Below are 56,756 nucleotides of genomic sequence, written 5' to 3'. Positions count from 1 at the left end.
TCCGGCTGCTGACGAACAACCCCGACAAGTCCGCGGCCCTGGAGGCACACGGCATCACGGTCGCCAGCCGGGAGTCGATGCCGGTCGAGGCCGGCGAGCACAATCTGCGGTACCTGCGCACCAAGCGGGACCGGATGGGCCACGACCTGCCCTGGCTGGACGGGACAGTGACCACGTCCGCCTGCGGCAACCAGTGAGCACGCACCACCACCCCGTACGTACCACCACCCACCACCGAGGAGCAGAGCTGTGAGCGGCAAGGGCGCACCCGAACTGAGCGTGAAGAACTGCGGAGACCTGCGCGTCGCCGTGATCGCGGCTCAGTGGCACGAGAAGGTCATGGACGGACTGGTCGACGGAGCCCTGCGGGCCCTGCACGAGCTGGGCATCGACGAGCCGACGCTGCTCCGGGTGCCCGGCAGCTTCGAGCTCCCGGTCGTGGCGAAGGTACTGGCCGGCCGAGGCTACGACGCCATCGTCGCCCTCGGCGTGGTCATCCGCGGCGGCACCCCGCACTTCGACTACGTCTGCCAGGGCGTCACCCAGGGCCTGGTCCAGGTGTCGATCGACACCGGGGTTCCCGTCGGCTTCGGAGTGCTCACCTGCGACAACGACGAGCAGGCGCTGGACCGTGCCGGCCTCGAAGGCTCGAACGAGGACAAGGGGCACGAAGCGGTCACCGCCGCCGTCTCCACCGCGATGACCCTGCGTACCGTGAGCGAGCCCTGGCGCTAGGGGGCGTCCTGCCGGTCAGGCCGGTCCCGACCGGCACGACATCCCCTGGTCCACAGAGTGAACCCCGGCACCGGGACACCCGGGTGAGCCCGTACTCTAAGGACATCATGGCGAACAAACCCTCCAAGACCTTCGAAGAGCTCTTCACCGAGCTCCAACACAAGGCCGCCGAAGGCGACCCCGGCACCTCCCGCACCGCCGAACTCGTCCACAAGGGCGTCCATGCCATCGGCAAGAAGGTCGTCGAGGAGGCCGCCGAAGTCTGGATGGCCGCCGAGTACGAGGGCAAGGAAGCGGCCGCCGAGGAGATCTCCCAGCTGCTGTACCACGTCCAGGTGATGATGGTCGCGCGCGGGATCTCCCTCGACGACGTCTACGCACACCTCTGAGTCCGGGCCGCCCGCCGGCCCGTTCCCCAGCACGTCCACCCTGCACACCACGCATCAAAGGAAGCCCCATGCTGCGCATCGCCGTCCCCAACAAGGGTTCACTCTCCGGACCGGCGTCGGCGATGCTCCATGAGGCCGGCTACCGGATGCGCAAGGAGTCCAAGGAACTCGTGGTCGTCGACCCCGAGAACGAGGTGGAGTTCTTCTACCTCCGCCCCAAGGACATCGCGATCTACGTCTCCTCGGGCAAGCTCGACATCGGCATCACCGGCCGTGACCTGCTGCTCGACTCCGGCGCCAGCGCCGAGGAGATCCTCCCGCTGAACTTCGGCCGCTCCACCTTCCGCTACGCCACCACCCCCGGCACCGCGAAGGGCCCCGAGGACTTCACCGGCCTGACGATCGCGACCTCGTACGAGGGAATCGTCGCCAAGCACCTGGCCGACCAGGGCATCGACGCCTCCGTCGTCCACCTCGACGGCGCTGTCGAGACCGCCATCCAGCTCGGTGTCGCCCAGATCATCGCGGACGTCGTCGAGACCGGCACCAGCCTGCGCAACGCCGGCCTGGAGGTCATCGGCGAGCCGATCCTCACCTCCGAGGCCGTCGTCATCCGCGGCAACGGCGCCGACGCCGAGGACCCGCAGGTCCAGCAGTTCCTGCGGCGCCTCCAGGGCGTCCTCGTGGCCCGCAGCTACGTGATGATGGACTACGACTGCCGCGCCGAGCACCTCGAGCGCGCCGTCGCCCTCACCCCGGGCCTGGAGTCGCCGACCGTCTCCCCGCTCCACAACGAGGGCTGGGTCGCGGTCCGTGCCATGGTCCCCGCCAAGGAGGCCCAGCGCATCATGGACGACTTGTACGAGCTGGGCGCACGCGCGATCCTCACCACCTCGATCCACGCCTGCCGCCTGTAGGGGCAGTTCGCCGGCCCCCGGGCCGACACACCGCCTCCTCCTCCGCACGCCGCACCAGAAGGCAACGCACCATGGCCGAGTCCGCCGCCCCGCCCGCACCGCCCGCCCTGCCGGTCACCTTCCGGCCGACCCGCACCCGGGTGGTCCTGCTGGGCGTCGGACTCGCCATGTTCGCCACCATCACGGCCATCGCCGTGATGCTGGAACGCCTCCAGCCGGGCGAGCGGATCAGCTTCGTGTTCACGGCCGTCCTGCTGACCTCCGTCCTCGTCCTGCTCAGCCGCCCCAAGGTGGTCGCCGACGAGGACGGCGTGACCGTCGTCAACCTCACCAACACCCGCCGCCTGGCGTGGGCCGAGATCCTCCGGGTCAACCTCCGCCCCGGCGACCCGTGGGTGTTCCTGGACCTCAGCGACGGCACCAGCCTGCCCGTGCTCGGCATCCAGCCGGGCGTGGCCCGGCAACAGGCCATCCGCGACGCGCGCGCCCTGCGCGCCCTCGCGGAAATCCGGGGAACCGGCACGGACGACAGCTGACCCCGCCGAACCTCGTCGCCGCCTACCGTTGCGGCCAGGATCCCAGTGACTACCCTGGTGGCGGGGCGCAGCCGTGCGCCCTCCCACCGGCCCCGGACCCCGAGGCCCGCGGGCACCTGCAACTTGAGGAGTGACTCCCTCCAGCAATGGACGGATCGTCCGGTAATACCCGCGCCGCCCTCTCCGCGGAGGCGGCGGCATGACCATCCCGCTACTCCTGCTCGCGGCGGCCTTCGCCCTGATCCTCGCCAACGGATTCTTCGTGGCGGCCGAGTTCGGCCTCGTCACCGTGGAACGCCCCGAGGCCGAGCGCGCCGCAGCCGACGGAGACCGCCGTGCCCGCACGGTCGTCAATGCCCTGCGTGAGCTGTCCTTCCAGCTCTCCGGCACCCAGCTCGGCATCACCATCACCTCCCTCGTGGTCGGCATGCTCGCCGAGCCCGCCCTCGCCGCACTGCTGGCCGGGCCGCTCTCCGCGACCGGCCTCCCGAAGGGAGCCGTCTCCGGCGTCGCCGTCGTCATCGGCATGCTGCTCGCCTCCGCCGTCCAGATGGTCGTCGGCGAGCTCGTCCCGAAGAACTGGGCGGTCTCCCGGCCCCTCCAGGTGGCCCGCTTCGTCGCCGGCCCGCAACACGTCTTCTCGCGCGTCTTCCGGCCGGTCATCGCCGGTCTCAACGCCGTCGCCAACCGGCTCGTACGGGCCCTCGGCGTGGAGCCCACCGAGGAGATGGCCTCCGCCCGCACCCCGGGTGAACTGGTTTCCCTGGTACGCCATTCGGCCCAAGCCGGCGCCCTCGAACAGGACACCGCCGACCTCTTCGTCCGGACCCTGTCGCTGGGCGAGCTCACCGCCCAGCACGTCATGACCCCCCGGGTGAAGGTCAGCGCCCTCCAGCACACGGCCACCGCGGCCGACGTGCTCAACCTGACGCGGGCCACGGGCCTGTCCCGCTTCCCCGTCTACCGCGAACGCATCGACGAGATCACCGGCGTGGTCCACCTCAAGGACGCCCTCGCCGTCGCCGAGACCGAGCGCGACCGCATCAGCGTGGGCCGGATCTGCGTCCCCCCGCTGCTGGTGCCCGGCTCCCTGCCGGTGCAGCCGCTGCTGGAGCGGCTGCGCAGCGAACAGCCGATGGCCGTCGTCGTCGACGAGTACGGCGGCACCGCCGGCGTCGTCACCCTGGAGGACATCGTGGAGGAACTCGTCGGGGAGGTACGCGACGAGCACGACCTGGCCGAGGACGAGACCCCCGAACTCGCCGCCGTGGCCGCCGAGGACGGCCGCCCCTCCTGGGAGGCCGACGGCAGCTGCCGCGTGCAGACCCTGCGTCGGATAGGCCTGGAGGTGCCCGAGGGCCCCTACGAGACCGTCGCCGGACTCGTCGCCGACCTGCTCGGCCGGATCCCCGCCCCTGGGGACCGCGCGGATCTCCCCGGATGGAAGCTGTCCGTCCGCAGGGTCGGCCGCAACCGGGCGGAACGCGTCCGGCTGGTCCGGCTGGCGGCCGTACCCGCCGCCGGGGGGCTCCGGAAGCCCGCGGGCCCCGCCGGCGCCGCCGTGCCCGGCTCCGGCCGCCGCGGCGAGCCCGCCCCGCAGCGGGCCGAACTGGAAGGCGCCGCCCGGTGAACGCCCTCCAGCTCGTCTTCGCACTGCTCCTCGTCCTCGCCAACGGCTTCTTCGTCGGCGCCGAGTTCGCTCTGGTCTCCGTACGGCGCAGCCAGATCGAGCCGCTCGCGGCGGAGTCCAAGAGGGCCCGCCAGGTGCTCCACGGCCTGGAGAACCTGCCCCTGATGATGGCCGCCGCCCAGTTCGGCATCACCATCTGCTCGCTCACCCTCGGCGCGGTCGCCGAACCCACCGTGGCCCGGCTGCTGGAGCCCGTCTTCCACGCCGTCCACGTGCCGCAGGGGCTGATCCACCCGCTCGGCTACGCCCTCGCGCTCGCCGCCGTGATCTTCCTGCACCTGGTCATCGGCGAGATGGTCCCCAAGAACCTCGCCATGGCCGCCCCCGAGAAGACCGCCCTGTGGTTCAGCCCCGGCCTGGTCGCCTTCGCCCGCCTCTGCGGGCCGGTCACCACCGCGCTCGGGGCCTGCGCCAAGCTGGTCCTGAAGCTCTTCAAGGTCGAGCCCAAGGACGAGGTCGAGGCCGCCTACACCTCCGCCCAGCTGGGCCGGCTCCTCCAGGACTCCCGGCAGGCCGGACTCCTGGAGCAGGTCGAACAGGAGCGGCTGGAGGACGCACTGGAACTGGGCAGCCGCCCCGTCACCGACGTCCTCCTCGACCGGGACCGCCTGGTCACGGTCGGCCCGGCCGTCACCCCGCGGCAGATCGAACAACTGACCGTGCGGACCGGCTACTCCCGGTTCCCCGTCCGGGCCGACAGCGGAGCCTTCATGGGCTACCTCCACGTCAAGGACGTACTGGACCTGGAGGATCGGGAACGGGCCGTGCCCCAGCGGGTCTGGCGCCGCATGACCACACTGTGCGCCACCGTCCCGCTGGACGACGCCCTCGGCGTCATGCGCCGCGACGCCACCCATCTGGCCCAGGTCGCGGACCAGGCGGGCCGGGTCCTCGGCCTGGTCGCCCTGGAGGACGTGCTGGAGATGCTGGTCGGAGAGGTCCGCGACCCGGCGCACCGGGTTCTAGCCTGACCGGCAAGGACAGCCCCGGCCGTCCGGGGCCGGAGGGACCGCGGCACACCGTCCTTCCGGCCCCGCCGGACGTCACAGCGGCGGCTCCTGGCGCTCCTGGGGCCCGCGGCCCGACAGGACCTCTCCATACGCCTGCATCAGATCCGGCAGCCGCAGGGTGGCCAGGTCGTCCCGCGACGGCTCGCCCGCGAAGCCCGCCAGCCGCAGGTCCCGGTAGGCGCAGCTCTTCTCGTACAGGGTGCGCAGGAAGCGGCCGTTGCCCAGCTCGTCGATCCATCCCTGCTCCACCACGTGCCCGCTGATGCTGCGCAGCTCCTCCAAGGCCTCCTCGTCCCAGTGGTCCCCGTTGGCGTCGGCCAGTACGCCGCCGATGGCGGTCAGCTCCGGCGGCCGGTAGCTGGGGAAGTCCACCCGCGTGGTGAACCGCGAGGACAGCCCCGGATTCGCCGCCAGCAGCCGGTCCATCCCGGCCGGATAGCCGGCCAGGATCACCACCAGGTGGTCCCGGTTGTCCTCGGCCCGCTTCAGGAGCACCTGCAGGGCCTCGTCGCCGTACGCGTCGCCCTTGCTGTAAGCGGTGTTCGACAGCGAGTACGCCTCGTCGACGAACAGCACACCGCCGATCGCCGAGTCGATCAGCTCGTTGGCCTTCACCGCGGTCTGCCCCAGGAACTCGCCGACCAGATCGGCCCGTTGGGCCTCCACCAGGTGGTCCCCGCCGAGCAGCCCGAGCGCGTAGAAGACCCGTCCGAGGATCCGCGCCACGGTGGTCTTGCCGGTACCCGAGGGGCCGGAGAACACGAAGTGTCGTTTCGGAGGCTGCACCGGCAGCCCCTGACCCGCTCTCAGCCGTGCCATGTGCAGCTGCGCGGAGAGCGCCTTCACCTGCCGTTTGACCGGTTCCAGGCCCACCATCCGCTCCAGCTCCGCCAGCGCTTCGGCCAGCGCCGCCGGGTCCGACGGCCCGGTCGGCAACCCCTCCGCCGAAGCCTGCGGCGGGACGGCCGCCTTGCGCCGCACGCCCTCCATCCGGCCGGGCGGGGGAGGCGGCGGAGCCAGCGGGTCGAGCCCCGCCGGGCCGTCCGCGGCGATGTCCTGGACGGGCCCGCCGCCGGGCGAACCGCCCAGGGCGACCGCCGCGAAGTCCCCGCCGGCCGGGGACGGGCCGTGCCCCGCATAGCCGCCGTACCCCGAGTACCCGGCCAGACCCGCCAGATCGGCCATGCCGTCGGTGTCGTCACCGTCCTCGATGGCCGTCAGCCTGGCCGCGGTGTCCATGAAGGAGGGATCCACCCGGTGCACCGCCCGGTACAGAGGCAGCGCCGCCGCACTGCGCCCGGTGCCCTCGTGCGCCCGCGCCAGCCAGTACCGCAGCTCCTTGCGCTGCGGCTGCTCGCTCCGGCAGCGCATCAGCGCTGCCGACAGCAGTGGCTCCGCCTGCCCGTACATCTCCAGCCGGACCCGTGCCATACCGCCGAAGAGTCCCGCCTCGATCCCCAGCAGCGGATCGTTCACCAGCGGCTCGGTGTGCCGGACCAACTGCTCCCAGTCCTTGACCAGGTAGGCCCGGCAGGCGTGCAGGAACCGTACCTGCGCGTCGGTGTCGACGGGCGGCAACGCGGCGAGGGCCTGGTCCAGCTCCGGCACGTGGCGGCCGTCCAGCCAGTGCGAGGCGTGGGCGAGGAGCAGGTCCCGCCGGTTCTCCAGCACTGGCTGCACCCACCAGCCCAGCCAGTACCAGGAGTTCAGGGTTCTGCGGTGCCGGGTGCGCTGCTCGCCGAAGCGGTCCCGGTGCGCGTACATGCGCAATAACGCGTTGCCCGTGTCGACCCGGAGCGCGTGCAGGCCCAGCCACGCGTCGGCCATTGAGGGGTCGAGCCGCACCGCCGTCCGGAACTCCTCCTCGGCCTGCGGGTAGGCGCCCATGGTGCAGGCGTCGACCCCCCGCAACCAGGCGAGTTCGGCCGGGGCGTGCATGCTGCCCGGCGTGCCGAAATCCATCACGTCCCCCACAAGCCTGCCCCGTGGTGCGCCGCAACCCCCGCTTCGAGCGCGCGAGTTGTACCGGTACCCCGCCTGGCGTCGCTGGAATCAGGGCTGCATCGTACCTGCGCTTTCACACCTTACGTAGGGTGCGGCGGGACCGGTTCGGTCCAGAGCCCAGGGCCTGTGCGGTAACACAGAGTGAACGTTCGGGGGGTGGGTGCCGTGCGCGGGACCCCCGTCGAGGGGGGCCGCGGGCAGAACGAAGCCCCCGATCACGGGGGAACAACCGGGGGCTTCGTGTGCGCGGCGGCCGGTAGGGCCCCGCATGGAGAACGTAAGGCCGCTGCGGGCCCCAGGTCAAGCGGGTCGGCGCAGGCCCGGAGAGGCGGACTTCCGAGGCCGTTCAGGCCCGGGGGAGTCCGTCACCTTCAGTGACGGAAGCGGGGTTTCCCGCCGTCGCTCCGGTCCCGCAAGACCACTCGTATCCCGTACCACTCTGGCGTACCAAGGTCTGGGCGAAGGGGCGCGAAGGATCACTGGAGAAGTGCGCGCGCTCCGCGCGCTCCCACCCGTCCCAGAAGTCGGACAGTTCACGCCCGTCCCGGGCGCGGCCCCGCAGCCACGACTGCGCGCGCGGGGTCTCCATCCACAGCAGCCGTGCCAGGTGCGGGCGCAGCGCCCGCCGCCCGGCCCCGACCCCCTCCATCAGGAGCACCGGCGCCGGCTCCAGCACCCGTTCCGGTCCGAGGCGGCGCTCCGCCCAGTCGTACGGGGCCCAGTGGGCCGGCCGGCCGGCGGCGAGGGGCTCCAGCACCCGGGAGCGCAGCCGCTCCTCCCAACCGAAGAGCTCCTCGTGGCTCGCCACGTCGTCCAGGTGCAGCACGGGGGCCCCGCCCAGGGCTGCGGCGAGCCGCCCCGCGAAGGTGCTCTTCCCGGACCCGGCGTGCCCGTCGATCCCGATCAGGCGCACCGGGCCGAGGGAACGCGGCAGGTCGGCGAGCTCCCTCGCGAGTGACTCGAGTGACTGGTGCGGTTCCACCCGACCAGCGTAGACAAGCCCGACACGAGCTGTGGCTTGGGCCTCGGGCCGCCGGGAACCTGGAAGGGTGACACCACCCAAGCGCCGACCCACCCCGGGGGACCACGCGATGACCGCACCCACGCCACGCAGGGCCGTACTCGTCGCCGCGCTGGCGGTCGCCACCGCTGCCACCGCCGCCGCCGTGCCCGGGGGCGGTGCCCCGGCGGTCGCCGCACCCGCCCCGCGCGCCGAGGGCCGCACCGTCGACAACCGCTTCTGGTACTCCTACGGCCACTGGCGGGCGGGCACCCACCGGGGCACCGCGGCCTTCACCGGCACCCGCCCCGGTCTGGAGATCCGGACCGCCGTCGGCCGCACCGAGTACGCGGACCCGCACACCGGACGCCGGAGCACCTGGGAGTACGCCACCTGGACCTCCCCGGTGCACACCTCCACGGTTCCCGCCACCGAGGCCGTCGCTTCCTGGAACGCCCGCACCCCCGCCGGCACCTGGATCCAGGTCGAGCTGCGCGCCACCTACACCGACGGTGCCACCGGCCCCTGGTACGTGATGGGCCGCTGGGCCTCCGGCGACGCGGACATCCGGCGCACCTCGGTGGACGGCCAGACCGACGGCCGGTCCACCGTCTGGACCGACACCCTGGCCGTCGACGCCCCGGCCGCGGCCGGGGGCCTGCGCATCGCCGGCTGGCAGCTGCGCCTGACCCTCCACCGCCGGCCCGGCGCCGCCGAGGGCCCGACGGTGTGGCTGGCCGGCGCGATGGTCTCCGCCGTCCCCGACCGGTTCACCGTCCCGGCCTCCCACCCCTCCGGAACCGCCCATGAGCTGAAGGTGCCGCGCTATTCGCAGCAGACCCACACCGGCCGCTATCCCGAGTACGACAACGGCGGCGAGGCCTGGTGCAGCCCCACCTCCTCCCAGATGGTCATCGAGTACTTCGGCCGCAGGGCCGATCCCGCCGCCCTGGCCTGGGTGAACCCCGCCTACTCGGACCCGCAGGTTTGTCACGCCGCCCGTTCCACCTACGACGCCGCCTACCGGGGCTGCGGGAACTGGTCCTTCAACGCCGCCTACGCCGCCACCTACAGCGGCCTCGCCGGGGTCGTGACCCGCCTCGGCTCGCTGGCCGACCTGGAGACCGTGGTGCGGGCCGGAATCCCCGCCATCACCTCTACGTCCTTCCGCGCGGACGAGCTCACCGGCGCCGGCTACGGGACGGCCGGCCACCTGATGACCGTCATCGGATTCACGGCGGTCGGGGACGTGATCGCCAACGATCCCCATGCTCCCGACAACCCGTCCGTCCGCCGGGTCTACCGACGCGCCGAGTGGGAGAAGGTCTGGCTGCGCACCAAGCGCACGACCGCCGGGGGCAAGACCGCCTCCGGAAGCGGCGGGGTCTGCTACCTCTACGCCCCCGCGCTGCCGTCCCCGGCGCAGGTCCTGGCCCTGCGGGCGGTCGGCGTGCTGTGACGGCGGTACGGCGGTGGGGGAGCAGGGGAGCAGGGGAGCAGGGGAGCGGGGGAGAACGCTGAAATTACCCGTTGACCAGGCAGCCCCTAGAAGCGGAACATAATGGAGTAAATGGCACATAAAGGCTTCTCGTAGGAGGCGGCCGCCATGACCACCCATCCCAGCATCGAGCACCACCCCGACCTCGCCGAGATGCGCACCCGGTTCGAGCGGGTGACCAGCACCCCCCGCGCGCAGGCCGTCGAGGCACTGGCCCTGATCACGGGCCTGTACCTGGCCGCCTCGCCGTGGATCGCGGGATTCGGCATCCTGATCCCGCTGGCGATCAACAACCTGATCGTCGGACTCGCGTTCTGCCTGTGCATGGGCGGCCTGGGATCCGCCTACGAGCGCACCCATGCGATGGCGTGGACGGCGGTCGTTCTCGGCGCCTGGACGATCATCGCCCCGTGGGCCATCGCCGGTGAGATGGACACGACGCGCACGGTGGTCAACAACGTGATCACCGGAGCCGTCGCCCTCTGCCTCGGCCTCGCGATGGCGGCCATGGCCGGCCGCAGCCGGGACACCAGGGTCTAACCGGCCCCGGCCCCGGCGCCGTGCACAACCGCATGCCGGGCCCCGACCGCACCGCGTACCAGGCGGAGCGGCCGGGGCCCGGCAGTGTGACGTGCGCCACCAGTGACCCTCGTCTCTACCGCGAAAGCCGCGAATGCTGGCACATTGGACGCCATGACCGCAGACGCCGCCGCCCCGACCGCACCCGCCGGGAACCCCGCTCGTACCGGGGGCCCCGAGGAGCACTCCAACTGGCTTGAGCACGCCCTCGGCTGGACCCTCGTGGTCCTCGTGGCCATGTTCGTCACCCAGGTCGGCTGGCTCTGACGGCACCGCCCCGGTGCGGCGGGGCCGGTACGCCGGCCGCATGCTCCCGTCGCGCGGGTCTGCCATACTTCGGCCGTCCTGTGGCAGTGCGAGGCTGGGGCCGAACGTGAACGACAGTCAGCAGCATGGCAAGACCAGGCGTTCGCGGGCACGCAGAGCCGAACTCATATCCATCGGGCGCAAGTTGTTCGCCGACACCGCCTACGACGCGCTCTGCATGGACGACATTGCCAGGCAGGCGGGCGTCGCCAAGGGCCTGATCTACTACTACTTCAAGAGCAAGCGCGGCTACTACCTCGCCATCGTCGAGGACTCCGTGGCCGGTCTCGTGGCCCGCGCCCGCGGCGACACCGACCTCCCGAACGCGGAACGGCTCCGCCGCACCGTCGACGGGTACCTCCAGTACGCCGAACACCACCCCGCCGCCTACCGCACCATCGCCACCGGGGGCGTCGGCTGCGACGCCGAGGTGCTCGCCGTCCGCGACGCCGTCCGCGAGGAACTGGTCGCCACCATCGCCGAAGGCGCCTACGGACACCGCACCCTCCCGCCCATCGCCCGGCTCGCCCTCGTGGGCTGGCTCTCCGCCGTCGAAGGGACCACCCTGGAATGGATCGGCGGGCCGAGCGCCCCGGACCGGCCCGGGCGCGCCCGGCTCGGAGCCCTGCTGGCACGCCAGCTCCGCGCGACATTGGCGGTGATCGAGGAGTTCGCCCCGGAGTGTCCGGCACCTCCCCCCGAGGAAGAGACGTTCGAAAACGTCGGTGATCTTGCACCGGTGACGGGAAGCCCCTGATCGGGCATACTCAAGCCGCCGCAGCCGCTGAACAGCCTCTTCCGTGATCCGGGAGGGCAGCATCGGCTGCACAGAGCCCGAGACCCGGCGGCGCGTCCCACACCTCGCGCGTCGCCGCCGTGCCCGAGATGGAGGAGAGCGCCGCCATGACCGACCGCGCCCCGCAGCCGGTGGACCGACAGCTGCCCACCGAGGAGTCCCGCGACCTCCTCGCCCTCGTACGCGAGATCGCCCAGCGCGAGATCCGCCCCCGGGCCGCCGAGGAGGAGGATTCCGGACGGTTCCCCCGAGAGGTCTTCACGCTGCTCTCCGAGGCCGGCCTGCTCGGCCTCCCGTACCCCGGCGAGTACGGCGGCGGCGAGCAGCCGTATGAGGTCTACCTCCAGGTCCTGGAAGAGCTCGCAGCGGCCCGCCTGACCGTCGGCCTCGGCGTCAGCGTCCACTCCTTGGCCTGCCACGGCCTCGGCGGCTACGGCACCAAGGAACAGCAGGCCGCGCACCTGCCCGCGATGCTCGGTGGCGGCCTCCTGGGCGCCTACTGCCTCTCCGAGCCGGCCGCCGGCTCGGACGCCGCCTCCCTCGCGACCAAGGCGGTCCGCGACGGCGACGACTGGATCATCACCGGCACCAAGGCCTGGATCACCCACGGCGGGGTCGCCGACTTCTACACCGTCCTCGCCCGCACCGGCGTCGAGGGGCCCAAGGGCATCACCGCCTTCCTCGTTCCCGGGGACGCGGCCGGACTGACCGCAGCCGTGCCCGAGAAGAAGATGGGCATGAAGGGCTCTCCCACTGCCCAGCTGCACTTCGACGGCGTGCGCGTACCGGACTCCCGCCGCATCGGCGAGGAGGGGCAGGGCTTCTCCATCGCCCTGGCCGCGCTCGACGCGGGCCGCCTGGGCATCGCGGCCTGCGCCATCGGCGTCGCCCAGGCGGCACTGGACGAGGCGCTCACGTACGCGCTGGACCGCAAGCAGTTCGGCCACCCCATCGCGGACTTCCAGGGGCTGCGGTTCATGCTGGCCGACATGGCCACCAAGATCGAGGCCGGCCGGGCGCTCTACCTCGCCGCGGCGCGCCTGCGGGACGCCGGCAAGCCGTTCTCCCGGCAGGCAGCCATGGCCAAGCTCTTCTGCACCGACGCTGCGATGGCCGTCACCACCGACGCGGTGCAGGTCCTCGGCGGCTACGGCTACACCGCGGACTTCCCCGTCGAGCGCCTGATGCGCGAGGCGAAGGTGCTCCAGATCGTGGAGGGCACCAACCAGATCCAGCGCATGGTCATCGCACGTCACCTGGCGGGGCCCGAAACGCGCTGACGAGGTTCGTGGCCGGACGGGTCAGTACAGCCCGCTGCCGGCCGAGGGCCAGACCGGGGACGACGTGAGCCGGGACCACTCCGGGTCCCGCCGGCCGGGCAGGGTGCGGCCGGCGTCGGCCCACCGGGCCAGCAGGTCCCGGTAGATCGGCGGATCGGGCACCTGCTGCTCACGTTGAGGCTCCCGGGGCAGCGGGCGCTGAACCGGTTCTTCGAAACCCGACGAGATCGAACGGCGCCTTCGGCCCGTTGCAGACTGAAGCGTGCTCATGCACGGCCAACGCGGGACGGAAGCCACGGGTAATCGCCCCTGGCGTGCGCGGATCCGTTCGAGGAGTCCCCGGGAGCACGCTGGAGGCGGGGCCGGGCGGGCCGGAAAGCCGGCGGCGGCTCGGCGGCGCGTCGGGGCAGTGGGTGGGTGCGGTGGTTCGTCGGGGCGGTGGATCCCGCCCCGGAACCACCCGCCCGCCCGGTGGGTTTCCGCCCCCGTGGGCCCCGTGGGCCCCCGCTCCTCTCTCCTCCCGGTGGGCCGAAGCCCTGCCACTTCGTGTCCGGCTGTCAGAGCGTGCCAGAAGTCTGGTACCGCAGCATGTTTCTGACGTACCGTCATGTCTGCCTGTGCTGCCCTCGCCCTCGCCTGCCCCGGAGGTCCGTCATGCCCGCAGACCGGCCCGTCGCACTCGACGAGTACCCCATCCACCAGGCCCCCCTGTCGATGAAGCACCTCGTCAGCGGCGACCGGAACGCCTACGACCGGTGCATCTTCCACGTCTTCGACCACGCCGGCCGTGCCGTCCTGATCCTCGGCCTCGGCGTCTATCCCAACGCCGGGGTCATCGACGCCTACGCCACCCTCCGCCTCGGTGACGAGTTGCTGGCGGTCCGGGCCTCCGACGCCCTCACCGACGACCGCATGAACCTCTCGGTGGGCCCCTTGTCCATCACCGTCGACGTGCCGCTCAAGCGGCTCACCCTGCGCTGCGCCCCTGATTCCGGCGACCCGCACGGGCTCTCGTACGACATCACCTGGACCGCTGAGTTCCCCGCGGTCTGGGAACCGCACCACATCCAGCGGCGTGGCGACCGGCTCATGCTGGAAGGCCGCCGCTTCGTCCAGGCGGGCCGCGTCACCGGAACGATCCGTGCCAAGGGCGAGGAGTTCACGCTCACGGCGGGGGAGTGGACCGGTACCCGGGACCGCAGCTGGGGCGTGCGGCCGATCCCCGGAGAGGAGGGCGGCCGGGCGGCCGAGGAGCACCGGCCCGAGGGCTTCCACTGGCTCTGGATCCCGGTCCGCTTCGCGGACCGCTTCGTCATGGTGATCGCCCAGGAGGACGCCGACGGCCACCGCACCCTGAACGAGGCCGTGCAGGTCTTTCCCGAAGGCAGGGGCCGCCCGGACGTTCAGCTCGGCTGGCCGCACACCGAGATCCGCTACCGCCCTGGCAGCCGGCAGCCCGAGAGCGCCGTCATCCATCTCACCGACCCGTCCCGCAAGCCCCTGGAACTGGGGGTGGAGATACTGAACTCCTCCCCGCTCGCCGTCGGCGCCGGCTATCCGCCCGCCGGTGACTGGCAGCACGGCACCTGGCAGGGGCGCGACTGGAGCGACCGCCGGGTCTACGACCTCTCCCACCCGGCCGCCCACCCCATGGCCGCCTTCGGGGTCACCGACCACTCGGCCCGATTCACGCTCGACGGCCGGACCGGGCACGGCATCTTCGAGCACGGCAGCTTCGGGCGCCACGACCCGAGCGGATTCACCGACCACGCCTCCGTCGCCCCGTAGCTCCCGGCCCCGTCCCCGCAGCCCCCTCACGTCCCCCGCAGATCCAGGTCCGAGCAGGAGAAGGGGTCTCCATGACAACCGCACCACGTCCGCGCACCTCCACCCGGGAGCCCGAGGAACTCGGTCGCCGCCTCGGCGCGTGGCTCGACGGCCGGCTCCCCGGGGCGGAGGTCACCAACGTCTCCGTCCCCGGTTCGAACGGGATGTCCAGCGAGACCCTCCTCTTCGACATAGAGCACCCCGACACCCCGCTGCGTGCGTGCGCGCTGCGGCTCGCCGCCGACCCGGCGGCCTACACCGTCTTCCCGACGTACGACATGGCGCGCCAGCATCGCGTGATGAGTCTGGTCGCCGAGCACACGGACCTGCCCGTCCCCCGCGTGCAGTGGTTGGAGGAGGATCCCGGGCCGCTGGGCGCGCCGTTCTTCGTGATGGCCCGCGCCGAGGGCCGGGTCCCGCCCGACGTCATGCCCTACACCTACGAGGGCAACTGGCTGCACGCGGCGACGGACGCCGAACGGGGCGTGCTCCAGGAGGCGAGCATCTCGCTGCTGGCCCGGCTGCACGACCAGTTCCCGGCCGAGGAGGCCGAGTTCCTGCTGCCCGCAGGTGAGGGCTGTCCCCTGCGCCGGCACGTGGAGGCGCAACGGGCCTACTACGCCTGGGTGGTGGGCGGACTGTCGCCTTCCCCGCTGATCGAGCGGGCCTTTGCACGCCTGGAGGAGCTGTGGCCGGCCGACCCCGGCCCCGCCGTCCTGAACTGGGGCGACGCCCGTATCGGCAACGTCGTCTACGACGGCTTCACACCAGTGGCCGTCCTGGACTGGGAGATGGCGGCGTACGCCCCGCGCGAGGTGGACCTCGGCTGGACGGTGTACCTCCACCGGTTCTTCCAGGACCTCACCGTGAGCTTCGGCCAGTCCGGTCTGCCGGACTTCCTGCGCCGGGAGGACCTGGAGCGCCGCTACGCCGAACTGACCGGCCACACACCGCGGGACATGGAGTTCCACACCCTCTACGCGGCCCTGCGGCACGCCATCGTGATGCTGCGCATCGCCTACCGGCAGGCGCACTTCGGGGAGGTCGAGGTCCCGGCGGACCCGGACGGCCTGATCCTGCACCAGGCGAGCCTGGCCGCCATGGTGCAGGGGACGTACTGGTAGGGGAGGGGCGGGAGTGACGGACGGGCGGGGCTCAGGCCGCCTGCGCGTGCTGCTGACGCGTCTGCGCCTGGGGCTGTGGCAGGAGCGGGCGCACGACGCGGATCGGGCGCGAGCCCGGGCCCCCGACGTGCGAGAAGGGCTGCGTCCGCCAGTCCAGGCCCTGGGGCAGGGCCGACGGGGCGAAGGAGTCGGGTTCCGGTGCCTGCGCCGACTGGGTCACGCCGACCGTCGGCAGGGCTTCGGCGGCGGGCCGGCCGGTGCCTGCGCACACGGTGAGCCCGAAGGGGTTCCACGGGGTCAGGCAGAGCGCGTGCTGCGGCAGGTACTCCTCGTCGGCGACGAGGGCGATCGACTGGCCGCAGTCCGGGCAGGTCGCGTGGCGGATCTCGAACCCCTCGACCTCGTCGAGGTATTCGCCGTCCTCCGGGTACCCGTCGTCCTCGGCATCGAGCGGTTCGACAGGCTCCGGTTCGCTGCGACCGGCGCGCTTGGTGTTCGGCATGGATGTACTCCCCCTTGGGTGGGCCGGGCGGGCAGGTACTTCGGCCTCGGCCACAGCAACCACTTCCCGTCGAGCGTCACGAGTAACCACAACAGACCGGCCTCCACCTGCATACCCCTGTGGCCTTGGTCACATGCCTGGCGCAGATGCCTCCAGTGGGCGGACAGCACTGGGCCTGGAGTGCCTTTGGCCGTAAGTTGAGCGGCTATGAGTGCAATGGAGGAGCTGGACCGCCAGATCGTCGATCTGCTCGTGCGGGACGGGCGGATGAGCTACACGGATCTGGGCAAGGCCACGGGACTGTCCACGTCGGCGGTCCATCAGCGGGTACGCCGACTGGAGCAGCGCGGGGTGATCCGGGGCTACGCGGCTGTGGTCGACCCGGAGGCCGTCGGCCTGCCGCTGACCGCATTCATCTCGGTCAAGCCCTTCGACCCGAGCGCCCCGGACGACATCGCCGACCGGCTGGCCGGCGTTCCCGAGATCGAGGCCTGCCACAGCGTCGCGGGCGACGAGAACTACATCCTGAAGGTGCGCGTCGCCACCCCGTTGGAGCTGGAGGACCTGCTGAGCCGGCTGCGGGCCCTGGCGCACGTCTCGACGCGTACGACGGTGGTCCTCTCCACCCCCTACGAGGCGCGCCCGCCCCGCGTGTGACGCCCGCGGGGTCCTCGTGGGGACCCCGGCGGTCGGAGGCGGCCGGCCGACGCGGGACACTGGTCGGCATGACTGACCGCACAGCCCCCTCCGCCGACGCCGCCGGAGCGCCGACCAGGACCGTCCTCCTCCGCGGGGGCGAAGTACACAGCCCCGCCGACCCCTTCGCCACGGCGATGGTCGTCGAGCGCGGCCACATCGCCTGGGTGGGTTCCGAAGGCGCGGCCGACGCCTTCGCGCAGGGTGTCGACGAGGTCGTCGATCTCGGTGGGGCGCTCGTGACCCCCGCCTTCACCGACGCCCATGTCCACACGACCTCCGCGGGCCTGGCCCTGACCGGGCTGGACCTCACCGGAGCCCGCTCGCTGGCCGCCGCGCTGGACCTGGTAAGCGCGTACGCGGCGAGCCGGCCGGCCGACCGGGTGCTGCTCGGACACGGCTGGGACGCCGCCCGCTGGCCCGAGCGGCGCGCGCCGCGGCGCGCCGAGCTCGACCGGGCCACCGGTGGCCGTCCGCTCTATCTCAGCCGCATCGACGTGCACTCGGCCGTGGTCAGCACGGCCCTGCTCGACCTGGTTCCGGGAGTGCGCCCCGACGGGGACCTGCCGCTGACCGCCGATGACCACCACGCCGTGCGGCGGGCCGCGCTGGCCGCGGTCACGCCCGCCCAGCGCGCCGAGGCGCAGCGGGCCGCGCTGGACCGGGCCGCCTCCCTCGGGATCGGCTCCGTGCACGAGTGCGGTGGCCCCGACATCTCGTCGGCCGAGGACTTCACCGCTCTGCTGGCCCTTGCGGCGGAGCGGCCCGGGCCGCGCGTGTTCGGGTACTGGGCCGACCGGGACCTGGACCTGGCCAGGGAGCTGGGGGCCGTGGGGGCCGCCGGTGACCTCTTCGTGGACGGCGCCCTCGGTTCGCACACCGCCTGCCTGCACGCCCCGTATGCCGACGCCTCGCACTCGGGGACGGACTACCTGGACGCGGCGGCGGTCGCCGAGCACGTGGCGGCCTGCACCGAGGAGGGGCTCCAGGCGGGCTTCCACGCCATCGGTGATGCGGCGATCACGGCGGTGGTCGAGGGGGTCCGCGCGGCCGCCGAGAAGGTCGGCCTGGGGCGGGTCCGGGCGGCCCGGCACCGGGTCGAGCACGCCGAGATGATGACCCCGGCCACCATCGCCGCCTTCGCGGAGCTGGGACTCACCGCCTCGGTGCAGCCCGCCTTCGATGCGGCGTGGGGTGGCGAGGAGGGTATGTACGCCGACCGGCTCGGGGCCGACCGCGCCCGGACCCTCAACCCGTACGCGGCGATGCTCAGGGCCGGGGTGCCGCTGGCCTTCGGCTCGGACGCGCCGGTGACCCCGCTGGACCCGTGGGGCACCGTCCGGGCGGCCGCCTTCCACCGGACGCCTGAGCACCGGGTCTCGGTGCGGGCCGGCTTCACCGCGCACACCCGGGGCGGCTGGCGGGCCCTGGGCCGCGACGACGCGGGGATCCTCGTGCCCGGCGCTCCGGCCGACTACGCGGTCTGGCGGACGGGCGAGCTGATCGTGCAGGCCCCGGACGACCGGGTCGCCCGCTGGTCCACCGATCCGCGCTCCGGCACCCCCGGACTGCCCGACCTGACGCCCGGTTCCGAACTGCCGGTGTGCCTCGCCACCGTCGTCGGCGGGCGGGAGGTATTCGTACGCCCACAGGGGTGATCCGGTCGGCCTCGGTTCGGTACCGGCGGCCGGACCCGGATAGGTTCGGCCGGGTCCACCACAGGACGTCGTGCCGGACGGATCCGTCTGCTCAGCGCGCCCGCGCCTCGGGGGCGAGGGAAGGTTTCGCCGGGCGGCGGGTGGCCCCAGGTCGGGGTCCGGAGGTCCAGTAGACAACGGTCACGGCGGCCCGCAGCCAGCGGGAGTCTGATCGGCCCGAAGGACCGCGGGCCCCGATCACCCGCCCGGTGCCGCCCGGTGCCCGCACCGTCGGGGCGGGCCGCGGCCGATGTTCTAGAGTCATCCTCTGCGACCAGACGTACAGGACGTGCGCGAGCACAAAAGGGGACTCAGTGAGCGACGGCGGACAGCGGGCCTACGGGCCGCTCGGTACAGCCTTGGTGATTATTCCGACCTACAACGAGGCGGAGAACATCGGGCTGATCGTCGGCCGCGTCCGGGCGGCGGTTCCCGAGGCCCACATCCTGGTCGCCGACGACAACAGCCCCGACGGCACCGGCAAGCTTGCCGACGAGCTCGCCGCCGGTGACGACCACGTGCACGTCCTGCACCGCAAGGGCAAGGAAGGGCTCGGCGCCGCCTACCTCGCGGGTTTCGTCTGGGGTCTGGACGAGGGCTACGGCGTGATCGTCGAGATGGACGCCGACGGTTCCCACCAGCCCGAGGAACTGCCCCGCCTGCTGACGGCATTGGCCGGCGCCGACCTGGTCCTGGGCTCGCGCTGGGTGCCGGGCGGCCGCGTCGTGAACTGGCCCAAGACCCGTGAGTTCCTCTCGCGCGGCGGTTCGACCTACTCCCGGCTGATGCTGGATCTCCCGCTGCGGGACGTCACCGGTGGATACCGGGCCTTCCGCCGGGAGACCCTGGAGGGGCTGGGCCTGGAGGACGTGGCCTCCGCGGGCTACTGCTTCCAGGTGGACCTGGCCCGCAGGGCCGTGCAGAAGGGTTTCCGCGTGGTGGAGGTTCCCATCACGTTCGTCGAGCGCGAGTTCGGCGACAGCAAGATGAACAGGAGCATCGTCGTGGAGGCACTCTGGCGGGTCAGCCAGTGGGGCCTCAAGGCGCAGGCGGCCAAGCTCCTGGGCAAGGGCGGCGGCACGTCGGGCGACAGGTCCTGAGGCGAGGGCGGCGGCACGTCGGCCGACGGGTCCTGATCCCGGGGAGCCTGTCGACCATGCCGGGTCGCGGGCGCCGTCCCGCGCCGCTCTCCGGTCCGGCCCCGGGGCACGGCCCCTAGGGGGGCCTCCGTACCTCCGGCTGAGGACACTTTTATCCGGCCCCAGGCACACTGGATGCTATGACGACCGGCACTGGATCCCTGCGAACGGGTACCCCGACGGCTCCCCGTCGGCGCTCGCCCGCCCGAACCTTCCTCCCCCTGGCCATCGCCGCCTGGCTGATCCTGGAGATCTGGCTGCTCGGCATGGTCGCCGACGCGGCCGGCGGGCTGGCCGTGGCCGCACTGATCGCCGGCGGACTGGTCCTGGGCGCGGTGGTCATCAAGCGTGCCGGGCGGCGGGCCTTCAAGAACCTGACGGACACCTTCCAGCAGGCCCAGCAGGGGCGGCAGCCCGCCCCGCAGCAGCCCGGCCGGGGCAATGGCCTGACGATGCTGGCGGGCCTGCTCCTCATGCTCCCGGGCCTGCTGTCGGACGTCGCGGGCCTGCTCCTGCTGCTCCCGCCCGTCCGGGCGTGGGCCGGTCGCAGGGCCACGCGTTCTCTGGAGCGGAAGATGGCCGCGGCACCTTCGGGCAGCTTCGGCGATGCCTTCCAGCAGGCCCGCATCCACTACCCGGACGGCAAGATCGTCCAGGGAGAAGTCGTCCGCGAGGACCGGCCGGGGGCGCCGGACGGCCCGGACGCCACCTACCGCCCGCCGCTCACGCCGTAGGCTCGCGATCACGCCGAGGGGCCCCGCCACACACTGTGTGGCGGGGCCCCTCGGCTTGTGCGTTCGTCCGGCTGTCAGGCGGACTTGCGGCTGTCCCGCGGATGCACGGCAATGTTCATGGCGCCGGAGCGCAGGACCGCCAGCCGTTCGGCCAGCACTTCCTCCAGCTCCTCGCGAGTGCGTCGCTCCATGAGCATGTCCCAGTGCGTTCGCGCAGGCTTGCCCTTCTTCTCTTCGGGCCCGTCCCCGTCCACGAGGAGTGCCATGGCGCCGCACGCCTTGCACTCCCACTCCGGCGGAATCTCTGCCTCAACCGAGAACGGCATCTCAAATCGATGTCCGTTCTGGCATGCGTACTCCACCGCCTGGCGCGGGGCCAGATCGATGCCGCGGTCCGTCTCGTAGCTGGTAACCACGAGGCGCGTACCGCGGAGAGCTCGCTCACTCATGAATCGTGCCTCCCGGGCTTGTCGCCCACAGGACAGGTGTCGCTGTCGTCGTCATCCGGTCAACGTCCGGTCGGCGGTATAGATTCCCGCTCCGGGTCGTGCGTCGCCCGTCGTACCGCCCCTTGTTGTACCCACCAGTGCCCGTTTTGTCACATCTGGCAGCAGATGTCACCCAACGTCTAGACTTCTTTGGCGTGCAGTAACGGTCCGCCTGGCAGGCCAAAGGCGTACACTACCGCCCCTTCGCCGCAACGTCTAAATCCGTTCGGAATTCGTTCGTGAATCCGGATCGGGCGCGGGCGGGAACCCGGTCTCAGATCCGCTCCGGAACAGGATTGCCCGCCGCCTCCACCGCGCGGCGCACCGGCACTCGCGCCAGCAGCAGGAACCCCAGTGCGAAGAAGGCCACCAGCGAGATGATCGCGTCCCGGTAGCTGCCCGTCAGCTGGTACGTCAGACCGAAGACGAGCGGCCCCACCCAGCTCAGACCGCGGTCGCTCATTTCGTACGCCGAGAAGTACTCGGCCTCCTTGCCCGCGGGCACCAAGTGCGAGAACAGCGAGCGCGACAGCGCCTGGCTGCCGCCCAGCACCAGGCCGATCATGGCGGCGAGGGCGAAGAACCACACCGGCGTCCGGGCGGGCAGGAAGTAGCCGACCCCCAGCGTCACCGTCCACGCCACCAGCGAACCCAGGATCGTCCGCTTGGCGCCGTAGATCCGGGCCAGTCGGCCCATGGCCAGCGCGCCGCCGACCGCCAGGACCTGCACCAGCAGGACCGCCCCGATGAGGGTGCCCTGTTCCAGTTGCAGCTCCTCGGAGCCGTAGATGGAGGCCTGGGAGATCACCGTCTGCACGCCGTCGTTGTAGATCAGGTACGCCAGCAGGAACGACAGCGTCAGCGGATAGCGCCGCATGTCCTTGAACGTGGCCACCAGCTGCTTCCAGCCGCTGACGGCCGGTGCCGCTCCCGGCTCCCGGACCACGGCGCGGTCGCGCAGCCGACGCAGCGGGATCAGCGCGAAGGCACCCCACCACAGTCCCGCGGAGGCCAGGCAGATCCGGATGGCCATGCCCTCCGAGACACCGAAGGTGTCGTGGCCCAGATAGAGGGCCAGGTTCATGACGAGCATCACGGAGCCGGCGGTGTAGCCGAAGGCCCAGCCGCGCGAGGACACGGTGTCCCGCTCGTCCGGGGTGGAGATCTGCGGCAGGTAGGCGTTGTAGAGCACCATCGACACGGACAGCGACGCATTCGCCACGATCAGCAGGAAGCCGCCGAGCAGATACCGCTCGCCGCCCAGGAGGAACATCGCCGTCGTCGCCGCCGCCCCCGTGTACGCAGCCGTCGCCAGCAGCGGCTTCTTGCGGCCCGTCCGGTCCGCGACCGCGCCCGCGAGCGGCATCAGCAGGACGGCCAGGATCACCGACGCCGAGACCGCATAGGCGAAGAAGGATCCGGCCCGCACCGGTATGCCCAGCGGGTGCACGAAGCCCTCGGCGTCCGCGGCGGCCTTGGCCACCGAGGTGAGGTAGGGGCCGAGGAACACCGTCAGCACGCTCGCCGAGTACACCGATACGGCGAAGTCGTAGAAGTACCAGCCGTGCTGCTCGCGCTTGCGTGCCGCCGCTGCGGCGGCCGTCCCGGCCGTGGCGGCTCTGCCGTCCTCCGCCCCGGATTCCGCTTCCTCGGTCCTGCTGCCGTTGTCCGCGCTCACTCGGTGTCCCCCTCGGTGGTCCCGTACCGCGACGGCCGCCGGATCCGCCGCGGCGGCCGAGGGCGGGTCAGGCCCAGGCGCCGCGCCGGTCCAGCACCGTGCGCAACATGTCGATGTGGTCGGTCATGATGCCATCGACACCCAGGTCGAGGAGAGCCTCCATACGTTCCGGTTCGTTCACGGTCCACACGTGGACCTGCAGGCCCCGCTCGTGCGCGGTCCGGACGAAGCGCCGGTCCACCACCCGGATGCCCGCCTGGGTCTCCGGAACCTGGGCGGCCACCGCCCCGACGCGCAGCGCCGCCGGGATCGCGTACGAGCGCAGCCGCAGCCCGACCACCCCGCGCACGCCGTACGAGGTCGCCAGCCGCGGACCGGCGATCCTCTGGGCGCGGGCCACCCGGCTCTCCGAGAAGGAGCCCACGCAGACCCGGTCCCAGACCCCGGCGCGCGCGATCAGGTTGACCAGCGGGTGCAGTGCCGACTCGGCCTTGACGTCGATGTTCCAGCGCGCGTCCGGGAACTCCTCCAGCAGCTCCTCGAAGAGGGGCAGCGGCTCGGTGCCCCCCACCCGGGCCGTGCGCACCCGCTTCCAGGGCAGCTCGGCGATCCGGCCGCGGCCGTCGGTGACCCGGTCCAGCGTGGAGTCGTGGAAGGCGACGAGCTTGCCGTCGGCCGTGGCGTGCACATCGGTCTCGAAGTACCGGTAGCCCGCCCCGGCGGCCCGGCGGAACGCCGCGGCGGTGTTCTCCAGCCCATCCGCGGCACCTCCCCGGTGTGCGAAGGGGATCGGAGCCGGGTGGTCCAGATACGGATGGCGAAGGCGTACGTGCGTCACGGCGGCAGTATCCCCCGCGGCGGCCGGGAGCGGTGGTACGCGTGGTGAACGGGACAGGGCCCTGGTGCAGGTGGACTGACTCGTGGCACGCTGTGCCCCGGAGAGCAATCCAATCCAGGCCTCTACCGAGGCCAATCGGACGAAAGTGGACCGCACGCCATGGCCGAATGGACCTCAGCGGTCGGTGCCGCCCAGCTGGCCCGCCTCATCACCTCCCAGCAGGAGCGGAACTCCGTGCCGGGCGCCCGCAAGCCGCCCGCCTACCGCACGCTCGCCGACGGGGTCCGGCTGCTCGTTCTGGAGGGCCGGGTCCCGGTCGCCGCCCGGCTCCCCGCCGAGCGCGAGCTCGCCGCCGCCCTCTCCCTCAGCCGTACCACCGTCGCCGCCGCGTACGAGGCGCTGCGCGGGGAGGGCTTCCTCGAATCCCGCCGCGGCGCGGGCAGCTGGACGTCCGTCCCCGCGGGCAATCCACTGCCCGCCCGGGGGCTCGAACCGCTGCCGCCCGAGTCCCTCGGCTCGATGATCGACCTCGGCTGTGCCGCCCTCCCCGCCCCCGAACCGTGGCTGACCCGGGCCGTCCAGGGCGCCCTGGAGGAGTTGCCCCCGTACGCGCACACGCACGGCGACTATCCGGCGGGCCTCCCGGCGCTGCGCCGGATGCTCGCCGACCGCTACACCGAGCAGGGCATCCCCACCATGCCCGAGCAGATCATGGTGACCACCGGGGCGATGGGGGCCATCGACGCCATCTGCAGCCTCTTCGCGGGCCGCGGCGAGCGGATCGCCGTCGAGTCGCCCTCCTACGCCAACATCCTCCAGCTGATGCGCGCCGCCGGGGCCCGGCTCGTACCGGTCGCCATGGGCGACGGGCTGACGGGCTGGGACATGGACGTCTGGCGCCAGGTCCTGCGCGACTCGGCGCCGCGCCTCGCCTACGTCGTGGCCGACTTCCACAACCCCACCGGAGCCCTGGCCTCCGAGGAGCAGCGCCGCGCGATGGTCGCGGCGGCCCGCTCCGCGGGAACCGTCCTCGTCGCCGACGAGACCATGCTCGAACTCCAGCTGGAGCCGGATCTGGAGATGCCCCGCCCGGTCTGCGCCTTCGACCCGGCCGGCAGCACCGTGATCACCGTGGGCTCCGCCAGCAAGGCCTTCTGGGCGGGCATGCGGATCGGCTGGGTCCGTGCGGCTCCCGACGTGGTCCGCAGCCTGGTCGCGGCCCGCGCCTACGCCGACCTGGGCACGCCGGTGCTGGAGCAGCTCGCGGTGAACTGGCTGATGCGGACCGGCGGCTGGCAGCAGGCGGTGGAGATCCGCAGGCAGCAGGCCAGGGAGAACCGCGACGCACTGGTCGCGGCGGTCCGGCGGGAGCTCCCGGGCTGGGAGTTCGAGGTCCCGGCCGGCGGCCTGACCCTGTGGGCCCGCGCCGGCGGCCTGTCCGGCTCCCGCCTGGCCGAGGTGGGTGAGCGGGTCGGGGTGCGGGTCCCCTCGGGCCCGCGGTTCGGTGTGGACGGCGCCTTCGAGGGCTACGTCCGCCTGCCCTTCACGGTCGGCGGGCCGGTGGCCGAGGAGGCCGCCGGCCGCCTGGCGGCGGCAGCGAGCCTGGTCGGCAACGGCGCGGGCGACAGCGGAGCCGAACCTCCGCGCACCTTCGTGGCGTAGCCCGGCGAGGGGCCGCGCGGTGGCCCCGTCACGGCATGGGCAGGAGCGCGTCCGGCGCCCGGTCCAGCCCCGCAGGCCGGGCGCCGGCGGTCCGGGGCCGCACCGCCGTCCCGCCCCGGACGGTGCCCCCGGTCACGGCCGTTCCGGCACGTCGAGGGCCGCCGCGCCCACGGCCTTGGCCAGGGCCGGCCCCGGCCCCGGCTGCCGCTCCGGCAGAAGTTCCAGCACGGCCTGCCGGTGCGCCGGATGCGCGGCCTCGTCGTAGGGGTCCGGGGTCGCCGGGACCTGGAGGCGGTGCACCGGACCCGTACCGAGCCGCGCGTACCCGCGCCCGGGCGGGACCAGGGTCGTGGGCGTGGTGTGCGGCGGCAGCCCCAGGACGTCGGAGATCTGCTGGATCGCGGCGGGCCCGAGCACGATCCGGGCACGCGTGTGCTGCCACACGGAGTCGTGGAGCAGCTCCAGGTGGTCGAACTGCTCGGCCACGACCACCGTGACGTGGGCGGGCCGCCCGTGCCGCAGCGGCACCTGGAGGTGCGTCATGGGGTCCGGCCCGCCCTCGGCCACCGCGAGGTGCGCGAGCACGCTCGGCTGGTCCAGCAGGATCCACAGCGGGCGCCGGGTGTCCTCCGGTGCCGGCCGTCCGGCCTCGCGGGCCCGGTGGATGGCGATGAGGCGGCGTTCGGTCTCCTGCGCGGCCCACTCCAGGGTGGCCACCGCGCCCACCGGTCCGCACTCCACGGCGAGGACGCCGCCGCGGCCGGACAGGCACGCGTACTCGCCGCTGCCGCCGCCGTCGACGACCAGGAGGTCGCCGCCGTGCCGCAGGGCCTGCACGGCGAGCGACCGGAGCAGGGTGGAGGTGCCGCTGCCGGGCTGGCCGACGGCGAGCAGGTGGGGTTCGGTGGAGCGAGGGCCGGTACGCCAGATGACCGGCGGCACGTCGCGGGGCTCGTCGCCGTCCACGACGGGCAGCGTCCGCTGCACGTTGCCGGCATCGGTGAAGCCGAGCACGCTCTCGCCGGGGGAGGTGACGAACGGCTGGGCGGCGATGCCCGTGGGCAGCGCGGCCAGCACGCTCACGTCGAGCTGATTGCCCTCCTCGTCCCAGTCGAAGAGGTACTCCCGTCCGCGCCCGGACTTGGCGTGCAGCAGCGCCTCGATCCTGGCCCGCGAGGCGGCCTCGCCGTCGGTGAAGTAGGCCGGGTAGCGGATGTGGAGCCGGGTCAGCCGACCTGCCTGGTCGAACTCGTAGCCGCTGAAGGCCTTGTCCCACTCCCCGCCGTGGGAGAAGAGAGGACTGGGGTCCTCCGGGATGGAGAAGTAGGGCACGAGGGCCTCGTAGAGGGAGCCGAGCCGTTCGGCCTCGGCATCGCTCGGCCCGGTCTTCACCGGGGTGCGGTCGCGCCCGTGCCAGGCCGCCGTCGCCATGAGGGTGATCAGGGCGAGGAGCGGGCCGTAGGGGACCAGTGCGACCACCAGGACGCAGGCCGCGCCGAGGAACAGCGCGGGACCGCGCTTGTCCTTCGGGGTCTCGGACCATCGGCGCCGTCCGGCCGCGGCCAGGACGCGCAGGCCGCGTCCGATGACGAGGAGGGGATGGAGGACGTCCGTGGCGCTGTCGGCGGCCGTGCGAGCGATGTCGCGGCCCCGGACCAGCGAAGCGGTGCCGCTGCTGAGAATGCGGGGGAGTGGGCGCCGGGCCACGGGCGTCTCCTGGAGTTCCGGTCGTGAGCGGTGTTACGGGTGGGGCTGGGGTGCCTGCTCGGGGGGCGGCTAGAGCTTGATCCCGCCGAGCAGGCTCGCAAGGCTCGCGGTGCTCGCCGTGATGCTGGGGGCGATGGCGGAGCCGGCGAGGAAGAAGCCGAAGAGCGAGCAGACGAAAGCGTGCGTCAGCTTCATCCCGTCCTTCTTGAAGAACAGGAAGCAGATGATGCCGAGCAGGACCACGCCTGAAATGGACAGGACCATGAGGAGTTCTCCTGGTTGGTGGGGACAGTCACCATCAGTTGTTCCAGGCTCACAGGAAGTATCAATGCGAAAAAAGGTGCATACGGGTGAATGAGGAGGTTTTTCACTTGACCGGCTCAGCCCGGCTGGCGCGTCCGCCGGACCGGGGTTCGGGGTGATCCACGCTGCGGACCGGCCCGGACCCGCGCAGGTCGGGGCGCTACTCTGACCGTTCACCCGTACGGACGCAGCGCCGTGCGCCCCCCTGCCCGCGAGGCCCGGGGAAGCTTCATGCCAGCAGCGAGTGAAAGGCGGTACGCGCGATGAGCGAGCACACCGAAGGCGCCTCCCCGGAGGGCCCCGACGAGGACGTCATCGAGCTGGCGACCAAGATCTTCGATCTCGCCCGCCAGGGTGAGAGCGCGCGGCTCGCCGCGTACCTCGACGCCGGGGTCCCGGCGAACCTCACCAACGACCGCGGCGACACCCTCGTCATGCTCGCGGCCTACCACGGCCACGCCGACACCGTCACGGCCCTGCTGGCCCGCGGCGCCGAGGTGGACCGGGCCAACGACCGCGGCCAGACCCCGCTCGCCGGCGCGGTCTTCAAGGGTGAGGAGTCGGTGATCCGCGCACTGCTCGCCGGCGGGGCCGACCCGAACGCGGGAACCCCCTCCGCGGTGGACACCGCGCGCATGTTCGCCAAGGCCGACCTGCTGGAACTCTTCGGAGCCGAGTAATCCGCTTTTTGCCTTGCCACGACCGGTGTGCAGCTCACAGGTTGGTCACAGCAGCCGTAAATGTGGTCGCGGTGCACAAACCGGCTGGGTCATCATGGCGTCGGATTCGATTCGCGGGCACGGGGGACGGGCAGACGGCCAGGACACGAAAGGTGTCCCGGCCCGGTCCGGCCACCCCTTGGTCACGAACCACCGACGAGAGTGAGAAGGCAATGGTCTACATCGAGCGGAACAAGACGGCGGACGTCCTCACATGCTGTTACGCGGCCCTGTGACTCCCGATTCCCGGTTGCGTCCCCAGCTTGATTTGAGGCCATTCCCATGTTCGAACCAGTCATAGCGCCGAGCGGTACCCTGCTCGGCCTCCTCCAGCGGGGCCGTGGCGACGGCACGCTGCACGCACTCGCGGCGCCCAGGGCGGAAGCCCTCCAGGCCCTCAACCAGTGCGTGCTCGGCGATCCGCGCCAGGACTGGCAGGTCGAGAACCGCTCGCTGTACTACGCCAGGCTCTACCTGGATCTCGACGGCCCCCTCGGCGAGATCGAGGGCCACCTCTTCAGCGCCGACGACCTCGTCGACGACACGGACCACCGCACGGGCCTCGCCCTGTCCGTCCTGGGCCACCTGGCCTCGTACGGCCGCGACGACGCACTGATGCTGCTGCGCCGCTACGCCGCGTCCGGGGCCAACTGGGCGTGGGCCCTCGACGAGCTCGCCCTGCGCGACGACGACGAAGGGCTGCGGTCCCTGGCCGCACCCGTCCTCGCCCGCTTCCCCGTCACGGCCGAGGGCGAGGCGCGGCTGGCCGCCGCCGTCCGTGACGCCTACGAGCCCCGGCCGTGGTGTCTGTGGGAGGAGTCCCCGCAGTACGGGGAGCGCTTGGGCGCGGCCCGCCGGCAGGGCTCCTTCGACCGCTGGCAGCGCCAGCTCACCCCGAACGGCCCCCAGCCGGGCTGGGGCGTTCAGGCCGTCTTCGACTGGGCCGCCGACGGCCTGCGCCGCGGCAACCCGCTGCACGTGCCCGCCGCCCGCTGCCTGGCCGCCGTGGCCCAGCCCGAGGACCGCTCCGCGATCCTCGCGGCCGCCGCCGGCGCCGACGGCGAGGCCGCCCGGGCCACCGCCCTGCACCACCTGGTCCTCGCCGAACCCGACAATCCGGCCGTACTGGACCTCATCGAAGCGGCGGCCGACGAGCCCGCCGTGGCCGCGTACGAGCGCATGTGCGGCCCCGCGGCCGTCGAACGGGCCCGGCGCTGGGTCCACCGGCCCGACGCCCTCGGCGAGGCCGCCGCGGCCCTCCTGGCCGCCCGGGGCGGCGCCGAGGACGCCCCCCTGGTCCTGAGCGCACTGCGCTCCACCGTCCGCGGCTCGGGCCCCGACACCCGGCGGCTGTTCGCCCTGGTGGACGGCGCGGGCCGGCTCGCCATCAACTGCGCCGCCCCCGTACTGCGCCACATCTACCGCGAGACGTCCTCGTCCCACCTGCGAGGCCGCGCCGCGCGGGCCCTCGCCAGCACCGACCCCTCCTTCGCGGCGGGCTTCGCCGTCGAGTGCCTCTGGGACTGCGAGGAGACCACCCGCGAGGTCGCCGCCCGCCACGCCGAGACCGCCGACGCCCGGGTGGCCCCCCGCCTGCGCCGCCTGGCGGCGGACCCGGCGGAGGAGGAGGACGTGCAGTCCGCCGTGCGCAGCCGCATCACCCCGGAGTCGGCCGTGTAGCGCCGCCGAGGATCACGACATCCCGCGCCCGGGCCCCGCGACGACGGAGCCCGGGCGCGTCGCGTTCCCGCCCGGGGACACGGTTTCGCCCCGGCCCCCGTGGTACGCGGTGGGGGCCGGGGCGAAAGCATGTGCGGCGCGTGGCGGTCAGTTCGCCGGCGGGGGAGCGTCCAGCGCGTAGTCGACGGCGCAGGACGGGACCTTGGCGGTCTCGATCACGCCGACGCCGACGGTGCGGCTCCGCCCCACCGGGTAGGAGTCCGCCCACTGGAAGGTGAGCGAGAATCCGGGCGGCACCGTCTTGTCGTCGACCTTGAACTCGAGGCCGTCAGCGGAACGCTGCAGCACCTCCGCGGCGGGGTCCGCCTGCGGCGCGCGGAAGCCCCCGCCGGGCTCGGAGCACTGCGACGGCGGCCGTATCGGGACCAGCACCGCCGGCACGCCCAGCTCCTTCAGCGCGTCCACCAGCGCCGGAACCTGACCGGGCTCCGGCATCCCGAACCGCAGTGCGCCGTCCGGGTCCTTCCTGATCCCGGGCGCATCCGTGGCGGACGGGTCGGGCCCTCCGGCGGCGGCGCCGACGGGCCGGGACCCGTCGCGGGTGCTTCCCGGCACCGCCATCACCGCGACGACCGCCACCGTCGCCGCGGCCACCGCGAGGGGGGCGCCGTAGCGGCGGGCGAAGGAGCGGGCCGGGGTCGGGAGCGGGGTCTGCGGGAAGCGGGCCACAAGGGCCGCCTTCAGGCGGTCCTCGAAGCCGCTGGGGCGGGTGGTCATCGGGCTGCCTCCAGTCGGTGTCGGGTGACGGAGCCCACGGCTCCGCGCAGGGCGCGCCGGGCGCGGTGCAGGCGGACGCGGACTGTCGCCCGGGTGATGCCGAGGGCCTGTGCGGCCTCGGCCGGGGTGAGCTCGTCCACCACCACGAGGTCGAGGACGGCACGCAGCGGCTCGGACAGGGAGGCGTGGCGCTCGGCCAGCTCCCGGCAGGCCCGCTCCGCGTCTATGCGCTCCTCCAGCGCGGCCACGTCCTCGTCGTCCAGCAGCCGGCGGCCGCTCAGGCGCGCCAGCGCGCCGCTCTCCCGGGCCTTCCCGCGGGCGTGCCCGGCCAGGACGTTGCGTGCGATGCCGAACAGCCAGGCGACCGGGGCTCCCTTGTGCCCCCGGTAGGTGCCGGCCGATCCCATCGCCGCGAGGAAGACGTCCGCCGTCAGATCGGCCGCCAGGTGCGGATCGGCGACCCGGCGGGTGACGAAGCCGAGAACGGCGTCGACGTGTTCCTCGTAGAACGCCCCGAATCCCTCGGCCGTCCTGAGATCCGGCGGGCCGGTCTCGTGTCGTGGGTTGCGCACCCGGTTCCTCCCCTGCACGAGGGACCCGGTCGGTCCCCTCACCTGGTACTTGGCCGCAGCCCCCGAAAGCGTTTCACCGGGCCCGCACGAACCTGACCGGGGTACCGGGCCGGGCCTGTGCGGCCGCGTCCAGGGCCGGACCCGGCGGGACCACGCCCACCACCGGGTAGCCCCCGGTCACCGGATGGTCGGCCAGGAACACCACCGGCAGGCCGTCCGGGGGCACCTGGACCGCGCCCAGCACCATGCCCTCGCTCGGCAGCTCCCCGGGCCGGGCGCGGACCAGCGCGGGGCCGCCCTCCGTGCGCAGCCCGATCCGGTTCGAACGCGGCGACACCCGCAGCGCCGAGCGCCACAGCCCGGCGAGGGACCCACCGGTGAACCAGTCCGCACGCGGCCCGAGCCGGAGCGGCAGCAGCAACTGCGACGGCGCCGCCGGCAGCCCGTACGCGTCCGCCGCGGGGACCGCTCCCGGCCCGGCCGGTCCCACCGGCAGCGCCATCCCGGCCGACAGGACCGGCGGCCCCAGGCCCGACAGCAGGTCCGTGGAGCGACTGCCGAGGACCGGCGGGACGGCCAAGCCTCCCCGCACCGCGACGTAGCCGCGCAGTCCCGACTCGGCCCGGCCCACCTCCAGCTCCGCCCCGGCCGGCAGCCCGACCGGTGCGCCCCAGGCCACCGGGCGCCCGGAGACCCGTACCGGACAGGGCGCACCCGTGACCGCCACGACCGTCGGGGTCAGGGCCCGCAGCGACACCCCGTCCAGGGTCGTCTCCAGCGCCGCCGCGCCCGGCGGGTTGCCGAGCAGCCGGTTCGCCAGCGCGTACGCCGCCGTGTCCAGTGCTCCCGACCGTGGGACCCCCAGGTGCGCGTATCCCGGGCGGCCCCGGTCCTGGACCGTCGTCAGCGCCCCCGGCCGCACCACCAGCAGTTCAGCCACGGCCGCCTGCCGTGAACCGCACCCGGACGCCCGGCGCGAACAGGGCCGCCGGTTCCCGCTCGGGGTCCCAGAGCACCGCGTCGGTGGAGCCGATCAGCTGCCAGCCGCCGGGGGAGGAGCGCGGGTACACCCCGGCGTACTCCCCGGCCAGCGCCAGCGAACCCGCCGGGACGGCCGTGCGCGGAGTGTCCCGGCGCGGCACGTGGAGGCGCTCCGGCAGCCCCGTCAGATAGCCGAAGCCCGGCGCGAACCCGCAGAAGGCCACCCGGAACGCGAGGGCGCCGACGATGCCCGGCACCTTCCCGGGGTCCACCCCCCACAGCCGGGCCACCTCGGGCAGGTCCGGCCCGTCGTAGCGCACCGGGACGGTGACCAGCGGGCCCTCTTCGCGGGTGAGCGGCGGCACGTCCCAGCGGGCGATGCGGGCCCCGAGCGCGGCGGGATCCCGCACGCCGTCGAGCAGTACCGTCCGGGCCGCGGGCACCAGGTCGCCCACGGTCCCCAGCTCGCCGGCGTCCCGGCGGCGCAGCAGCTCGGCGTGGAGCGCGGCGACCTCCTCGGCCGAACCCAGCTCGATCAGCAGCGCCTGCGCGCCCACCACCAGCGTCCTCACACGAACGCCTCCACCCTCACCCCTGCTGCGCCCAGCGCCTCCCGGATGCGCAGGGCGAGCCCCGCCGCTCCGGGGGTGTCGCCGTGCAGGCACAGGGAGCGCGCGGCCACGGGCATCACGGAGCCGTCGGCGGCCACGACCGTGCCCCGGGCCGCCATCCGCACGGCCCGGGCCACCACCGCGTCCGGGTCGTGCAGCACGGATCCGGGTTCGCCGCGCGGCACCAGTGCCCCGGCCGGAGTGTAGGCGCGGTCGGCGAACGCCTCCGGTACGGGAGCCAGCCCGGCCTCTTCGGCGGCGGCGAGGAGCATCGAGCCGGGCAGCCCGAGGACGGGCAGCCCACCGGTCGCTCCGGAGCCGGCCGCCAGCCGGACGCCCGCGACGACGGCGGCCGCCTGCCCGGCGTCGTGCACGGTCCGGTTGTGGAGAGCGCCGTGCGGTTTGACGTAGGACACCCGGGCTCCGGCCGCCCGCGCGAACACCTCCAGCGCGCCGATCTGGTAGGCGACCTCGTCGGCCAGTTCGCCGGGCGGCACGTCCATGGCGCGCCGGCCGAAGCCCGCCAGGTCGCGGTAGGAGACCTGCGCGCCGATCCGCACGCCCCGCTCGGCGGCCCGTTCGCAGACCCGGCGCATGATGGACGGGTCGCCGGCGTGGAAGCCGCAGGCGACGTTGGCGCTCGTGACGACGGACAGCAGGGCGTCGTCGTCGGTGAGCGTCCAGCGGCCGAATCCCTCGCCGAGATCGGCGTTGAGGTCGATCACCGGAGTGGATGCGATCATGGAATCCATGTGCTGAGCGTAGAGCAGGCGCACGGCGCTCCGGCGGGGGACGGACACCCGCCCCGGGTCGGGGTACTGATCGGGCCGAACCATGCCGTTTGGGATGTTGTCAGCAACAGGACCTAGTCTTTGTCCGTGACTCTCCCCGCCCCGGCGAAGACCCTTCCCTCCCCGGCGCCGGGCCCGGCCGCTGACGAGGGCCTGGCCCGGCGGCTGCGCGCGCTCGCCTGCACCGCCCCGCTCCACGACCTCGACGTACGCAAGGCCAATCTGGCGGGCGAGTACGGCATCTACGCGATGGCGGAGGTCGCGCTCGCCGCGATCGACCTGGTCACCCTCAACATGGACTTCGACACCGGCGCCGACCACGAGCAGATAGTGGCCAGGCTGCTGCCGCGCGTCGCGGCCCAGGCGCCGGCCCGCCCGACGGCCGAGCACGAGCGGGTGGCCCGCTGGGTGCTGGAGAACCTGATCAACGTCGGCAGTGTGGACCGGGGCTTCCGTGCGATCTACGGCACCTTCGGCCCCGACGGCGTCTACGTGCGCCGCGACTACGACTTCAAGCTGATCGAAGAGGTCCCCTACGGCGGCGCGGTCTACCTGCGCACCACCGACGAGGCCGTCAACGTCCTGGTCGGTGCCCTCGACACCGATGTCACCAGCGCCCAGATCGCCGCCGAGGTCAAGCTGGAGGTGCTGATCAGCCGCGGGCGGCTGGCGGATGCCCAACTGGCCGCCGAGCAGGCCCGCTACCGGACCGTGCAGTACGCCGAGACCCTGCGCCGGACCCTGGACGCGACCCGGCGCAACGTCCGGGCGGTGGACTGGCTCCAGGCCGTCCCGGACATGATCGCCGAGGCGCTGGAGCACGTCGCCGACCGCTACCGCCACGAGAACGCGATCCTCACGAACATCCGCAGGGCGCGCGACGAGGCCGAGGAGCCGGAGAACAAGCGCCGCGCGGCCGAGCTCGTCGACATCGTCAAGGACTGCATCCGCCGCCACACCCAGCTGCAGTCCCGGCTGCTGGACGCCGGCCCGCTGTTCCGCGCCGAGCAGGACCGCCAGGCCTTCGCCGCCCCGGCGGCGCGCACCGGCATCGACCTGTACGGGCAGCTCGTCGCCCCGCTCCTGCCGCTGCCCGTGGAGCAGGCGCGCCGGGTCACCGACGCCTTCTTCGCCGCCGGGGCGGGGCTGCGCACGCCCGTCTCGGTGCGGGTCGCCGACCTCGTCGAGATCCTGCTCACCCCGCCGGTGGAACGCGAACACCTCGGCGCGGAGATGCCCGAGCCGGACCTGATCGCCACCCCGGACGACAGCCGCTTCAGCGAGGAGCAGCTCGCCGCCGCGATGCGGCTCCTGGACCTGCCGCACGACGCCCCGCGCCGGCTGTCCGGACTCCTCGCGGAGGCCCGCCGCAGCGATACCGAACTGCCCTACCTGGTGGCCCTGCTGGCCGTGCACGCCGCGAGCCCGGCCGTGGGCACCGCCTACCGCCAGGGCGAGGAGCGGCTGCTCTTCGCCGTGGACGACGGCACCCAGCTCGACGACCCCGAGTTCGGCGGCGCCGACCTCATCGTCGGCACCGCTCTCCTCGACGCCGCCGGCATGGCCGCCGACCGTGCGGAGGCGTCGTGAGCCGCCCTGTCCCGGCGCCGGCCGGACGGGTGGCGGCAGTGGCCGCGCCCGCACCGGAGCCGGTCCCGCCGGGGCCCACACCCGTCCCGCCGGACCTGGCGGCGCGGGCGCCGAGGCGCAGCAGCCCCGGGAAACCCGGCCCCGCCCGGCACCGATTCCTGCCCGGCCCCGGCCCCGGCTGCCGCCGGGCGGTGTCCGCGGCCCACGCTCCGGCGGGGCCGAACGCGCCGGAGCCGCCCGCCGCGCACAGCGGACCCGCCGACCGCCCCCGTACGCCCCGTACCACCCGCACCGCCGAGGAGACGCACCCGTGAGCGACCACCACGCCGAGCACCCCGCGTGGAGCGAGCCCGACACCTCGTCGGCTCCCGTCGCGCCCGCCGCCGGAGGGTCGGTGACCCCGGCGGACGCCGCCGACGCGGCCCGGCTCGTCGCCTTCGGGCTCCAGCCCAAGCTGGCCCCCGCCCGTGACGCCGAGTACGCCGAACTGCTCCGCCGCTACCGTGAGGAACCCGCCTTCGGCCGCCTCGCCGACGCCGTCGCGACCGGCCTCGGCCTCGTCGTGCTGGAGGTGTCCCCGCGCGCCGGAATGGCCGTGGCCGCCGACGAGGACTCCGTCTTCGCCGTCCGCATGGGCGACTACGCCCGCCGCACCGCGGCAGACTCCGCCGACCGGTTCCTGCACGGCCTCGCCCACCTCGCCGTCGCCGCCCTCGCCTTCCCGCGCCCCGAGGACCTCGCCGACGACGGATACATCGGCCGCGTCACCGTCAACGGCGTCGACGCCTTCGTCCGGCAGACCTGCCGCCGTCTGGAGGAGCGTGCCGAGGAGCTCGGTGAGAACACCGACCCGGCCTCCGACGCCCCGGGGCTGGAGGCCGCCTGGCGCGTCTACGCCCGCCGCAGCGCGACCGGTGCCACCAAGGACGCCCGCCGCCTCGCCGGGTCCACCACGGGCATCGTCGGCAAGGCCGCCGCCTTCCTCACCGACTCCGGCTTCCTCCAGCGCACCGGGGACGAGGCCGGCGGCACCTACCGCACCACCCCCCGCTACCAGCTCCAGGTCCGCGACATGGCGGGCAGCTCGGCCATGGCCGAGCTCCTGGAACTCGGCGTGGTCCCCGTCAGCGACGGCTCCGCCACCCTCCTGCCGGCGCCCGAGGGCGACGACCTGGAGCTGGCCGCCGACGCCGGGCTGCCCTTCCACGCCTGAGTCCCGACTCCCCCAGACCCTCCCTCACCCAGACACCACGAGAGTCCGCCGCCATGTACGAGCTGTCCCGGATCCGCCTCTACTCCATCGGGCCCGCCGGCGCACGCTACGCCGACACCGTGCTCGACCTGCGCGGAGTCGGCGAGCCGGTGCCCCACCCGGCGCCGACCCAGGCGGAGTTCTTCGAGGAGGAGCCCACCGGGCCGCCGCGCCGCCCCGCGCCCGCCGGAGTGCTCTTCCTGGAGAACGGCGGCGGCAAGTCCGTCCTCCTCAAGCTGATCTTCTCGGTGATGCTCCCGGGCCACCGCAACACCCTGGGCGGCGCCAGTTCCGGCGTGCTGCGCAAGTTCCTGCTCGCCGACGACTGCGGCCACGTGGCCCTGGAGTGGCAGCACACCCAGACCGGTGAATGCGTGGTCGTCGGCAAGGTCAGTGAATGGCGCGGCCGCCAGGTCTCGGGCGACCCCCGCAAGTTCGCCGAGGCCTGGTACTCCTTCCGCCCCGGCCCCGGCCTGAGCCTGGACAGCCTGCCCGTCGCCGAGTCCACCGCCGTGCGCCCGCCCGCCGAGGGGGCCTCCGGCGCGCAGGGGCGCCGCCGCACCATGAAGGGCTTCCGAGACGCCCTCACCGAGGCGGGCAAGGCCTACCCGCACCTGGAGGTCTGCTTCGAGGAGATCCACGACCGTTGGAACGAGCACCTCACCGAACTCGGCCTCGACCCCGAACTCTTCCGCTACCAGCGCGAGATGAACGCCGACGAAGGTGAGGCGGCCGGCCTCTTCGCGGTCAAGAAGGACTCCGACTTCACCGACCTGCTGCTGCGCGCCGTCACCGACACGCGCGACACGGACGGCCTCGCCGATCTCGTCCACGGCTTCGGCAACAAGCTCGGCCGGCGGGCCGAGCTCATGGCCGAACGCGACTTCACCGCCGGCTCGGTGGACCTGCTCACCAAGATCGTCGAAGCCGGCGCCACCCGCTCCCGACTGCGCGATGTCCACGCCGGTGCCGAGCGCCGCACGCGCACCCTCGCCCGCCGGCTGTCCGCCCGCGCCGCCGAGGAGCGCGGCCGGGCCGCCGACCTCGCCCAGCGCGTCACCGCCGCAGCCCACGACGTCACCGCAGCCGAGTCGGCCCGCGCCCGCAGCGCGGCCGTCTCCGCCGAACTCGCCTACCGGCACGCCTCCCTGGCCCTGACCGTCGCCGACAAGGCCGCCGCCGCGCAGCGCCGCGAACTCCTCGAAGCCCGCACCCTGTACTCCGCCTGGCAGGCCGCCGAGACCGTGCTGCGCCACCGCGCCGCCGCCGACCGCTCCGCCCGTGTCGCCGCCGCGATCCGGGAGGCGGAGCGGGACGCGGCCCCGGCCCTGGCCGCACGTGCCACGGCCGCGGGTGAGCTCGTACGGGCCCTGCACAGCGCCGCGGAGGAGGGCGAGCGGCTCGCCAACGAAGAGGAGGAGCGTTCCGCTGCCCTCCAGGCCACCGGTGAGGCCTCCCACCGCGACGCCACCGCCGCCGCCACGGCCGCCCAGCGGGCCCGGAGCGAGGCCGAGCACCTCCGGGCCAGGCTCAGCGAGGTGCAGCAGGAGACCGCCGAAGCCGTCCGGGCCGGCTGGCTCGACGACTCCGCCCCCGACGCCGACCCGGCCCGCGCCGCCCTGGCCGCCGCCGACGCCGAGAAGGCCGCCGTGGCCGCCTGGGACGAGTCGCGCGAGGCGGCCCGGGCCGCTGCCGAAGCCGCCCGTGAGGCCGCGGCCGCGGAATCTCGGGCCGAGCTGACCGCCGCCCGGGCCGCGGACGCCGCCGAGGCAGCCGAGGCCGCCCACGACGCAGAGCACCGCGCCGCCGCCTCCCTCGCCGCATCGCCCCGCCTCGCGGAGCTCCTCGGACTGCCCTCGGACGTGGGCGCCCCGGACGTTCCGTTCCCCTCTCCCCGCACCGGCGACGACCCCTCGGGCCGGTCCGCCGCGGGCCCCGGCGAAGCCCGGCGCACCGGCCGCGCGGCGCCGGTCACCGCCGCGGACCTGCTCACCGCCGAGGACCTCGACCGGGGCGCCGACGCCCTGCGCGAACTCCTGGCCGACAGTGTCGCCTCCGCCGAGCGCCAGCTGTTCGAGCTGCGCACCGCGGCCGCCGACGACGCCCGCATCCTCGGGGCGCTCGGCGACGGGGGGCTGCTGCCGCCCGGCCCGGACGTCCTCGCCACCGTCGAGTACCTCGGCGAGCACGGCATCCCCGCACTTCCCGGCTGGCGCTACCTCGCCCAGGCCGTGGACCCCGCCGACCACGCGGCCGTCCTCGCGGCCCGTCCGGAGCTCGTCGACGGTGTCGTCATCACCGACCCCGACACCCATGGCCGGGCCCGCGAGGTCCTCTCCGGCGCCGCCCTGCTGCCCCGTTCCACCGTGGCCGTCGGCACGGCCGCGGCCCTGCTCGCCCCCGTGCCCCAGGCCGGCCCGGACGACGCCGTCTCCGGCATCTTCATCGTCACGCCGAACCCGGCCATGCACGACGAGAACGCCGCCGACGAGGAGCGCCAAGCCCTGCGCACCCGAGCCGGTGCCCGCGACACCGAGATCCGCGACCTCGCCGCCCGCCTCGCCGGTGACCGCGAGCTGTCCGCCCGGCTCGCCTCCTGGCGCGCCGGCTGCCCGGCCGGCCGCCTCACCGAGCTCGCCGAACAGGCCGCCGCCGCCCGCATGTTCGCCGAGGAGACCGACAGCGAGCTCGCGGAGGCCCGTACGGTGCGCGCCGAGGCCGACGAGGCCGCCGCCGACGCGGCCCGCGTCCGGGAGGAGCGCCAGGACACCGCCCAGCGCGCCCGCCGCGCCGCCGACGCCCTCTCGGGCCTCGCCTTCCGCCTGCGCGAGCGCGCGGGCTGGCAGGCCCGCGTGCGCGAACTCGCCGACGAGGCCGCCGAGTCCGAGGCCCGTGCCGAGGCCTGCCTGGACCGGGCCCGCGCCGCCGACGAGGACCGCCGCGCGGCGCAGCGCGCCGCCGACGACGCCCGCCGCACGGCCCGGGCCCTGCGCGCCGAGCGCGCCGAGATCGCCGGCGCCCCCGACCGGCTGCCGGAGGCCGACGACGGCCCGCGCGCCCCGCTGCCCGACCTGCGCGAGGCCTACCGCGCCGCGTCCCGGCTCTACGAGAAGGTCGGCGTCGGCGCCGACCTGCGCGCCGAACAGGCCCGCGCCGAGAGCGACGAGAGCGCCGCCCTCGCCGAACTCGACCGCCTCACCAACAAGGTCCGCACCCGTGCCGCCCAGCTCCTGGAGGGCACCGACGGCGCCGACGGCCCGTCCCGCCAGGCCGCGGCCGCCCGCGCCGAGTCGCTCGTACAGATGTTGGAGACCCGGGCGTCGGCCGCCAGCGAGCAGCTCGGCCGGCTGCGCGGCGAGGCCGAACGGCACGCTCCCGCCGAAGGCGAGGCGCACACCGACCTGCCCGAGGAACTGGTCCCCGGGGACGTCGACCAGGCGCAGGCCCTGCTGCGCACGGCCACCGCCCAGCTCGCCGCCCACTCCGCGGCCGTCGAGGGAGCCCGCGCCGCCCACGCCGACCTGCTGCGCGCCCACCGCACCGCCGAGGACGGCGCCGGTGGCTTCGACGAGACCGCGGCCCTGCTGCGGGACCTGCTGCGCGACCACACCCACCAGGACGACGAGCAGGAACCGGTGGCCCACCCCGGCACACTGGAGGAGGCCCGCCAGTCGGCCACCGAGGCCCGCCGCTCCCTACGGGGCTGCGCGGCCGACCTGTCGGCGGCCGAGTCCGCGGTGCGCGAGGCGAGCGACATCCTGGTCCGGCACGCTAACGCCACCCGCTACGAGCAGGTACGCACCCCTGCGCGCCAGCAGATCCGCGAACTGCCCGCCTCCGCCCTGCCCGAGCACGCGGCGGCCTGGGCGGCGGCCTTCGCCCCCCGGCTGCGCGTCCTCACCGACGAGCTGGCGCAGCTGGAGCGCAACCGTGACAGCATCGTCGACCGGCTGCGCGGCCTGGTCGAATCCGCCCTGGCCACCCTCCGGTCCGCGCAGCGGCTCTCCCAGCTCCCCGAAGGCCTCGGGGAATGGTCCGGACAGGAGTTCCTGCGGATCCGCTTCGAGGAGCCCGACCAGGCCACCCTCACGGAGCGGCTCGGCGAGGTCATCGACGAGGCGACCCGCACGGCCGTGAAGAAGAACAGCAGTGCCTCCTTCGGCGAGGGCCGCCGCGACGGCATGTCCCTGCTGCTGAGGGGTGTGCAGGCGGCCCTCGAACCCAAGGGCATCTGTGTGGAGATCCTCAAGCCGGACGCGGTGCTGCGCGCCGAGCGGGTGCCGGTGGGGCAGATGGGCGACGTGTTCTCCGGCGGGCAGCTGCTGACCGCCGCGATCGCCCTGTACTGCACGATGGCGGCCCTGCGCAGCAACGACCGGGGCCGCGACAAGCACCGGCACGCGGGCACGCTGTTCCTCGACAACCCGATCGGGCGTGCCAACGCCACCTACCTGCTGGAGCTCCAGCGGGCCGTGTCCGACGCGCTCGGCGTGCAGCTGCTCTACACCACCGGACTGTTCGACACGACCGCCCTGGCCGAGTTCCCGCTGGTGATCCGCCTGCGCAATGACGCGGACCTGCGGGCGGGCCTGAAGTACATCAGTGTCGAGGAGCACCTGCGCCCGGGCCTGCCGCAGCAGTCCCCGGAGGGGGAGACCATCCACGGCGAGATCACGGCCACCCGCATGTTCCGCCGCGGCGCCGCGCAGACCGCCTGACGCGGTACCCGGTCGATACGGCCCCCGGTCGATACGGCCCCGGTCGATGCGGCCCCGGTCGATGCGGTGCCCGCCGCGTCGACCGGGGGCCGTGCGCGCCCGTGGGGCCGTTCCGGGGCGGCGCCGGAGCCCGGGGGGCCGGGGTCGGGCCTCCCCGTCCGCTCAGTTCCGGCCGAAGCCCGCCAGAGGCCCGTCCTCACGGGCCGTTCGGGCCGGGCCGGCCAGCTTGCGCGCCGCCCGAGCGGCCCTGGCCGCCCGGCGGGCCTCGCGTCGGCGCAGCCGCGCCGTGCTGCTCGGCTGGGACACCACCCCGTACCGCTGGTTCCACGTCTGCCGGGTGATCCACACGTCGAGCACGGCCCAGGTGGCCAGGACGGTCGCGGCGACCGCCCCGAGGACCATCGGGAAGGCCAGCCAGGAGCCGGACAGGCTCAGGAAGAACGTGATCGTCGCCTGGGTCAGGGTCACCGCCACGACCAGCACCGCCCGCACCGCCGAGTCCCGTACCGGGTCCGGCATCCGCCACCGGCGTGCCGGTTCCTCCACCCACAGGCCGCGCCGTGCCGTTCCGGTGCCGCCGCCCTCGTTGCTGCTCATGGTCCGCACACTCCCCACCGCGGTCCGCCCCGCCTACCCCACACGTCTACCCCGACGCGCCCCACCTACAGACAGACGTACGACGGCACCGGGAGATTCCCGAATGCCTCCCGAACGCCGGATGCCTCCTCAGGTGGCAAAGGTCGCGGAACAAACAATTCCAGCCATCCATCAGGGTGCGGGAACTGACACCCCACCAAGTGCCATCTGCCACATATCGGGCTGCACTTGACCGGAAGTATCGGACAACTGGTGATCTACGCATGGGGGTCAGGCCGAAAACGTCCGGACACGCCTTCGAACCTCCTCCCCAGCAGTAGTAGGCTCACGCCGTTTAAATGACGGAACACCGACCCCCGGCAACGGGGTTGACCTGGGGGAGGCTGGGGAGGCCATGCGCTTTCGCGGGAAATCCATCCGCCGGAAGATCGTGGCGTTGCTCCTTGTGCCGCTCGTCTCCCTCACCGCCCTCTGGGGCTTCGCCACGGTCATCACGGGCCGTCAGGCGATCCAGCTCTTCGACGTGGCCTACGTCATCGACAAGGTCGGCTACCCGATCGAGGACATCGCCCGCATCATCCAGAAGGAGCGGCGTCAAACCCTTGTCGTCCTCGGGGACCCCCGGGCCGCCACCGCCACCGCCGAACTCGCCAAGCGCCGCACCGAGACCGACGCGGCCGTCGAGAAGATCGGCGTCAGCGCCCGCGACCCCAAGGTCGTCGACGAGCTCAGTCCGCAGAGCGCCCGGCGCCTGCGCTCGATCGTCACCGCCTTCCACGGCATCGGCTCCATCCGCCGCTCCGTCGACCAGAACGCCCTCGATCCCGGCCAGGCCCTGGACCTCTACAACCGGCTGGTCGACCCCTGCTACGACTTCCTCATGAACCTCCACGGCCTGGACAACGTCGAGGTCGACAAGGAGGGCCGCGCCCTCGTCGGCATCAGCCGCGCCCGCGAGCTGCTCTCCCGAGAGGACGCAGTCGTCGCCTCCGCCCTCGCCGCGCGCAACATCACCGTGGGCGACGTCCGCCGCGTCTCCGACTTCGCCGCCAACCGCAGGCTGCTCTACGAGTTCAACCTCGTGACCCTCCCGGCCGGCGACCGGGAGATCTTCGAGCAGTACTGGAAGGACCCCCAGACCCAGCCGCTGCGCGAAGCCGAGGAGCGCTTCATCACCGGCGGCGCCGTGAACAAGCCGCGCAACCTCTCCGCCGCCCAGTGGGACGAGGCCTCCTCCAAGGTCCTCGACGACCTCGCGGCCATGAACACCGAAGCGGGCAACCGCTACCAGCAGCGCATCGAGCCCGTGGCCACCGACGTCATGATCCAGGCGGCTGCTGCCGGCCTCCTCGGCTTCCTCGCCCTGACCGTGTCCCTCGTCCTCTCCGTGCGCATCGGTCGCGACCTGGTCCGCGACCTGTCCCGGCTGCGCAAGGAGGCCCACGAGGCCTCCGGCGTCCGCCTGCCCAGCGTCATGCGCCGCCTCGCGGCCGGCGAACACGTGGACGTCGAGACCGAGGCACCCCACCTCGAATACGAGAAGGACGAGGTCGGCCAGGTGGGCCAGGCCCTCAACACCCTCCAGCGGGCCGCCGTCGAGGCCGCCGTCAAGCAGGCCGACCTGCGGCGCGGCGTCTCCGAGGTGTTCGTCAACCTCGCCCGGCGCAACCAGGTGCTGCTGCACCGCCAGCTGACCCTCCTCGACACGATGGAGCGCCGCACCGAGGACACCGAGGAGCTCGCCGACCTGTTCCGCCTCGACCACATGACCACCCGCATGCGCCGCCACGCCGAGGGCCTGGTGATCCTCTCCGGAGCCGCCCCCTCCCGGCAGTGGCGCAAGCCCGTCCAGCTCATGGACGTCGTACGGGCGGCCGTCGCCGAGGTCGAGGACTACGAGCGAATAGAGGTGCGTCGCCTCACCCGTCTCGGCATCGTCGGCCCGGCCGTCGCCGACGTCACCCACCTCGTCGCCGAACTCCTGGAGAACGCCACGGTGTTCTCCCCGCCGCACACCGCCGTCCAGGTGCACGGCGAGCGCGTGGCCAACGGCTTCACCCTGGAGATCCACGACCGGGGCCTCGGTATGACCCCGGAGGCACTGCTCGACGCGAACCTCCGGCTCGCCGAGACCCCCGAGTTCGAACTCTCCGACACCGACCGGCTCGGCCTGTTCGTGGTCAGCCGCCTCGCGCAGCGCCACAGCGTCAAGGTGGTCCTCCAGCCCAGCCCGTACGGGGGCACCACCGCGGTGGTCTTCCTCCCGTCGGCCCTGCTGACCGACGCCCCCGAGACCAGTGGCAGCGGTGTGCGCCTCGACGGCCCGCGGCCCGGCAAGGCCGGCAGCAGGGCCGCGAAGGCCGGCCAGATCGGCAGGACGCACTCCGACCGGCCGCTGACCTCCTCCGGCATGGAGCGCGGGCCCGCCGGTCGCCCGCTGTCCACCGGCGAACTGCGCGGCCCGGTCGAGCTGGAAGCCCCCCTCGTCGGCCCCGGCCTGGACGCCCTCGACGACCCGGCCGCGCTGGACGACGACCCGGCAGCCGTCAACGGCCGCCCCGGCAGCAGCCGCCCGGCCATGACCACCCTCGACGACGAGACCCCGCCGAACGGCACCCCGCGCAGCGCCCTGCTCGGCCTGCGCCCGGCGGACCGCCCGCACGCCGACCGGCACACCGAGCGCAACGGCGCCCGAAGCGGCGACCGCAAGCGCGAGCCGCTCGCCCCCACCGGACCGGTCCGGCTGGACACCCAGCGTCTGGAGGTGTCCCGCCCCGACGGAGCCCGCGTGCAGGGTGCCGTACCGCTGCCGCGCCGCCGTCCCGCTCCGACCCTGGTCGCCGAGCACGGCCGCCGGGTGGAGCCCCGCCCGGTCTCGGTGGTCCCGCAGCAGGCCTCCACGGCAGCGTCGGGGGACACGGAACCCGGCGCCGGACCGGACACCGGCGGACTGCCCCGCCGGATCCGCCAGGCCAGCCTGGCACCACAGCTCAGGAACGCCGCGTCGTCCGCGCCCGCAGAAGCCGCCCCCGACCAGGTGGCAGACCGCGACGCGGAGGACGTACGCACGCGCATGTCCGCACTCCAGCGTGGCTGGACGGCGGGCCGCAACCGGCACGCACAGCAGCAGTCCGAGACCGGGGCGGGCACATCCCCCGCCGACGGTCCCGCGAACGAGAACGAAGGGGACGGTCGATGACCGCACCGCAGACCGGCAACGACAGCAGGGGCCGCGGCTCCGGCCCGCTCAACTGGCTCCTCGACGAGCTCGTCGACCGGGTCGGATCCATCCGCAAGGCCGTGGTCCTCTCCGGCGACGGCCTGCCCACGGGCAGTTCCAAGGACCTGACCCGTGAGGACAGCGAGCACCTGGCGGCGGTCGCGTCCGGGTTCCACAGCCTGGCCAAGGGCGTCGGCCGGCACTTCGACTCCGGCCAGGTCCGCCAGACCGTGGTCGAGCTCGACGAGGCCTTCCTCTTCGTCATGGCTGCGGGTGACGGCAGCTGCCTGGCCGTGCTGGCCGACGCCGACTCCGACGTCGGGCAGGTCGCGTACGAGATGACGCTGATGGTCAAGCGGGTGGGCGACCACCTGGCGACCGCCCCACGTACCGGGCTGCCAGCCGGAGGGTGAGTCGGACGGCATGAGTGACCCAGGCCAGGACCATCTCGCCGACGCACCCGCCGGCATGCCCTTCGACCCGTCCGCCCCGGACCACGGGCACTGGTTCGACGACGACGCGGGTCCCGTCGTACGCCCCTACGCCATGACCCGCGGGCGGACCAGCCACGCTGGCCAGCACCGCCTCGACCTGATCGCCCTGGTCGTCGCCGAACCGGCGGCCGACGATCCGGTCTGGGACATGACCCTCTCCCCGGAACACGCCCACATCCTCGGGCTGTGCCGGGAACGACCCCAGTCGGTCGCCGAACTCGCGGCCGACCTCGACCTCGCGGTCGGGGTCGTCCGCGTCCTGATCGGCGACCTCGTCGATCAGGAACTGGTCCACGTGACCAGGCCGGTACCCCCGGCAGAACTGCCCGATGAATCCATTCTGCGTGAGGTGATCGATGGCCTTCGGGCGCTTTAGCCGCACCGGTGCCATGCACGCGGTGTCGCCGGTCGAGCCGCTGACCTTGAAGATCCTGGTCGCCGGAGGCTTCGGGGTGGGCAAGACCACCCTGGTCAGCTCGGTCAGCGAGATCAGACCGCTCAGGACCGAGGAACGGCTCTCGGAGCCCGGCACCGGTGTCGACGACACCGGGGGAGTGGAGGGCAAGAGCACCACGACCGTGGCCATGGACTTCGGGCGCATCACGCTCCGCGAGGACCTGGTCCTGTACCTGTTCGGCACACCCGGACAGGACCGCTTCTGGTTCCTGTGGGACGAGTTGGCCCAGGGTTCCCTCGGGGCTGTCGTCCTCGCGGACACCCGCCGGCTCGCCGACTGCTTCGCGGCCATCGACTACTTCGAGCGGCGCGCGATCCCGTTCGTGGTCGCGGTCAACTGCTTCGACGGAGCCGACCGCCACCCCGTGGTGACCGTCCGCACGGCACTCGACCTCGACCCCGGGGTACCGGTGCTGCTGTGCGACGCACGGGACCGCGAGTCCGTCAAGGACGTGCTGGTGGGGGTCGTGGAACACGCGATGTCCCTGGCCCGTGAGCGGCGCCGGAGCCTGTCCGCGGGGGCCTGACCGCAGCCTCCGTCCCGGCGGCCCGCCCGGTGCGTCCGGGGTGCGTCGGCATGGGCGCGGCCCGTACCCCCGCCGACTGGGGTACGGGCCGCAGCTCTCACGGGGGGTTCGCGGTCCCGGTCGCGACGCGAGACCGTGGAGCGAGTGTGAACCTGCCGTCGGGGCCCGTCAAGCGTTCGGACGACACCGACTGCCGACACCGGCTGCCGGCGCCGACTGCCGACACCCACTGCCGGCGCCGACCGCTCAGCGCACGGCGACGACGGCCGACCCGTGCCCGAACAGCCCCTGGTTGGCGGTGAGCCCCGCCCGCGCCCTCGGGACCTGCCGCTGCCCGGCCGTACCGCGCAACTGCCAGGTCAGCTCGCAGACCTGTGCGATGGCCTGGGCCGGCACGGCCTCCCCGAAGGAGGACAGTCCGCCACTGGTGTTGACGGGGATCCGCCCGCCCAGCGCCGTCGCCCCGTCCCGCACCAGCTTCGCCCCCTCGCCCTCGGCGCACAGCCCGATGTCCTCGTACCACTCCAACTCCAGTGCGGTGGAAAGGTCGTACACCTCGGCGAGCGAGAGGTCCTGCGGCCCGAGCCCCGCCTCCTCGTAGGCGGCGCGCGCGATCGTGGACCGGAAGGATCCGGCCACCGGCTCCGCGGCCGTCGTCGAGTCGGTGGCGATGTCCGGAAGGTCCAGTACCGTCCGCGGATAGGTGGGCGTCACCGTCGACACGGCCCGGATCCGCACCGGATCGGCCATCCCGCGCGAGCGTGCGAAGTCCATGCTGGTGAGCACCAGTGCCGCGCCCCCATCGGAGGTGGCGCAAATGTCCAGCAACCGCAGCGGATCGGCGACCACCGCCGAGGCGGCAACCTCCTCGGTACTGACGGCCTTGCGGTAGCGGGCGTACGGATTGAGCCGCCCGGCCGCCGCGTTCTTCACCTTGACCTGCGCGAAGTCCTCCAGGGTGTCCCCGTGGATCGCCATCCGGCGGCGGGCGTACAGTGCGAAGTATGCCGGGTTGGTCGCGCCCAGCACACGGAAGCGCAGCCAGTCCGGGTCGTCGGGCCGGTCCCCACCGGCCGGTGCGAAGAACCCCTTGGGTGCCGCGTCGGCGCCGATCACCAGTACCACGTCGGCCAGGCCCGCCAGGATCTGCGCGCGGGCCGCCCCGATCGCCTGGGCACCGGAGGCGCAGGCCGCGTACACGCTGGTCACCCGGGCGCCCTGCCAGCCGAGGGCCTGGGCGAAGGTGGCTCCGGCCACGTAGCCGGGATAGCCGGAGCGAACGGTGTCGGCGCCGACGATCGACCCCACGTCCGTCCAGTCCAGCCCGGCATCCGCGAGCGCCGCCCGCGCGGCGACCCTCCCGTACTCGACGAAGCCGCGACCCCACTTGCCCCACGGGTGCATGCCGGCCCCCAGGACAGCGACATCGGCGCTCACGCGACCCCTCCCACCGGCTTGAACTGCCAGGTCACCCAGGTGGTGTCGGCGTCCTCGCCCAGTACGCCGCCCACCACCTCGACCTCCGCGCCCACCGCCAGGTCGGCGATCCCGGTCCCGGGCGCGGCCTGTCCCAGCACGACCATCCCCTCGGCCTCCAGCTCCACCGCGATCAGGGTGTACGGCTCCCAGGGCTCGGCCGGGTTGGACACGTACGGCGCGGGCGGCCGGTAGCGCCCGTCGGTGTAGGACCAGACGCGGCCCCGGGGCGAGAGCGGCACCTCGGCGAGTTTCCCACCGCCGGGGCACCGCGGGTTGCGGCAGTGGACGTCCTCGCGGGGGAAGAACACCGCCGTACAGGCCGAGCACCGGGTGCCGAGCAGCCGGAAGCCGCCCCCGTCCGGTGCGTTCTCGGTGAACCACCCGCTCACGACGGGTTTCCGTGTGCGTGCCAAGACCCCTCCCAAACCCATTCGCTGACGCATCATCAGGAATGAGGAGTCTGCCACGGCCGACGGCCCGGGTCACCGGTTCTCGGTGAGGCGCTTCCCGGCGATCGCACCGGGCCCGCGTCACGGCCGGCCGGAATCGTCCGGTGGGCGTGCCGGCGTGCCGGCGGGGCGGACCCCGCCCACCGCGACGGGGAAGTCGAAGTACGTGTCGGGATACGTCTCCGGCTTGTACGTGAAATGCCACCACTCCTCGGGGAGGTTCACGAACCCCTGCTCGCCCAGCACCCGCTTCAGCAGCTGTCGGTTCGCGCGGACGGCGCCCGTCACCCGTGGATCGTCCGTGTGCGACAGCGGATCGAAGAAGTCGAAGGCGGTCCCCATGTCGACCTCCCGGTGCGGCAGTTCCACCAGGGTCACGTCGACCGTGCTGCCACGGCTGTGTCCGGACCTCTGCGCGATGTACCCCTCGGGGATCAGCCGGTCGCGTTCCACCCGCGGGTGGAACTCCGCCCTGCGCGCCGGATCCTCCGGGCCGTCCTCCCCGCGCGCCCACCGCACGAACCGGTCGACCGCCCGTTGCGGCCGGTAACAGTCGTACACGCGCAGCGAGTAGCCCCGCCGCAACAGCGTCCGCTGCGCCCGCCGCAGGGCTTCCGCGGCCCGCCGGGCCAGCAGGCACTCGGGCTCCTCGTACCCGTCGACCACCGCGCCGGTGAAGTTCCGCCTACCCGCGTACCGCATGTCCTGCTCGATGCTCGGATCCACCTCCCGCAGCGCGGCGAACCCGGGCGGCGCCGAAGGCCCGCCCGCCAGCACTCCGACCAGTCCCACAACAGCCGCCGTCCGCATACCCCTCGGCATACCATCACGGCATGTCGGAACACCTGAGGGACTCGCACTGCTCCACCTGCGGAACGCCGTACGGCACGACCGGCTGGCCCCGCACCTGCCCGTCGTGCGGTACCAGGTCCTACCGCAACCCCCTCCCCGTGGCCGTCACCCTGCTCCCCGTCGAGGACGCGGACGGCACCGGCCTCGTGGTCATCACCAGGACGATCGAACCTGCCCTCGGCGGCATCGCCCTGCCCGGCGGCTTCATCGACTTCGGCGAGGACTGGCGTGACGCCGTCGTCCGCGAGCTGCGCGAGGAGACCGGGATCACCGCCCCCGCCTCGGACGTCACCCTGGCCGACGCCCTGAGCTCCCCGGCCGGCCACCTCCTCCTCTTCGGGCTCCTCCCGCCCCGCCCCGCCGACACGCTGCCCCCCTCGAAGCCGACGGACGAGACCACGGGCTGGCACGTCCTGCGCGCCCCGGCGGCGCTGGCCTTCCCCCTGCACACCCGGGCGGCGGCCTCCTGGTTCGCGGGCCGCTACGCCTGAGCCGTCGGCCCCGTCGGCCCCGTCGGCCCCGTCGGCCCCGTCGGCCGCCGGTGCGGAGTCCGTTCCCCGAGCCGCAGCCGCCCGCACCGTCCGGCCACGGCCCTCCGAGCCGCCCGGCTACAGTCCCCGCACCACGACGTCTTCCACCTCCGTCCCGGCCTGGTCCTCCACCACCACCGTGTCCCCGGCCCACCGCACGGTGTACCGCTCGACCTCGCCGAGCCCGAAGCCCGGCCCCGGGTCCCGGACCACCACCCCGCCGCCCGTACGGCCCCGCGCCGGCGCCCAGACCTCCAGTTCCACCCCGTCGTGCGATGGCGACCCCGACCGCACCGGCAGCAGCGCACCCGCCCGTGCCAGCACCGGGATCCTGCCCTGCGGGGCGTCCAGCAGGATCTGCCCCGGCCCCTCGTAGGCGACCCCGGTCGCCGTGTCGTACCACCGGCCCCGCGGCAGCCGTACCGCCCGCCGGTCCGCCCCGCACTCCAGCACCGGCGCAACCAGCAGCGCGTCACCCAGCAGGAACGAGTCCTCGCAGTCCCGCAGCCGCCGGTCCTCCGGCGCCCCCCACCACACCGGCCGCACATACGGTGCGCCCGTCCGCCGCGCCATGTGCGCCAGACTCACGAAGTACGGCCGCAACCGCTCCCGTTCCGCCATCACCGCCCGCGCCTGCTCCTCCACCTCCGCACCGAACTCCCACGGCTCCCGCCGCCCCGCCCAGATCGCCGAATGTGTGCGGAACAACGGCAGGTACGCGCCCAGTTGCAGCCACCGCACGTACAGCTCCGGCGACGGCGAACCGCCGAACCCGCCCACGTCCGGCCCCGAATACGGCACCCCGCACAGGCCCATGCCCAGCACCAGCGCCAGTGAGGCGCGCAATCCGTCCCAACTGGTCTCCACGTCGCCCGACCAGGTGCCCCCGTACCGCTGCATGCCCGCCCAGCCCGACCGGGAGAACAGGAACGGCCGCTCCGCGGGCCGCAGCCGCACGAGGCCCTCCCAGCCGGCCCGCGCCATGCCCAGCGCGTACACGTTGTGGCCCTCGCGGTGGTCGCCGCCCGCCCCGTCCATCGCGTGGCGCGCCGATCGCGGCAGCGTGGCGTCCCCGAACGCAGCGAAGGACACCGGCTCGTTCATGTCGTGCCAGAAGCCGGAGAAGCCCTGGGCGAGGCGTTCCTCGTACAGTCCGCCCCACCACTCCCGCACCTCCGGATCCGTGAAGTCCGGATAGGCGCACTCGCCCGGCCAGACCTCACCGCGCACTTCCCGGCCGCGCCCGTCCCGTACGAAGGCGCCTCCCGACCCCACCGTCAGCCCGGCCGCGTGCAGCGCGTCACCCGCCTTGACGGCCGGGTCCACGATCGAGACCAGCCGCACCCCCTGCTCCCGCAGCTCCCGCGCCAGTCCCGGCAGATCCGGGAAGCGGTCCGCGTCCACTGTGAACACTCGGTGCCCGTCGTAGTGGTCGATGTCCAGGTGTACGGCCGAGAGCGCGAGCCCGCGCGAGGCGTAGCCGGCGACCACCCGCCGCACCTCCGCAGCGCTCCCGAAGCCCCACCGCGCGTGCTGGTACCCCAGCGCCCATGCCGGCGGCACCGCGGCCCCGCCCGTCAGGCCCGACCAGCCCTGGAGGACCCGCGCCGGTGTCCCCACCAGCACCCAGCACCGCAGCGGCCCGCCCTCCATGCGCAGCTCGCTCGCCCCGGGGCGGTCCTGCCCCGACCCGATGCCCTCCTCGCCCTCGCGCAGCACCACCCGGCCGTCCCAGCAGTTGTCGTGGAAGACCAGGTGGGTGCCCGCGTCGGCCACGACCATCTGCACCGGCATCGTGAGGTACAGCGGATCGACGCCCGGCCCGAAGCCCCCCTTGGGGTCGGTGTTCCACAGCCGGTACGTCCCGTCCCGGAGCCGCGGACCCGCCGCCCGTCCACCCAGCCCGAAGAACCGCGCGTCCGCCGCCACCTCGCTGCGCACCGCCCACCGCCCCCCGCCCCCTCCCGAGCCCGCCCCCTCCGCGGCCTCCCCGCCCGGAGGAACCGGCTCCCACCACCGCGGCGGCGACTCCCGCCGCAGCACCGTCCCGCCCGGCGTGCGCACCTCCAGCGCCCCGTGCCGGGACACCGCCACCGTCACCCGCTCCGACACCACCCGCCAGCCGCCCCCGGTGTCCGCTTCCAGCACGGCCCGCAGGTCCGGTTCGGGTCCGCTCCCGACCACCGCGTACGAGGGCGTCGCCCCGGCCCGGTCCCAGGCCCAGAACACCACCCCGCCCGCCATCACCCGCACCACCAGCTCCGAGCGCGCGAACCGCAGCACGCCCCCACCCGGCCGGGGCTCCGTGCCGACCAGCAGCCCCGGCACCCTCGCCCGCTCCGCGCCCCGGCGCGGGAGCCCCTCGGCGTCCGCGCGCCGCCGCCGCCAGGCCGAGCGCCAGGCGCGCCGACCGCGCTCCGTACCGATGTCCTTCACCGCACGCACCAGATCACGACCGTCCATGCCGCTCACCCTGCCACCGGCCCCCGGCGGAAGGGACGGCGTTCAACTGCCGTTCACCCACCGGCGGCACCTCCCACCGCTCACCCGACCGGCCAGGTCCGCCCTGGTGCAGCCGTCGATCACATGGCATCGTCCCTGTGAGCCGCCGCGCGCACCCCCGCGCGACGGAACCGTACGCACACGAAGCGCGAGCCGCAGACTTGACCGGGAGCCGATCCATGACCTCAGCCACCCAGCCGGAACCCCTCTGGGCGCCGGGCCCCGACCGGATCGCCGCGGCCCGGATCACCGCCTTCCAGGCCTGGGCCGCGACACGCTTCGGAGCCCCGGCGGACGGCGGCTACCCGGCCCTGCACCGCTGGTCCGTCGACGAGCTCGACACCTTCTGGCAGGCCGTCGCCGAGTGGTTCGACGTCCGCTTCACCACTCCGTACGAGGCCGTCCTCGCCGATCGGTCCATGCCCGGGGCCCAGTGGTTCACCGGAGCCACCCTCAACTACGCCGAGCACGCGCTGCGCGCCGCGGAGGATCCGGCCCGCGCCGACGTGCCCGCCCTGCTGTACGTGGACGAGACCCACGAGCCCGTGCCCGTCACCTGGGCCGAACTCCGCCGGCAGGTCGGCGCCCTCGCCGCCGAACTGCGCGCCCTCGGCGTACGCCCCGGCGACCGGGTCAGCGGCTACCTCCCCAACATCCCCGAGGCGGCCGTGGCCCTCCTCGCCACCGCCGCGGTCGGCGGAGTGTGGACCTCCTGCGCCCCCGACTTCGGCGCCCGCAGCGTGCTCGACCGCTTCCAGCAGGTCGAACCCGTCGTGCTGTTCACCGTGGACGGGTACCGCTACGGCGGCAAGGAGCACGACCGCCGCGAGGCCGTCGCCGAGCTCCGGGCCGAGCTCCCCACGCTGCGCGCCGTCGTGCACATCCCGCTCCTCGGCACCCCCGCCCCGGAAGGCGCCCTGGACTGGTCCGCCCTCACCGCCGCGGACACCGAGCCCGTCTTCGAGCCGGTCCCCTTCGACCACCCCCTCTGGGTGCTGTACTCCTCCGGCACGACCGGCCTGCCCAAGGCGATCGTGCAGTCCCAGGGCGGCATCCTCCTCGAACACCTCAAGCAGCTCGGCCTGCACTGCGACCTCGGCCCGGAGGACCGGTTCTTCTGGTACACCTCCACCGGCTGGATGATGTGGAACTTCCTCGTCTCCGGACTCCTCACCGGTACGACGGTCGTCCTCTACGACGGCAGCCCCGGCTACCCGGACACCGGCGCCCAGTGGCGCATCGCCGAACGCACCCGGACCACCCTCTACGGCACGTCCGCCGCCTATGTGATGGCCTGCCGCAAGGCCGGGGTCCACCCCTCCCGCGACTTCGACCTCTCCGCGGTGAAGTGCGTGGCGACCACGGGCTCCCCGCTCCCGCCGGACGGCTTCCGCTGGCTCCACGACGAGGTAGCCGACGATCTCTGGATCGCCTCGGTCAGCGGCGGCACCGACGTCTGCAGCTGCTTCGCGGGGGCCGTCCCCACCCTCCCCGTGCACATCGGGGAGCTCCAGGCGCCCTGCCTCGGAACGGACCTCCAGTCCTGGGACCCGTCGGGCAAGCCCGTCATCGGCGAAGTGGGCGAACTCGTCGTCACCAACCCCATGCCGTCCATGCCGATCCACTTCTGGAACGACCCCGACGGCAGCCGCTACCGCGACAGCTACTTCGAGATGTTCCCGGGCGTCTGGCGTCACGGGGACTGGATCACGATCACCGACCACGGTTCGGTGGTCATCCACGGCCGCTCCGACTCCACGCTCAACCGCCAGGGCGTCCGGATGGGCTCCGCCGACATCTACGAGGCCGTCGAACGGCTCCCCGAGATCAAGGAGTCCCTGGTCATCGGCCTGGAAGAGCCCAATGGCGGGTACTGGATGCCGCTCTTCGTCCACCTCACCCCCGGCGCAGCCCTGGACGACGGCCTGCGCGCCAGGATCAAGGCGACGATCCGCGAGGAACTCTCCCCCCGCCACGTCCCCGACGAGATCATCGAGGTGCCGGGCATCCCGCACACCCTCACCGGCAAGCGCATCGAGGTCCCGGTCAAGCGGCTCCTCCAGGGCACACCGCTCGCCAAGGCGGTCAACCCCGGCTCCGTCGACAACATCGGCCTCCTCGGGTTCTACGAGGAGCTGGCCCGCACCCGCACCCGCGACTGAGGTCACTGTCAGTGGCGCTGATTACGCTGAGTGAGCAAAGGATCGCACTCAGGGGGAGACAGCCATGCCACACAGGAACGACACCGGCACCGGTACCGCTGCGGACACCGGTGCCGGTACCGGAGGCCACCGCAGCCGCAGCACCGCGCGGCGCCGCGCACTGCGCCGCGAGGTCCCCAGCACCGTCGGCCTCCTGACCGACGCCCAGGACTTCGCGGCCATGTGCGGCTACCGCAGCTTCGGCTTCGACCACCCGGCCGACTACACCGACTACCTCCACCACGTCGACGGCCTGCTCCGGTCCCTCTCGGCCCGGGGCATCCACACCACCGTGGTGCTGTTCGACCCCGGCGAGTACGCCGAGTACTGCGGGGAGAACGGCCTGGACCCGGACACCTCCGAGACCCGCACCCGCTTCACCGCGGAATTGACCGGCAGCGGGACCGTCCTGCCCTACACGGGCCAGCCCCTCGACGAGCTCGTGCCCCTCCTCGTCGACGCAGCCGTCCGCCGCGCCACCTGGGAGTACGCCACCGAGGTCCTCGCGCGGGCGGGCCGCTGCGCGGACTGCGGGGACGACATCGGCCACGCGTCCTTCGACCGCGCCGCCGACACGCTGGAACGCCTCGTGGCCGGTGCCGGACCGGGCCACCACCACTTCGTGTGCAGCATCCCGACCGAGGAGGAGCAGCTCGTCGCCGTGCTGCACGCCGACTGCGGCGGCGAGCCCGACACCCTGCCGTACATCGACGACCGCGAGAGCCTCGCCTTCGTGACCGTCCTGGCCGCGGGGCTCGCCCTCGGCGGACCCGGGGGACTGGTGATGCGCAGTACCACCGAGGGCCGTGGGGACCGGGTCCACGGCTGGCGCCTCGACCGCGGCCGCCTCACGGCACTCTCGGCGGCCGCGGTCTTCGACGCCTACTGCACCGACGCCGGCACCGGAGACCTCGTTTCCCCGGAACCAGGCGTCGAGTACTGCCCCGGGTACGAGGTCGACGCCCCCGGCCCGCACCACTGAAACGCCGAGGGGCCCCGCCACCGGCGGGGCCCCTCGGTCCACACGACGCGGCTCCGGCCTACTCGCCGGAGAGCACCGCCTGGGCGGCCGCGCGGGCCTCCTCGGCACTGTCCGCCGCACGGGCCGCGGCCGCTGCGCGCTCACACTGGGCCAGCGTGTGCTTGGCCAGCGTCGCCCTGACGTAGGGGATCGAGGCGGCACCCATCGACAGGGAGGTGACACCCAGACCGGTCAGTACACAGGCCAGCAACGGGTCGGAGGCGGCCTCGCCACAGACACCGCAGCTCTTGCCCTCTGCCTTGGCGGCCTCAGCCGACATGGCGATCAGGTCGAGCAGCGCCGGCTGCCAGGGGTCCTGGAGCCGGGAGACGGCGCCGACCTGCCGGTCGGCGGCGAAGGCGTACTGCGCCAGGTCGTTCGTCCCGAGCGACAGGAACTCGACCTCCTGGAGGATCGAGCGCGCGCGCAGCGCGGCAGAGGGGATCTCCACCATCGCGCCGAACTTCGCCTGGAGACCGGCCTCACGGCAGGCGTCGGCGAAAGCCTTCGCATCCGCGCGGTCGGCCACCATGGGGGCCATGACCTCAAGGTGCACCGGCAGGCCCTCGGCCGCCTTCGCCAGCGCGGTGAGCTGCGTGCGCAGCACCTCCGGGTGGTCCAGCAGCGAGCGCAGCCCGCGCACACCCAGAGCCGGATTCGGTTCGTCGGCCGGCGTCAGGAAGTCCAGCGGCTTGTCGGCGCCCGCATCGAGCACGCGGACGACGACCCGCCCCTCGGGGAAGGCTTCGAGCACCTTGCGGTAGGACTCGATCTGCTTCTCCTCGGACGGAGCCTTCTTGCTGTCGTCCAGGAACAGGAACTCCGTCCGGAACAGGCCCACCCCCTCGGCTCCGGCCTCTACGGCAGCCGGCACGTCCGCAGGCCCGCCGACGTTGGCCAGCAGCGGCACCCGGTGACCGTCGGAGGTGGCGCCGGGACCGGAGGAGGCGGCCAGCGCCGCCCTGCGCTCGGCTGCCGAGGCCTCCAGCTCGGCCCGCTTCTCCGCGGACGGCGCGACGAACAGGTCGCCCGTGCTGCCGTCCACCGCGATCACGGTGCCTTCGGCGATCTCGCCGGCCCCCGGCAGCGCCACGATCGCCGGCACGCCCAGTGCCCGGGCCAGGATCGCGCTGTGGCTGGTCGGCCCGCCCTCCTCGGTCACGAAGCCGAGGACGAGGGTCGGGTCGAGCAGGGCCGTGTCCGCCGGGGCCAGGTCACGCGCGATCAGCACGTAGGGCTCGTCGCTGTCGGGCACACCGGGCATCGGCACGCCGAGCAGCCGCGCCACGATCCGGTTGCGCACGTCGTCCAGGTCGGCCACCCGGCCGGCCATGTACTCCCCGGCTCCCGCGAGCAGGTCGCGGTAGGCGGCGAAGGCGTCGTACACACCGCGCTCGGCGGTGCTGCCGACGGCGATCCGCCGGTTGACGTCCGCCATCAGCTCGGGGTCCTCGGCGATCATCGCCTGGGCCTCCAGCACGTGCTGGGCCTCGCCACCGGCCAGCTGGCCACGCGCGATCAGGTCGGCCGCGACGGCACTCACGGCCTGGCGGGCGCGCCCCTGTTCGCGCGCCGCCTCGTCAGCGGTGATCTGCCTGGCCG

The 56,756-nt window shown here is 73.6% G+C and carries 51 protein-coding genes (2 of these 51 running past the window's edge); 31 read left to right on the top strand and 20 right to left on the bottom strand.

Features of this window, described 5'->3' with window-relative positions:
• From R4Z63_RS05080 to R4Z63_RS05050, 7 genes are all read left to right on the top strand, one after another.
• Positions 1-197, top strand: the 3' portion of a protein-coding gene (locus tag R4Z63_RS05080; RefSeq protein ID WP_052031169.1) for a bifunctional 3,4-dihydroxy-2-butanone-4-phosphate synthase/GTP cyclohydrolase II. It extends 1,093 nt beyond the left edge of the window; 197 of the gene's 1,290 nt are visible here — the last part of the coding sequence; its start codon lies off the left edge, out of view; the stop codon is at positions 195-197.
• Positions 198-249: 52 nt separating this feature from the next.
• Complete coding sequence (gene ribH / locus R4Z63_RS05075) at positions 250-735, top strand: 6,7-dimethyl-8-ribityllumazine synthase (RefSeq protein ID WP_007262951.1); 486 nt, start codon at positions 250-252, stop codon at positions 733-735.
• A gap of 107 nt (positions 736-842) precedes the next feature.
• On the top strand, positions 843-1,124 hold the full coding sequence (locus tag R4Z63_RS05070) for a phosphoribosyl-ATP diphosphatase (protein WP_030775422.1): 282 nt from the start codon (positions 843-845) through the stop codon (positions 1,122-1,124).
• A gap of 68 nt (positions 1,125-1,192) precedes the next feature.
• Positions 1,193-2,041: an ATP phosphoribosyltransferase gene (gene hisG / locus R4Z63_RS05065; RefSeq protein WP_037926272.1), complete on the top strand. Its 849-nt coding sequence runs from the start codon at positions 1,193-1,195 to the stop codon at positions 2,039-2,041.
• A 71-nt stretch (positions 2,042-2,112) separates the two neighbouring features.
• The gene (locus R4Z63_RS05060; RefSeq protein WP_037926275.1) at positions 2,113-2,577 is read left to right on the top strand and encodes a PH domain-containing protein; all 465 of its coding nucleotides are present in this window, start codon (positions 2,113-2,115) and stop codon (positions 2,575-2,577) included.
• 199 nt (positions 2,578-2,776) lie between these two features.
• Complete coding sequence (locus tag R4Z63_RS05055; protein ID WP_384449348.1) at positions 2,777-4,207, top strand: hemolysin family protein; 1,431 nt, start codon at positions 2,777-2,779, stop codon at positions 4,205-4,207.
• A complete protein-coding gene (locus tag R4Z63_RS05050) occupies positions 4,204-5,238 on the top strand; it encodes a hemolysin family protein (RefSeq protein WP_384449351.1) in 1,035 nt (344 codons plus the stop codon). The genes R4Z63_RS05055 and R4Z63_RS05050 overlap by 4 nt, the downstream gene beginning before the upstream one ends.
• Positions 5,239-5,310: 72 nt before the next feature.
• Here R4Z63_RS05050 and R4Z63_RS05045 read toward each other — a convergent pair whose 3' ends face one another.
• Both R4Z63_RS05045 and R4Z63_RS05040 read right to left on the bottom strand, forming a co-directional pair.
• Complete coding sequence (locus tag R4Z63_RS05045) at positions 5,311-7,239, bottom strand: AAA family ATPase (protein WP_384449354.1); 1,929 nt, start codon at positions 7,237-7,239, stop codon at positions 5,311-5,313.
• A 388-nt stretch (positions 7,240-7,627) separates the two neighbouring features.
• Positions 7,628-8,263, bottom strand: coding sequence for a uridine kinase family protein (locus tag R4Z63_RS05040; RefSeq protein WP_384449358.1), 636 nt, complete (start codon positions 8,261-8,263; stop codon positions 7,628-7,630).
• 109 nt (positions 8,264-8,372) lie between these two features.
• On the opposite strand from R4Z63_RS05040, the gene R4Z63_RS05035 reads away from it, so the two are divergent.
• From R4Z63_RS05035 to R4Z63_RS05015, 5 genes are all read left to right on the top strand, one after another.
• Positions 8,373-9,740, top strand: coding sequence for a C39 family peptidase (locus R4Z63_RS05035; protein ID WP_384449361.1), 1,368 nt, complete (start codon positions 8,373-8,375; stop codon positions 9,738-9,740).
• 147 nt (positions 9,741-9,887) lie between these two features.
• Positions 9,888-10,319 carry an SPW repeat protein gene (locus tag R4Z63_RS05030; RefSeq protein ID WP_037926294.1) on the top strand — a complete coding sequence of 144 codons (432 nt, stop codon included), beginning with the start codon at positions 9,888-9,890 and terminating at the stop codon, positions 10,317-10,319.
• Between the two features lie 153 nt (positions 10,320-10,472).
• Positions 10,473-10,625, top strand: a complete 153-nt coding sequence (locus R4Z63_RS05025) for an SCO1431 family membrane protein (RefSeq protein WP_172671382.1) — start codon at positions 10,473-10,475, stop codon at positions 10,623-10,625.
• Between the two features lie 106 nt (positions 10,626-10,731).
• Positions 10,732-11,421, top strand: coding sequence for a TetR/AcrR family transcriptional regulator (locus R4Z63_RS05020; protein ID WP_384449365.1), 690 nt, complete (start codon positions 10,732-10,734; stop codon positions 11,419-11,421).
• Between the two features lie 146 nt (positions 11,422-11,567).
• Positions 11,568-12,740, top strand: coding sequence for an acyl-CoA dehydrogenase family protein (locus tag R4Z63_RS05015; RefSeq protein WP_384449368.1), 1,173 nt, complete (start codon positions 11,568-11,570; stop codon positions 12,738-12,740).
• A 21-nt stretch (positions 12,741-12,761) separates the two neighbouring features.
• Here R4Z63_RS05015 and R4Z63_RS05010 read toward each other — a convergent pair whose 3' ends face one another.
• Positions 12,762-12,902, bottom strand: coding sequence for a hypothetical protein (locus R4Z63_RS05010; protein ID WP_236647786.1), 141 nt, complete (start codon positions 12,900-12,902; stop codon positions 12,762-12,764).
• A gap of 492 nt (positions 12,903-13,394) precedes the next feature.
• Between R4Z63_RS05010 and R4Z63_RS05005 the strand changes: the two genes are divergently transcribed.
• On the top strand, positions 13,395-14,528 hold the full coding sequence (locus R4Z63_RS05005; protein ID WP_384449371.1) for an Rv3169 family protein: 1,134 nt from the start codon (positions 13,395-13,397) through the stop codon (positions 14,526-14,528).
• Positions 14,529-14,599: 71 nt separating this feature from the next.
• Entirely contained in the window at positions 14,600-15,691 is a 1,092-nt protein-coding gene (locus R4Z63_RS05000) for a phosphotransferase family protein (RefSeq protein WP_384449374.1), read from the top strand.
• 31 nt (positions 15,692-15,722) lie between these two features.
• On the opposite strand, the gene R4Z63_RS04995 is transcribed toward R4Z63_RS05000, so the two are convergent.
• Complete coding sequence (locus R4Z63_RS04995) at positions 15,723-16,193, bottom strand: hypothetical protein (RefSeq protein WP_384449377.1); 471 nt, start codon at positions 16,191-16,193, stop codon at positions 15,723-15,725.
• Between the two features lie 216 nt (positions 16,194-16,409).
• Between R4Z63_RS04995 and R4Z63_RS04990 the strand changes: the two genes are divergently transcribed.
• The 4 genes from R4Z63_RS04990 to fxsA all read left to right on the top strand — a co-directional run bounded on the left by R4Z63_RS04990 (position 16,410) and on the right by fxsA (position 20,459).
• The gene (locus R4Z63_RS04990) at positions 16,410-16,850 is read left to right on the top strand and encodes an Lrp/AsnC family transcriptional regulator (protein ID WP_030162595.1); all 441 of its coding nucleotides are present in this window, start codon (positions 16,410-16,412) and stop codon (positions 16,848-16,850) included.
• A gap of 68 nt (positions 16,851-16,918) precedes the next feature.
• Positions 16,919-18,547 (top strand): amidohydrolase, encoded by a 1,629-nt coding sequence (locus R4Z63_RS04985; protein WP_037926315.1) that lies wholly within the window; start codon positions 16,919-16,921, stop codon positions 18,545-18,547.
• Between the two features lie 353 nt (positions 18,548-18,900).
• Positions 18,901-19,686, top strand: coding sequence for a polyprenol monophosphomannose synthase (locus tag R4Z63_RS04980; RefSeq protein WP_037926318.1), 786 nt, complete (start codon positions 18,901-18,903; stop codon positions 19,684-19,686).
• 179 nt (positions 19,687-19,865) lie between these two features.
• Positions 19,866-20,459, top strand: a complete 594-nt coding sequence (fxsA, locus tag R4Z63_RS04975) for an FxsA family membrane protein (RefSeq protein ID WP_384449381.1) — start codon at positions 19,866-19,868, stop codon at positions 20,457-20,459.
• 74 nt (positions 20,460-20,533) lie between these two features.
• Here fxsA and R4Z63_RS04970 read toward each other — a convergent pair whose 3' ends face one another.
• The 3 genes from R4Z63_RS04970 to R4Z63_RS04960 all read right to left on the bottom strand — a co-directional run bounded on the left by R4Z63_RS04970 (position 20,534) and on the right by R4Z63_RS04960 (position 23,463).
• Entirely contained in the window at positions 20,534-20,908 is a 375-nt protein-coding gene (locus R4Z63_RS04970) for an RNA polymerase-binding protein RbpA (RefSeq protein WP_007262928.1), read from the bottom strand.
• Between the two features lie 313 nt (positions 20,909-21,221).
• Positions 21,222-22,625: an MFS transporter gene (locus R4Z63_RS04965; RefSeq protein ID WP_384449386.1), complete on the bottom strand. Its 1,404-nt coding sequence runs from the start codon at positions 22,623-22,625 to the stop codon at positions 21,222-21,224.
• A gap of 67 nt (positions 22,626-22,692) precedes the next feature.
• Positions 22,693-23,463, bottom strand: a complete 771-nt coding sequence (locus R4Z63_RS04960; protein ID WP_037926327.1) for a glycerophosphodiester phosphodiesterase family protein — start codon at positions 23,461-23,463, stop codon at positions 22,693-22,695.
• A gap of 159 nt (positions 23,464-23,622) precedes the next feature.
• On the opposite strand from R4Z63_RS04960, the gene R4Z63_RS04955 reads away from it, so the two are divergent.
• The gene (locus tag R4Z63_RS04955; protein WP_037926330.1) at positions 23,623-25,125 is read left to right on the top strand and encodes an SCO1417 family PLP biosynthesis transcription factor; all 1,503 of its coding nucleotides are present in this window, start codon (positions 23,623-23,625) and stop codon (positions 25,123-25,125) included.
• 132 nt (positions 25,126-25,257) lie between these two features.
• Here R4Z63_RS04955 and R4Z63_RS04950 read toward each other — a convergent pair whose 3' ends face one another.
• Together R4Z63_RS04950 and R4Z63_RS04945 are read right to left on the bottom strand one after the other, a co-directional pair.
• The gene (locus R4Z63_RS04950) at positions 25,258-26,832 is read right to left on the bottom strand and encodes an ATP-binding protein (RefSeq protein WP_384449391.1); all 1,575 of its coding nucleotides are present in this window, start codon (positions 26,830-26,832) and stop codon (positions 25,258-25,260) included.
• 69 nt (positions 26,833-26,901) lie between these two features.
• Positions 26,902-27,096 carry a hypothetical protein gene (locus R4Z63_RS04945; RefSeq protein WP_030031218.1) on the bottom strand — a complete coding sequence of 65 codons (195 nt, stop codon included), beginning with the start codon at positions 27,094-27,096 and terminating at the stop codon, positions 26,902-26,904.
• 302 nt (positions 27,097-27,398) lie between these two features.
• On the opposite strand from R4Z63_RS04945, the gene R4Z63_RS04940 reads away from it, so the two are divergent.
• Both R4Z63_RS04940 and R4Z63_RS04935 read left to right on the top strand, forming a co-directional pair.
• Entirely contained in the window at positions 27,399-27,815 is a 417-nt protein-coding gene (locus tag R4Z63_RS04940) for an ankyrin repeat domain-containing protein (protein WP_384449395.1), read from the top strand.
• Positions 27,816-28,136: 321 nt separating this feature from the next.
• On the top strand, positions 28,137-29,534 hold the full coding sequence (locus R4Z63_RS04935; RefSeq protein WP_384449397.1) for a HEAT repeat domain-containing protein: 1,398 nt from the start codon (positions 28,137-28,139) through the stop codon (positions 29,532-29,534).
• A gap of 147 nt (positions 29,535-29,681) precedes the next feature.
• On the opposite strand, the gene R4Z63_RS04930 is transcribed toward R4Z63_RS04935, so the two are convergent.
• The 5 genes from R4Z63_RS04930 to R4Z63_RS04910 form a co-directional block, all read right to left on the bottom strand.
• Entirely contained in the window at positions 29,682-30,311 is a 630-nt protein-coding gene (locus R4Z63_RS04930) for a hypothetical protein (protein ID WP_384449400.1), read from the bottom strand.
• Positions 30,308-30,883 (bottom strand): RNA polymerase sigma factor, encoded by a 576-nt coding sequence (locus R4Z63_RS04925; RefSeq protein WP_384449403.1) that lies wholly within the window; start codon positions 30,881-30,883, stop codon positions 30,308-30,310. The genes R4Z63_RS04930 and R4Z63_RS04925 overlap by 4 nt, the downstream gene beginning before the upstream one ends.
• Positions 30,884-30,956: 73 nt before the next feature.
• Positions 30,957-31,823, bottom strand: coding sequence for a 5-oxoprolinase subunit C family protein (locus tag R4Z63_RS04920; protein ID WP_384449406.1), 867 nt, complete (start codon positions 31,821-31,823; stop codon positions 30,957-30,959).
• The gene (locus R4Z63_RS04915; protein ID WP_037926346.1) at positions 31,816-32,436 is read right to left on the bottom strand and encodes a 5-oxoprolinase subunit B family protein; all 621 of its coding nucleotides are present in this window, start codon (positions 32,434-32,436) and stop codon (positions 31,816-31,818) included. Before R4Z63_RS04915 ends, R4Z63_RS04920 begins: the two co-directional genes overlap by 8 nt.
• On the bottom strand, positions 32,433-33,200 hold the full coding sequence (locus R4Z63_RS04910) for a LamB/YcsF family protein (protein WP_384449451.1): 768 nt from the start codon (positions 33,198-33,200) through the stop codon (positions 32,433-32,435). The genes R4Z63_RS04915 and R4Z63_RS04910 overlap by 4 nt, the downstream gene beginning before the upstream one ends.
• Positions 33,201-33,353: 153 nt before the next feature.
• Between R4Z63_RS04910 and R4Z63_RS04905 the strand changes: the two genes are divergently transcribed.
• From R4Z63_RS04905 to R4Z63_RS04895, 3 genes are all read left to right on the top strand, one after another.
• Complete coding sequence (locus R4Z63_RS04905) at positions 33,354-34,856, top strand: hypothetical protein (protein WP_384449410.1); 1,503 nt, start codon at positions 33,354-33,356, stop codon at positions 34,854-34,856.
• A 310-nt stretch (positions 34,857-35,166) separates the two neighbouring features.
• A complete protein-coding gene (locus R4Z63_RS04900) occupies positions 35,167-36,069 on the top strand; it encodes a hypothetical protein (protein WP_384449413.1) in 903 nt (300 codons plus the stop codon).
• Positions 36,070-36,122: 53 nt separating this feature from the next.
• The gene (locus R4Z63_RS04895) at positions 36,123-40,826 is read left to right on the top strand and encodes a hypothetical protein (RefSeq protein ID WP_384449416.1); all 4,704 of its coding nucleotides are present in this window, start codon (positions 36,123-36,125) and stop codon (positions 40,824-40,826) included.
• 162 nt (positions 40,827-40,988) lie between these two features.
• On the opposite strand, the gene R4Z63_RS04890 is transcribed toward R4Z63_RS04895, so the two are convergent.
• Positions 40,989-41,423, bottom strand: coding sequence for a hypothetical protein (locus R4Z63_RS04890; protein WP_052031174.1), 435 nt, complete (start codon positions 41,421-41,423; stop codon positions 40,989-40,991).
• A 394-nt stretch (positions 41,424-41,817) separates the two neighbouring features.
• Here R4Z63_RS04890 and R4Z63_RS04885 point away from each other — a divergent pair, with 394 nt between their 5' ends.
• From R4Z63_RS04885 to R4Z63_RS04870, 4 genes are read left to right on the top strand one after another with little or no spacing between them, the layout of a single operon-like run.
• Entirely contained in the window at positions 41,818-44,622 is a 2,805-nt protein-coding gene (locus R4Z63_RS04885; protein ID WP_384449419.1) for a sensor histidine kinase, read from the top strand.
• The gene (locus R4Z63_RS04880; RefSeq protein ID WP_037926359.1) at positions 44,619-45,056 is read left to right on the top strand and encodes a roadblock/LC7 domain-containing protein; all 438 of its coding nucleotides are present in this window, start codon (positions 44,619-44,621) and stop codon (positions 45,054-45,056) included. The genes R4Z63_RS04885 and R4Z63_RS04880 overlap by 4 nt, the downstream gene beginning before the upstream one ends.
• Positions 45,057-45,111: 55 nt before the next feature.
• Positions 45,112-45,513, top strand: a complete 402-nt coding sequence (locus R4Z63_RS04875) for a DUF742 domain-containing protein (RefSeq protein WP_037926590.1) — start codon at positions 45,112-45,114, stop codon at positions 45,511-45,513.
• Positions 45,494-46,120, top strand: coding sequence for a GTP-binding protein (locus R4Z63_RS04870; RefSeq protein ID WP_037926361.1), 627 nt, complete (start codon positions 45,494-45,496; stop codon positions 46,118-46,120). The genes R4Z63_RS04875 and R4Z63_RS04870 overlap by 20 nt, the downstream gene beginning before the upstream one ends.
• A gap of 246 nt (positions 46,121-46,366) precedes the next feature.
• Here the strand turns inward: R4Z63_RS04870 and R4Z63_RS04865 are convergent, their stop codons facing one another.
• The 3 genes from R4Z63_RS04865 to R4Z63_RS04855 all read right to left on the bottom strand — a co-directional run bounded on the left by R4Z63_RS04865 (position 46,367) and on the right by R4Z63_RS04855 (position 48,858).
• Entirely contained in the window at positions 46,367-47,557 is a 1,191-nt protein-coding gene (locus R4Z63_RS04865; protein WP_384449424.1) for a lipid-transfer protein, read from the bottom strand.
• Positions 47,554-48,030, bottom strand: a complete 477-nt coding sequence (locus R4Z63_RS04860) for a Zn-ribbon domain-containing OB-fold protein (RefSeq protein ID WP_384449427.1) — start codon at positions 48,028-48,030, stop codon at positions 47,554-47,556. The genes R4Z63_RS04865 and R4Z63_RS04860 overlap by 4 nt, the downstream gene beginning before the upstream one ends.
• Positions 48,031-48,129: 99 nt before the next feature.
• A complete protein-coding gene (locus R4Z63_RS04855) occupies positions 48,130-48,858 on the bottom strand; it encodes a M15 family metallopeptidase (RefSeq protein WP_384449430.1) in 729 nt (242 codons plus the stop codon).
• Positions 48,859-48,881: 23 nt separating this feature from the next.
• On the opposite strand from R4Z63_RS04855, the gene R4Z63_RS04850 reads away from it, so the two are divergent.
• Entirely contained in the window at positions 48,882-49,391 is a 510-nt protein-coding gene (locus R4Z63_RS04850) for an NUDIX domain-containing protein (protein WP_384449433.1), read from the top strand.
• A 117-nt stretch (positions 49,392-49,508) separates the two neighbouring features.
• On the opposite strand, the gene R4Z63_RS04845 is transcribed toward R4Z63_RS04850, so the two are convergent.
• Complete coding sequence (locus tag R4Z63_RS04845; RefSeq protein WP_384449436.1) at positions 49,509-51,893, bottom strand: glycoside hydrolase family 31 protein; 2,385 nt, start codon at positions 51,891-51,893, stop codon at positions 49,509-49,511.
• Positions 51,894-52,111: 218 nt separating this feature from the next.
• Here R4Z63_RS04845 and R4Z63_RS04840 point away from each other — a divergent pair, with 218 nt between their 5' ends.
• A complete protein-coding gene (locus R4Z63_RS04840) occupies positions 52,112-54,094 on the top strand; it encodes an acetoacetate--CoA ligase (protein ID WP_384449439.1) in 1,983 nt (660 codons plus the stop codon).
• 64 nt (positions 54,095-54,158) lie between these two features.
• Positions 54,159-55,115: a DUF8829 domain-containing protein gene (locus R4Z63_RS04835; protein ID WP_384449442.1), complete on the top strand. Its 957-nt coding sequence runs from the start codon at positions 54,159-54,161 to the stop codon at positions 55,113-55,115.
• A 58-nt stretch (positions 55,116-55,173) separates the two neighbouring features.
• Here R4Z63_RS04835 and ptsP read toward each other — a convergent pair whose 3' ends face one another.
• Positions 55,174-56,756, bottom strand: the 3' portion of a protein-coding gene (gene ptsP / locus R4Z63_RS04830; RefSeq protein WP_384449444.1) for a phosphoenolpyruvate--protein phosphotransferase. 88 nt of this gene lie beyond the right edge of the window; only the last 1,583 of its 1,671 coding nucleotides appear in the window; its start codon lies off the right edge, out of view; the stop codon is at positions 55,174-55,176.

Source organism: Streptomyces sp. PL-29 (genome assembly GCF_058344425.1).
Note: the sequence above shows the minus strand (reverse complement) of the source record. Positions and strands in the feature narration are given on the sequence as shown.

What these genes read in the sequence shown, in the direction of transcription:
- R4Z63_RS05005 (WP_384449371.1), top strand. Translation starts at nt 13,395, where the DNA reads ATGCCCGCAGACCGGCCCGTCGCACTCGACGAGTACCCCATCCACCAG.
- R4Z63_RS05030 (WP_037926294.1), top strand. Translation starts at nt 9,888, where the DNA reads ATGACCACCCATCCCAGCATCGAGCACCACCCCGACCTCGCCGAGATG.
- R4Z63_RS04840 (WP_384449439.1), top strand. Translation starts at nt 52,112, where the DNA reads ATGACCTCAGCCACCCAGCCGGAACCCCTCTGGGCGCCGGGCCCCGAC.
- R4Z63_RS04985 (WP_037926315.1), top strand. Translation starts at nt 16,919, where the DNA reads ATGACTGACCGCACAGCCCCCTCCGCCGACGCCGCCGGAGCGCCGACC.
- R4Z63_RS04875 (WP_037926590.1), top strand. Translation starts at nt 45,112, where the DNA reads ATGCCCTTCGACCCGTCCGCCCCGGACCACGGGCACTGGTTCGACGAC.
- R4Z63_RS04870 (WP_037926361.1), top strand. Translation starts at nt 45,494, where the DNA reads ATGGCCTTCGGGCGCTTTAGCCGCACCGGTGCCATGCACGCGGTGTCG.
- R4Z63_RS05015 (WP_384449368.1), top strand. Translation starts at nt 11,568, where the DNA reads ATGACCGACCGCGCCCCGCAGCCGGTGGACCGACAGCTGCCCACCGAG.
- R4Z63_RS04995 (WP_384449377.1), bottom strand. Translation starts at nt 16,193, where the DNA reads ATGCCGAACACCAAGCGCGCCGGTCGCAGCGAACCGGAGCCTGTCGAA.
- R4Z63_RS04990 (WP_030162595.1), top strand. Translation starts at nt 16,410, where the DNA reads ATGGAGGAGCTGGACCGCCAGATCGTCGATCTGCTCGTGCGGGACGGG.
- R4Z63_RS04945 (WP_030031218.1), bottom strand. Translation starts at nt 27,096, where the DNA reads ATGGTCCTGTCCATTTCAGGCGTGGTCCTGCTCGGCATCATCTGCTTC.
- R4Z63_RS04955 (WP_037926330.1), top strand. Translation starts at nt 23,623, where the DNA reads ATGGCCGAATGGACCTCAGCGGTCGGTGCCGCCCAGCTGGCCCGCCTC.
- R4Z63_RS04890 (WP_052031174.1), bottom strand. Translation starts at nt 41,423, where the DNA reads ATGAGCAGCAACGAGGGCGGCGGCACCGGAACGGCACGGCGCGGCCTG.
- R4Z63_RS04855 (WP_384449430.1), bottom strand. Translation starts at nt 48,858, where the DNA reads ATGCGGACGGCGGCTGTTGTGGGACTGGTCGGAGTGCTGGCGGGCGGG.
- R4Z63_RS05055 (WP_384449348.1), top strand. Translation starts at nt 2,777, where the DNA reads ATGACCATCCCGCTACTCCTGCTCGCGGCGGCCTTCGCCCTGATCCTC.
- R4Z63_RS05035 (WP_384449361.1), top strand. Translation starts at nt 8,373, where the DNA reads ATGACCGCACCCACGCCACGCAGGGCCGTACTCGTCGCCGCGCTGGCG.
- R4Z63_RS04935 (WP_384449397.1), top strand. Translation starts at nt 28,137, where the DNA reads ATGTTCGAACCAGTCATAGCGCCGAGCGGTACCCTGCTCGGCCTCCTC.
- R4Z63_RS05060 (WP_037926275.1), top strand. Translation starts at nt 2,113, where the DNA reads ATGGCCGAGTCCGCCGCCCCGCCCGCACCGCCCGCCCTGCCGGTCACC.
- R4Z63_RS04845 (WP_384449436.1), bottom strand. Translation starts at nt 51,893, where the DNA reads ATGGACGGTCGTGATCTGGTGCGTGCGGTGAAGGACATCGGTACGGAG.
- R4Z63_RS04850 (WP_384449433.1), top strand. Translation starts at nt 48,882, where the DNA reads ATGTCGGAACACCTGAGGGACTCGCACTGCTCCACCTGCGGAACGCCG.
- hisG (WP_037926272.1), top strand. Translation starts at nt 1,193, where the DNA reads ATGCTGCGCATCGCCGTCCCCAACAAGGGTTCACTCTCCGGACCGGCG.
- R4Z63_RS05070 (WP_030775422.1), top strand. Translation starts at nt 843, where the DNA reads ATGGCGAACAAACCCTCCAAGACCTTCGAAGAGCTCTTCACCGAGCTC.
- R4Z63_RS04860 (WP_384449427.1), bottom strand. Translation starts at nt 48,030, where the DNA reads ATGGGTTTGGGAGGGGTCTTGGCACGCACACGGAAACCCGTCGTGAGC.
- R4Z63_RS04880 (WP_037926359.1), top strand. Translation starts at nt 44,619, where the DNA reads ATGACCGCACCGCAGACCGGCAACGACAGCAGGGGCCGCGGCTCCGGC.
- R4Z63_RS04885 (WP_384449419.1), top strand. Translation starts at nt 41,818, where the DNA reads ATGCGCTTTCGCGGGAAATCCATCCGCCGGAAGATCGTGGCGTTGCTC.
- fxsA (WP_384449381.1), top strand. Translation starts at nt 19,866, where the DNA reads ATGACGACCGGCACTGGATCCCTGCGAACGGGTACCCCGACGGCTCCC.
- R4Z63_RS04970 (WP_007262928.1), bottom strand. Translation starts at nt 20,908, where the DNA reads ATGAGTGAGCGAGCTCTCCGCGGTACGCGCCTCGTGGTTACCAGCTAC.
- R4Z63_RS04895 (WP_384449416.1), top strand. Translation starts at nt 36,123, where the DNA reads ATGTACGAGCTGTCCCGGATCCGCCTCTACTCCATCGGGCCCGCCGGC.
- R4Z63_RS05045 (WP_384449354.1), bottom strand. Translation starts at nt 7,239, where the DNA reads ATGGATTTCGGCACGCCGGGCAGCATGCACGCCCCGGCCGAACTCGCC.
- R4Z63_RS04940 (WP_384449395.1), top strand. Translation starts at nt 27,399, where the DNA reads ATGAGCGAGCACACCGAAGGCGCCTCCCCGGAGGGCCCCGACGAGGAC.
- R4Z63_RS04835 (WP_384449442.1), top strand. Translation starts at nt 54,159, where the DNA reads ATGCCACACAGGAACGACACCGGCACCGGTACCGCTGCGGACACCGGT.
- R4Z63_RS04930 (WP_384449400.1), bottom strand. Translation starts at nt 30,311, where the DNA reads ATGACCACCCGCCCCAGCGGCTTCGAGGACCGCCTGAAGGCGGCCCTT.
- R4Z63_RS05000 (WP_384449374.1), top strand. Translation starts at nt 14,600, where the DNA reads ATGACAACCGCACCACGTCCGCGCACCTCCACCCGGGAGCCCGAGGAA.
- R4Z63_RS05025 (WP_172671382.1), top strand. Translation starts at nt 10,473, where the DNA reads ATGACCGCAGACGCCGCCGCCCCGACCGCACCCGCCGGGAACCCCGCT.